The sequence below is a fragment of the Burkholderia sp. BCC1047 genome, from assembly GCF_902833155.1.
Classification (GTDB): Bacteria; Pseudomonadota; Gammaproteobacteria; order Burkholderiales; family Burkholderiaceae; genus Burkholderia; species Burkholderia sola.
The window spans coordinates 1-57,671 of the sequence record NZ_CADFEH010000042.1; the positions used below are offsets into that span (position 1 = coordinate 1).

A 57,671-nucleotide genomic window follows, 5' to 3' on the forward strand; every position below is an offset into this window, starting at 1 on the left:
GCCGATGATTTGTTCTTCGGTGAATCGCTTTTTCATTGCCGTTCCTCTCTGGAACGGACTCTACACCGTCACCGTACTAAACGCGGGGAGCAGGTCAATTGAAGATAAGAAAAGTTTGAATAAATGATTCATGGTGATGCTGTTGGTGGAAATTGGCTGGCGGTACCCTTGTTGCGATTTTTAATCGCCATTTTTCTATTCGATAAATTCCTCCGTATCGTTCGGGTGTTTCAGGAGTTGTCGTGTCGACCTCGCCCTGCAGCGCTGACGGCAAACCACGGGGCATGCGTTGCACAACGCTTGGAAAGAGAGATCGGCGTGCATGCCCGTGAGCATCGATCCTCCACGATGCCTCGGGTGCCAACCGCCGAAACACCGACATTCGGTGCTCCAGGGATGCTATGCATCGAATCCGTCGTTATGCGGCGCGGAGGGGGCAACGCCAACCGGATATATGCAACCGCACGACCGGGACGATAAGCGTGTTCGTTTCGAAACGCTGCTAGATAATTCTGGAACTGGGGAAATTTCCGAAATTACAACAGCGCGCCGACTATGTATTGAGGCTGCTCTCCAGATGCCGGTATTCTGCTGCCAACGCAACCGATTTTAAAATTCTGGCGAATTGTTTTGATGGTTGTCGGTTTGTGTTGTAACTATTGGAATTGATTAGTATGCGACGTAAATTTGTTTCAGGCACGGTGTTGCATGTGGGGGCGCGCGAGTTGTATAAGGTTTCCGTCGTTCTCGCGACGGTCGCTGGCGGCGGGTGTGGCGTCCTGTTTTCTTCTGCCGCGTATGCGCACAATCCATATATTGGATATGAAACCCCGGCGGCCAGTAACTGCATAAATAGCGGATTACTATTCGAAAATTGTGCTAGATGGAATGATTCAAAGTATAGGGGTGTGCGTGGGGCTCATTTTTCCCAGATGGCGGGCCGGTATTTTTCTTATCTTACCTCCGGAAATGGGGCCGACACATATTTGTGGTCGGGAGTATGGGCGGGAAGTAGATCGGCCGGGCTGTTTTATGGTGACGATCCGTTCAAGGCGAATCGGATAATCGTCGATGCCGAAGGCGCGACCATTGCCGGCAACCGGCTTGTGTTGTCGTCCAGGGCGGGAATCAGCGTATCGGGTTCTAGAATCTCCAACGTCAAGAACGGCGCGCACGCCGGTGATGCAGTCAACGTCAACCAGCTTTCGAGGGTGGCGAACGTGCTTGGCGTGAACATCGACACCAACGGCCACGTAACGACGCCGACATATCGAGTGGGCAGCAAATCTTTCGACAACGTCGCGGAGGCGATTGCGGCAGCCGCCGATAGCGGTACGGATCCGAATGCGGTCGTTTATGACGATGCCGCCAAGCGCTCGATCACGCTTGGCGTGAAGGGCACGACACTGAAGAACGTGGCGGCCGGCACGGTCAGTGCGACGAGTATGGAAGCGATAAACGGTTCGCAATTGCACCGTGCGTCACAGAGTGTCGCGACGGCACTGGGGGGCGGTTCGACGGTGGACGCGCGAGGTAACGTGACGGCGCCGAAGTATCGCGTCGGTGACAAAACCTACGGTAACGTCGGCGACGCGATCGCGGCAGCCGCGGACAGTGGCGGCGGTATCGATCCGAACGCGGTGGCGTACGACGATGCCGCCGGCAGCACGATAACGCTGCGTGGCGAGCATGGCACGACATTGAAGAACGTCGCGGCAGGCAGTGCGGATACCGATGCGGTCAATGTGGGGCAATTGACTGCTGCCACGCAGCCGATACGGGATGAACTGGCTGACGTCAGCCTTGCGATGAAGGCCATCCAGATCAAGCCTCAAGGTGTAGACGCGATTGCGACGGGAACGAATGCCGTTGCGGTTGGCGCCGGTGCAAATGCGATAGCGAACGGCTCGATCGCTTTGGGTGCGGGTTCGCGCGTGACCGGAGTCAATTCGGTTGCGATCGGTATCAACTCGGTCGCACCGGAAGCAAACCAAGTGTCGGTGGGCGACGTGGGGCGCGAGCGCCGCATTTCGAACCTCGCGGCGGGTACGAAAGGTACCGACGCGGTCAACTTGAATCAGCTGACTGATGCGATCGGAAAGGTGTCGAGCCGTACCGACAAGCTCTCGTCCGATCTGGCATCGCGGCGCAGCTTGCTGATTGCCCATCCCTCTGCCATCGACGAGCAACGTTTGTCGAATTTCGTGCTGATCGACGGCCAGGGTGCTGACGGTAGCCTGCCGAACGCGGCGAGTATCGCCGATGGCGATCCGGCGAGTACGACCTCGGCTGCAATCGGTGTCGGGTCGGTTGCGTCGGGCGCAGACACGATTGCCATTGGTATGCGTACCATCGCGAACTCGGACAACTCCGTGGCGATCGGCAATATGGCGCAAACCGGTGCCGAGCAGCCGTACTCCGTGGCGATCGGCTCGCATGTGACGACGAATGGTGCCAGCGCCCTTGCAATCGGTTCGCAGGCGAGGGCGAATGGCGAGAGCGCGATCGCTGTCGGCAATAACAACGTGCAGGCGATCGGTGAGAGTTCGATTGCGATCGGCGATGGCGCCGAGGCCGTGGTGGGCGCGACGAATGGCATTGCGCTGGGCACGGGGACGAGCGTTGCCCGAAACGTGACCGATGCGATGGCGCTCGGCGCGAAAGCCTTCGTGGAAAAAGGGGCGAACGGCGCCGTGGCACTGGGGGCGGGTTCCCAGGCGAGTCGAGCCAATACCGTTTCAGTGGGCAATGCCGGAAGCGAGCGCCAGATCGTGAACGTTGCGGCGGGTACGCAGGGTACCGACGCGGTGAACGTGGCGCAGTTGCACGGCGCGGCGGCGAGTCTTGCGAACGCGATCGGCGGCGACACGACGGTCGATGGAAGCGGCCACGTGGCCATTCATTCGATTGAAGTGCATGGTCACCAGTACGGGACGGTATCGGAGGCGGTGCAGGCGGCTGCGGCGTATGGCGCCACGGATTCGCTGGCGCTGCGCTACGATCTCGACTCGCACGGCAATCCGAACTATGGCTCGGTGACGCTGGGCGGCCCGTCGGCAGCGCCGGTGATGCTGACCAACGTTGCCGATGGCAAGAGCCGATACGACGCGGTGAACTATGGCCAGTTGTCGTCGCTGCAAAGCGACTTCGAAAACCGAATGGGCGCGATGGACGATCGCGTCAGCAAGATCGAAACCGATGCCGGCAATCCGCGCGGTGATGGTCGGGTCATGACGATGGCCAATCTGCGCCGGGACGTTAGCGACGTCGGGGCCGGCTCAGGCTCCGTTATCGACAGCGATGCCGGCGACACCACGGCAATCGGCGCGAATTCGGCGCGGCAAGCGTCGGGCGCGACAGCGATCGGCGCCGGGGCGGATGCACGTGCAATCAATAGCACGGCGATCGGGCAAGCTGCATCCGCTCACGGCGAGAACAGCACCGTGGTCGGCCAGGGCGCGACGGCTTGGGGCAATAACAGCGTTGCAATTGGTGCAGGTTCCGTGGCTGACGCGGACAACGCCGTCTCGTTCGGCAACAGCGCCACGGGCATGACGCGCACGCTGACCAACGTGTCGGCCGGCGTCGCACCGACGGATGCCGTCAACGTCCAGCAGCTCAACGAATCGGTGGGCGGCTTGCGATCGCAGATCGAACACGATCGTGCGGATGCAAATGGAGGCACCGCGTCAGCCGTGGCCATTGCGTCGCTGCCGCAAGCGCCGGCGCCCGGAAAGAGCGTCGTTGCATTGGGCGGCGGCACGTACGCCGGCCAGTCTGCTCTTGCGGTGGGTCTGTCCACTTACGCTGGGCGGTGGATCATCAAGGCTTCCGGCTCGACGAACACACGAGGAACCGTGGCGGGCGGCGTCGGCGCTGGTTTCGTGTGGTAAGCAACCGGAGTCACGCGTTGCGTTGCTGGTCGTGATCAGCACACCTCATCGCTGAGGCTGGTCCTGTTGGCAATATGCGGCAGGACCAGCAGCCATGGAGCGACGAGATAGTGGCCGCGGGCGGTTACCGCGCGTCGAAGCAGTCGCACGCGAGAATCGCGGAAACGCATCATTCACTCCCGTAAGCAATGACGCCATCGGGCTGCCCATTTCGTCGGGAAAGTTAACGGCGCCATGGCGCCTGTTCGACACCGTTTCCGATTATTTGCCATTTCGACATATCCATGTCGCGGAGCGTCCATTCCATTGACGCCCGGGCGAGATGATGTAGCTCGTCTGTTCAATCATATTAAAAACAAGAGTGCCGATGATGAAAATTCGGAATGTCTCATGAATTTTATCCATTTTAAGAAAAGTGGAAAATGAAATACAAATGGCTTTTTATCTTAATGATAATGGTGTCTTCCCTCGCTGGAATATCACTCGCCCATGCATACTCGGGCGAAGATGGCTCGGTCACGCTTGTCGGAGTCGCTGGCGACAAGGTCGCGCAACAGCTCACGGACAATTACAATAATCTGGCTCCAGATTGCGGTAGTGCTACAAACCCGGCGTTTCGCTGTTCCGGAGTAATGCTTCGCGGGACCATGCATTCGTCTCAGTACCACTCATGGAACCCGAGTCCTGCTTCCGTTTCGAGTGGAGGCGTCTCATTCTCCTATCTGCGAAAAGATTCGAAGTTCAGCAAACTGGCTTATGGATACGGTAATGGGTTAATTTTCGTTCCTTACAGGTATAATATAAAGCCGAATGTCGTCGAGCCTGAAGCTCTATGCTCATTCCCGATCGACGCCAACACTGAAAATCGAGTGGACAAAGGATGCGGCGCGGATAACTCATTTCCGACTGACAGCGGTCCATGTCAGGCGCGAGGTATTTCAACTGCTTCGGAATGGCTTTCACACTACCGCAACACAAATGGCAATAAGCACGCCCACCAATGCGGCTTCGACGTACATCACGGCGCCCCGTCGACCTCTGCGATTTTCAAAGCCAGCATTGACGCAATGGCGTTGATTGCCGAAGAATCCATGCACGAGCAAAATGAGCTGCGTTTAGCTACATGGGAGCAAGATATCCCTGAGAAGCTGCCAATCATGGCATTTTTCTATCTTGCAGGTCACGCCAATGGACTCAAAGGCGCCCAAGGTGACCAAGTGGATTACCAGCAAGCCTCGAAGCGCATCGTACCCATCATCCGGATAACGCTTCCGTCATCGCGGTCAGACGAGGCTACGTTCGTCTATGACAAAAATGATCAGATGGTCGTGCCTCCGCAAATTGCGAATCCGTCGGTTGATCCGATTTCGCTGGTCCCACCGATCCCTCCCGCGGGATATTGAACTGCTCAGGGTGTGTGAGAGGCGGCGCCTGCTCAATACCCCGACGCGCTCGCGCCCTGATCGGTCACGATCGCCACCCCCGAACTCGTCCCGAGCCGCGTCGCGCCGGCTTCGAGCATCGCGAGCGCGGCCGCGCGGTCGCGCACGCCGCCCGATGCCTTCACGCCGAGCGTCGGCCCGACCGTGCGGCGCATCAGCGCGACATCGGCGAGCGTCGCGCCGCCGTGGCCGAATCCGGTCGACGTCTTCACGAACGCGACGCCGAGATCGCGGCACATCTCGCACACGCGCACCTTCTCGTCGTCGGTCAGCAGCCCCGTTTCGAGGATCACCTTGAGCGGCACCGTGCCGCACGCGCGATGCACGGCGTCGATGTCGGCCTTCACGTCGTCGGCGCGGCCGCTTTTCAGCGCGCCGACGTTGATCACCATGTCGATCTCGCCGGCGCCCGCCGCGATCGCGGCGGTGGCTTCGAACGCCTTCGCGGCGGACAGCCCCGCGCCGAGCGGGAAGCCGACCACGGCGCAGACGAGCACGCCGGTTTCAGCCAGCTCGCGCGCGGCGAGCGGCACGTTCGCCGAATTCACGCAGACCGAGTAAAAGCGATGCTCGGCCGCCTGGCGGCAGAGTTCGCGGATCTGCGCGTCGCTCGCGTCGGGCGCGAGCAGCGTGTGATCGATGGTTTGGGCGAGTTGGGCGTTGGAAAGCGGCATGTGTCAGGACTCCACGGATCGTGTGCGGAAAGGGCACACGGAAAGTTGATGTTTTCACATCGGTTTGTTACAAATACGACATTCCGGCCGGGCCCGCGCGCCCGGCACGACGAGCGACTCACGCGGCGGCCACGCAGGATACAGGCATGGAAACAAAGAAGGGCGAACGGATCAAGACATTGATGAACGTGCTGCAAGGGCAGAACGCGATTCATCTGAGGGAAGTCGCCGAGCTGTTCGGCGTGTCCGAAATGACGATCCGCCGCGATCTCGCGGACAACCCGCACGGCCTCAGCCTGATCGGCGGCTACGTGACGCGCCATTTCGCCGCGCAGCGCAGCGATATCGGCGAATACCTGATCAGCGCCGAGAACAACCGGCAGACCGAGGAAAAGCGCCGCATCGGCAAGCTGGCCGCGCAGTTCGTGACGACCGGCGACACGATCTTCGTCGACTGCGGGTCGACCACGCCGTTCATCGTCGACTTCATTGCCGACGACCTCGAATTCACCGCGGTCTGCAATTCGCTGAACGTGTTCGCGAAGCTGCAGCAAAAGCCGCATTGCAACGTGATCCTGTGCGGCGGCGCGTATCACCGGCAGAACATGGTGTTCGAATCGGTCGCCGAAACGGGCATTCTCGATTCGGTGCGCGTGTCGAAGGCGTTCATCTCGGCGGCCGGCGTGAGCGAGCGCTGCGGCGTCACGTGCTTCAACTTCCACGAAGTCGATGCGAAGAAGAAGGTGATGGCGCGCGCGCAGAACCGCTTCCTGCTCGTCGATCACACGAAGTTCGACGAAGTGCGTGCGGCCTATTTCGCCGAACTGACCGACTTCAACTACGTGATCTCCGACGGGCAACTGAGCCGCCGCTACGAAACGGCGATCCGCGAGCACGGGATCGCGCTCGTGACCTGATGCGGCGCCGTGCATCGCGCTTTTCATCACGTCACGCATCGCGCGCTTCCGCCGCGCTGAGGTAGCCGGTAAGCACCTCGAAGCGGCGCGATGCGCCGGGCGCCAGCGCCGCGACGTGGCCCTTGCGGCGTTCCGCTTCGTAACCCTCCGGCTCGCAGGTCGACGGCAACGCGAACGCGGCCACCTGCTGATCCGCGTTGTGCAGGATCCAGCGCGTCGCATGCGGGAATTGCGCGGGGCGATACGCGGTGTGGAACGCGCCGCCGTCCGGATGCGCGAGCCGGAAATGCGCGACGCCGTCGGCATCCGTTGCCACGTCGTTCATGAAGAACACGATCTCGGGGTCGTACAGCGCGGGCGCATCGAGCGTCGCGAGCCGCGCCGGATCGCGCGCGAGTGTGGCCGTGTAGTCGCGCCACGCGGCGGTCGGTTTCACGTGCGCGGGCACGCTGTCGCGCAGCCGCATGCCGCCGCGCGGCAGCGACTGCACGAAGCGGCCGCCCGGCACGTACGCGTAGTTCAGGTGCGCCATGTACATCAGGTCCATCGGCGTGCCGCCGAGGTTCGTCACGTCCATCGCGATCGTCATCCGCGCATCGTGCTCGGCCAGCCGCACCGACGGCCGCGCGACGTAGTGGCTGCCGAAGCCTTGCACGTATTCGTATTCGCCGGTCACTTCGACCGTCGCGCCGCGCGCGTCCATGCCGACGACGAGGCTCGCGCGGTCCATCGGCGCGCACGGCATCTCGCCGTGCAGCGCGTGCGTGTCGTCCGGCCCCGGGCAGCCGTTGCGCAGCAGCCCGCTGTGGAACATGAAGCAGCCGTAGGTATCGATGATCGACGCCGCGCGCTTCGGCTGCCGGAACATGTGCTTCATCGTCAGGTCGCGGCCGTCGAATTCGGCGGCCCAGATCATCTGACCGAGATACGGCAGCACGACCAGATGACCGCGGCGGTTTTCGAGCTTCAGCGCCTCGACGCCGGACGGATACGCGAACGCGATGACGGTGAGGCCGTCGGTGCGGTACAGCGTGCGCGGCGCTTCGCGGAAGTCGTCGCGCCGCAGTTCGATCTCGCCGCGCATGGTCAGGCTCCCGACGTGTTGCGCGTCGCGGCGTAGCGTGCGGACGACGCATGACCGTCGGCCGCCGCGTCGGGCGTCGCGGCCGGCAGGTGACGCAGGCAGTAGAAGCCGTAGTACACGATCACGACGAAGCACAGCAGCGGCACGACGAACGCGAGCTGCATGTTGCCGCCGGTGTGATCGGAGATCAGCCCCTGGATCAGCGGCACGACTGCGCCGCCGACGATGCTCATCACGAGGATCGAGCCGCCGTATTCGGTGTCCTTGCCGAGGCCGTCGATCGTCAGCCCGTAGATCGTCGGCCAGCACGGGCCGAGGAAGATGCTCACGCACACGGCCGCATACACGGCGGTGATGTTGTGCACGCTGATCGTGTACGCGAGCAGCGCGATGCACAGGATGCCGTACACGATCAGCACCTTGGCCGGGCCGACGCGTTTCATCACGAGCGTCGCGACCAGCTTGCCGACGAAGAACGCGAAGAACGTCGCGAGCAGGTAGCGCGATGCGCCGCGCTCGGTGAGACCGCCGATCTGCATCGCGAGCCGGATCGTGAAGCTCCACACGCCGACTTGCGCGCCCACATACAGGAATTGCGCGACGACGCCCGCGACGAAGCGCCGGTTGCCGAACAGCCGCGCGAGCGTGCCGCGCGCGTCGATCCGATGCGTGACCGTACTCGCGCCGTTGCCCTTGCAGGCCGGATACGGCGTGAGCGCGAACACGATGAACACGGCGACGAGCACGACGATCAGCCACTTGTAAGGCTCGAGCGTGGCCTGGATCATCGCGAGCTGGTGCGTGTGCGCGTCGGCGGCCGACATCGCCGCGAGCTGCGCATGCGACGCGTCGCCTTCCTTGAAGATCAGGAAGCTGCCCATGTAGACGCCGGCCATCGCGCCGAACGGATAGAACGTCTGCGAGATGTTCAGCCGCCGCGTGCTGGTGTCGCGCGGGCCCATCAGCGTCGAATACGAGTTCGACGCCGTTTCGAGGAACGACAGGCCCGCGGCGATCACGAACAGCGCGACGAGGAACATCCCGTACTTCGCCATCGACGCGGCCGGGAAGAATAGCATGCAGCCGGTCGTGTAGAGCAGCAGGCCGACCAGGATCGTCGTTTTGTAGCTGAACTTCTTCACGACGGTCGCGGCCGGAATCGCGAGGAAGAAGTAGCCGAGATAGAACGCGGACTGCACGAACGCCGATTCGAAATCGGACAGGAAGAACGATTTCTTGAACTGCGCGATCAGCACGTCGTTCAGGTTCGCGGCGGTGCCCCACAGCGCAAACAGGCAGCACAGCAGCGTGAACGCGAAGAGCGGCGTGCGATTCAGGTAATAGCCGTCGGGCGTGTGTTCGATCGGGGTTCGGCTCATGGGTGTCTCCTTCCCAATGTCTCGTCGATGAAGGCGCCGGTCAGAAGCCGGCGTCGCGGAGGAAGCGTTCGAACGTCGCGGCGTCGGCGTACGACTTCTGCGTGCCGAGGCCCGTGACCGAATGCGCGGCGTACGCGGACGCGTAACGCATCGCATCGACCGCGTCGTGCGACGCCGCATAGCAGCGCGCGAAGCAGCCGATATACGCGTCGCCGGCGCCCGTCGTGTCGCGTGCGTCGACCGGGACGCCCGGCACGTGATGCACGCCGTCGCGCGACACCAGCAGCGAACCGTTGCTGCCGAGCGTGACGAGCACGTGCTCGAGCCCGCGCGCGACCAGCGCTTGGGCGGCGCGGGCGGCGCTCTCGCACGAATCGACCGGCATGCCCGACACGATCGCGAGCTCGGTTTCGTTCGGCACGAAGAATTCGACGGAACGGATGCGTTCGAAATCGAGGTCGGCCACGGCGGGGGCCGGGTTCAGCAACACGGGAATGCCGTGCCGCGCGCCGAATTCGATCGCGTGATAGACGGTGTCGAGCTCGATTTCGAGTTGCAGCACGATCAGCGCGCATTCGGCGAGCATCGGCGCGGCCGCGTCGATGTCGGCCGGCCGCAGATGGCGGTTCGCGCCCTTGACGATCAGGATGCTGTTGCTCGAATCGGGCTCGACGAAGATCGGCGCGACGCCGCTCGGCACGCCGGCGACCTTGCGCACGTGCGTGGTGTCGATGCCTTCGCGCTCGAAGTTGCGGATCGTGTTGTCGGCGAACACGTCGTCGCCGACCTTCGTGACCATCACGACGCGCGCGCCGAGGCGGGCGGCCGCGACGGCCTGGTTCGCGCCCTTGCCGCCGCAGCCGAGCTCGAAGTTCGGCGCCTCGAGCGTTTCGCCCCGGGCGGGCATGCGCGCGACGTAGGTCACGAGGTCGACCATGTTGCTGCCGATGACGGCGATTGTCTCCATCTGGGTCTCTTCCTTGGTATGGGGGCGACTGTGCGCGTGGGCGGCGGTGGGTCGCGATGAGTGATAATAAAATCACATAAGATGTGAAAATGCAATCCTATGATGTTAGGATGGTCACTTTTCAGAGGCGGAAAGGGGACGAGACGCCCTCATGCCGCTGTCGGCATACAAAAAGATTGCGCCTGAGAGGACGGGGCGAAGATGTGCTGGGCGGTGAGCAAGCTGGCTACGGCAGGAGGCGAGAAACCGCGCTTTCGTGAGAACCGCGCGCGGTCTGTCGCGCGCCTAGCTGTTTCCAGCAGCCCGTTCCGGCGGGGGAACGAGGCATCGATAGCACGACGCCCGTGATGTGTGAAAGCACGTCGTTCACGGGCGTACGGCGGTTATCGCTGCGCCACCGCGCTCGTTTCCCGCCAGCCGCCGCCCAGCACCTTGTACAGCGTGATGAGGTTGGACTGCTTGGCGAGCACGTCCGTGACCAGTTGCTGTTGCGCGGCGAAGAGCGTGCGCTGCGCGTCGAGCAGGGTCAGGAAGCTGTCGGTGCCACTACGGTAGCGTGCCCGCGCGAGGTCGTAGTACTGCTGCGCGGCGTTCACGTAGTCGCGGTCCGCGGCCAGCTGCATGACGTACGTGGTGCGTCCCGCGAGGGCATTCGACACTTCCTTGAACGCCGTCTGGATGGCTTTTTCATAGTTGGCGACGTCGATGTCCTTCTCGACCTTCGCGACGTCGAGCGTGGCGCGGTTGTAGCCGAAGTCGAAGATGGGCACCGAAATGGACGGCGAAAACGTCCACGCCCCCGTGCCCGCCTTGAACAGATTCGAGAGGCTCCCGCTCGTGGTGCCCGCGGAAGCCGTCAGCTCGATCTTCGGAAAGAACGCCGCGCGCGCCGCGCCGATGTTGGCGTTGGCGGCCTTCAGCGTGTGCTCGGCTTCGACGATGTCGGGCCGGCGCGCGAGCAGATCCGACGGCACGCCTTCGCCGATGTCCGCGAACGTGTTCTCGCTTTCCATCAACGATGGGCCCTGTGGCAGATCGTCGGGCAGCGGCGCACCGATTTCGGCCACCAGGTTGTTGCGGTCCTGCGCGACCGCACGCGTGTACGAGGCGAGACTCGACCGCGCGCTCGCCAGCGAGTTTTCGGCCTGGCGCACGTCCTGCAGCGACGCGCTGCCCATCTTCATCATGTTCACCGTGAGGTCGTAGGTGTGCTGATCCGCATCGACGGTGTTCTGCGTGATCTGCAACGAAGCCTCGTCGGAGAGCAGTTGCAGATAGTCGGTGGCGACGGTCGCGATCAGGCTGATCTGCGTGCTGGTGCGCGCGGCGTCCGTGGCGAGGTACTGCTCCAGCGCCTGGCGCTTGAGGCTGCGCAGGCGGCCGAAGAAGTCGATTTCCCACGATGTGAGGCCCACGCTCGCGCTGCTCGAACTGTATGCGCTCGTGGAGCCTGCCACGTGTTCGCGCGTGACCGAGCCGGATGCGTTGATGGTCGGTCCGACGTTGGCGCGCGCAATGCGGTACTGCGCTTCGTACTGCGCCACGTTGAGCGCGGCCACGCGCATGTCGCGGTTGTTCGCGAGCGCGAGTTCGATCAGCTTTTGCAGTCGCGGATCCTTGAAGAAGTCGCGCCAGCCGAGGTCGGCTCCCGGCGGTGCCGCAGCAGTGCTTTGCAAGGCCTTCGGCTGCGCCAGCGCGGGCACGGTGGACCAGGTGTTGTCGACCGGTGCGGCCGGCCGTTGGTACATCGGGTCCAGCGTGCAGCCTGCCAGCACGCCCGCGCAAAGAAGGGCGATCAGTGTACGTTTCATGCGTTGCCCTCGTTGATGTCGGCGGAGTCCGTGGTGTGACCGTGTTCCTTGAACAGTCTGCGCACCACGACGAAGAAGACCGGTACGAAGAAGATGGCGAGCACCGTGGCCGCGATCATGCCGCCCGTCACGCCCGTGCCGATGGCGTGGCGTGCGCCGGCGCCGGCACCCGTACTGATGACGAGCGGCAGCACGCCGAACACGAACGCGAGCGAAGTCATGAGAATGGGGCGCAGCCGCATGTGGGCGGCTTCGAGTACGGCGTCCACGAGGCTGTGCCCCTGCGCCTGCAGGTCCTTCGCGAACTCGACGATCAAAATGGCGTTCTTCGTGGAAAGCCCGATGGTGGCCAGCAGCCCCACCTTGAAGTAGATGTCGTTCGAAAGCCCGCGCCCATGAGCGGCAAGTAACGCGCCCAGCACGCCGAGCGGCACGACGAGCAGCACCGCAAGCGGAATCGACCAGCTTTCGTAGAGGCCCGCAAGGCACAGGAACACGACGACGAGCGAGATCGCATAGAGCACCGTGGCTTGCGAGCCGGCCTGCTTCTCCTGATACGACTGGCCTGTCCATTCCACGGCGAAGCCGGGCGGCAGTTTGCGCGCGAGCCGTTCGACCGCGTTCATGGCCTCGCCGGTGCTCACGCCGGGCCGCGTGGCGGCCGACATGCCCGCGGCGAGCTGCCGGTTGTAGCGCTCGATCTGCGGCGGCCCGAACGTCCAGTGACTCGTTGCGAACGACGAGAAGGGCACCATCGTCGAGTCGTAGCCTGTCGTGCTCGTGGTGGTGCCCGAAGACGATGAAGACGATGAAGACGACGAACTCGACGCACTGCCGCTTGCCTTCACATACCAGTCGCCAAGGTCGGCAGGCATCATGCGATACGGCGCATCCGACTGCACGTAGACTTTCTGCACGCGCCCCGTGTCGATGTAGTTGTTCACGTAGGACGAACCGAACGCGGTCTGCAGCGTGTCGTTGACGTCGGAGATGGAAAGCCCCAGCGCGTTGGCTTTTTCGCGGTCGATATCCACCTGCAACTGCGGCGTGTCTTCCAGGCCGGACGGGCGCACCATCGCGAGCGTCGGTTCCTTCGACGCCATGCCGAGAAACTGGTTGCGTACCGCGAGCAGCTTGTCGTGGCCCGCGCCGCCGCGATCTTCTATCTCGAAGTCGAGACCGCTTTGCGTACCCAGTTCCTGAATGGCGGGCGGATTCAGCACGAAGATCCGCGCGTCGCGATTACCGGCGAAATGCTGGTTGGCGCGCGCGATGATGGCCGGCGCGCTGTCGCGCGAACCGCGCACGCTCCAGTCCTTCAGCGTCACGAACGCGATGGCGTTGTTCTGCCCCTGGCCGTTGAAGCTGAAGCCGTTGATGGCGATGACCTGCTTGACGCCCGGCTCGTCTTTCAGCACGTACTGCTCCACGGCCTCCACCGTCTTCAGCGTACGCGAGGCCGGCGTGCCCGCGGGCGCGCTGATCGACACGATGAAGTAGCCCTGGTCTTCGTCGGGCAGGAACGAGGAGGGCAACGTGACGTAGAGCAACGCCACGACGCCGGCGATCGCGCCGTAGAGAAGCATGTAACGCGCGGGCCGCGCGACCACGCGTGCGAGCGAGGAACTGTAGCCTGCATTGCTCTTGGCGAACCACCGGTTGAACCAGCCGAAGAAGCCGCGCTTGTCGTGGTGCTCCACGTCGGCGCGCTTGAGCAGCGTGGCGCACAGCGCCGGCGTGAGCGTGAGCGCGAGCATGACCGACAGCAGCATCGCCGAGACGATGGTGATGGAGAGCTGCCGGTAGATCGCGCCCGTGGAGCCCGCGAAGAACGCCATCGGAATGAAGACGGCGGTGAGCACGGTGGTCACGCCGACCAGCGCGCCGGTAATCTGCCCCATTGCCTTGTGGGTGGCTTCCTTCGGGCCGAGCTTCTCCTCGCTCATGATGCGCTCGACGTTTTCCACCACCACGATGGCGTCGTCCACGAGCAGGCCGATGGCGAGCACCATCGCGAACATCGAGAGCACGTTGATCGAAAAACCGATCATCGACATCACACCGAACGTGCCGAGCAACGCAACGGGTACCACGATGGTCGGAATCAGCGTGGCGCGCACGTTCTGCAGGAACAGGTACATCACGAGGAAGACCAGTACGACCGCTTCGAACAGCGTCTTCACGACCTCTTCGATCGAGATGCGAACGAACGGCGTGGTGTCGTACGGGTAACTGATCGCGACGTCCTGCGGCAATTGCAGCTGGATTTCGGCGAGCTTCGCGCGCACCGCGTTGGCGGCGTCCAGCGCGTTGGCGCCCGTGGCGAGCTTGATGGCGAGCGCGGATGCCGGTTTGCCGTTCAGACGCGACGAGGTGTCGTAGCTGTCGCCGCCCACCTCCACGCGCGCCACGTCCTTCAGCAGCACGCGCGAGCCGTCGCCGTTCACGCGCAGCAGGATGTTGGCGAACTGGTCGGCGGTCGTCAGCAGACTCGACGAGCGGATGGTCGCGTTGATCGCCTGCGAATCGGTGGCCGGCGAGCCGCCTACCTGCCCCGTGGAAAGCTCGACGTTCTGGTTCGTGATGGCCGTGGTCACGTCGGACGGCGTGAGTCCGAAGCCGTGCAGCTTCACCGGGTCGAGCCAGATGCGCATGGCGTGCTGCGCGCCGAACAGCGTCACGTCGCCCACGCCGTTCAACTGCGCGAGCGGATCTTCGATCCGGGTCGCGATGATGTTGCCGAGATCCACCGAATTCCAGGTGCCGCCCGGCGACGAGAGCGCGACGATCGTGAGGAAGTTCGTCGACGCCTTCGCGACCTGCACACCTTGCTCCTGCACCGTTTGGGGCAGGGTAGGCGTGGCCTGCGTCACCTTGTTCTGCACCTGCACCTGCGCGATGTCGGGATTCGTTCCGGGATTGAACGTCAGCGTGATGGTCGCCTGCCCGGCGGAACTGCTCGTGGACGACATGTACAGCACGTTGTCGATGCCGCTCAGCTTCTGCTCGATCACCTGGGTCACGGTTGCGGCGACGGTGTCGGCGGAGGCGCCGGGGTAAGTGGCCGTCACCTGCACCGAAGGCGGCGCGATGGTGGGGTACTGCGCGACGGGAAGACTCGTGACCGCCGCCGCGCCCACCAGCATGATGACGATGGCCATGACCCACGCGAGAATGGGACGCTTGATGAAGAACTCTGCCATGCCGTTCTCCGCCTAGCGTTGTGCCGACACGGTCGAGGCCGTGTCTGTCGCGGATGCCGTGGATGCCGCGTTCGCCTGCGTCTGCGGCGTATCGGCCGCCACCTTGACCGGCGCGCCCGCATGCACGCCCTGCAGGCCGCTCACGATCACGCGGTCGCCGGTGTGCAGGCCTGAGGTCACGATCCATTGGTCGCGGAATGCGTTGTCGGCCGTGACTTGCACCTGCTGCGCGTTGCCGGCCGCATCCACGACGTAGACGCTCGCCTTGCCGTCCGACGCGCGTGTCACGGCCATCTGCGGCACGAGTATCGCGTTGTCGTTCTCGCCTTCTTGCAGGCGGGCGCGCACGAACATGCCGGGCAGCAATTCGCGTTCGGGGTTCGGGAACGTGCTGCGCAGCGTGACCGAACCCGTGGTGGCGTCCACCGTGACGCCGGAGAACTGCAGCGCGCCGGGGCGGGCGTATTCGGTGCCGTCTTCCATCACGAGCGTGACGGCGGCGCTGTCGCTGCCCGTCTTCTTCAGGCGCCCGGAAGCGAAGGCCTTGCGAAGCCTCAGCCATTCCGTGCTGGGGCGCGTGACGTCGAGATACATCTGGTCGAACGCCTGGATGGTGGCGAGCGCGGTGGTCTGGCTCGAGGTGACGAGCGCGCCTTCCGTCACGGTCGATGCGCCGATGCGTCCGGAAATCGGCGCACGCACGCGCGTGTATTCGAGGTTCACGCGCGCGGATTCGAGCGCTGCCTCGTCGGCCGTGACGCTCGCGGCGTCTTCGCGAACCGCAGCGACGGCATCGTCGTAGTCTTGCTTGCTCACGGCATTGATCTTCACGAGTTCGGTGTAGCGGTCCGCTTTCGTCTTCGCCGAGGCCAGCGTGGCGCGGGCGTTTTCCAGCGTGCCGCGCGCCTGGTCGTAGGCAGCCCGGTAGGTGGCCGGATCGATCTGATAGAGCACCTGGCCGGCCTTCACGTCGCTGCCTTCCACGAACAGGCGCTTGAGGATGATGCCGCTCACCTGCGGTCGCACGTCGGAGACCTTCTGCGAGGAAAGGCGGCCGGAGAGTTCGGTGGTTTCGACGATGTGCTGCGGCGCGAGGGAGAGCACGCCCACCTGTGCGGTCTGCGCGGCGGAGCCGCCGGGCGGTGCGCCGCTCTGCCTGTTGCAGCCGGCGGTTCCGACTATCGCGAGTATCGAGAGTGCGGCAAACAGCTGGCGCGGCCTGTACGTCATGGGGTGGTGCGCATGGTTCGGGAGAATTGGCGTCTTCATCTTTGGCCTGTTTGGACATCGCGATGTCGCGCGATGCGAGAACGGGACGGCACCGGACGCTTCAGGGGTACCTCAGCGGTACCGGTGCTGGACAAGGCGTAACGCTACCGATCGCGCATTTTTTTGTGCTTACGGAAACTTACTGTCCGGTGACGCGACCGGACAGGGAAAAGAGAATCGGGCGTTCGGCGTACGAAATACCGTTGCGGCCCGGCGCTTGTGCCGGTTCCGTTAGCGATCGCAAATCACAGTAATATTCGGAAAGCCAGTCAGTGCGTATCCGGGCTACCATCATTCCGTCCTCACGCCGCCCTGAATACCTGAAATGCACCCACCTTCCATCCCCGACTCCGCGCCGCAAGTCCTGCTCGTCGACGACGATGCGGAACTGCGCGACCTGCTGCGCAAGTTCTTCCAGCAGCGCGGCATCGAGTTCTCCGTTCTGCACGACGCAGCGAATCTCGCGCGGCGGCTGGAGCGCGAGCGGCCGGCCATCATCGTGCTGGACCTCATGATGCCGGGCGTGGATGGCCTCACCGCGCTCAAGCAACTGCGCGCGAGCGGCGACACGATCCCCGTCATCATGCTGACCGCGCGCGCCGAAGGCGTGGACCGTGTGCTCGGGCTCGAACTCGGGGCGGACGACTATCTGGGCAAGCCGTTCATGCCGCAGGAACTGCTCGCGCGCATCCATGCAGTGCTGCGCCGCCACGGACCACCGCGAACCGCTGCGGCGCGGGAGATGCGCGCCCCGTGCCGGTTCGGCCGCTTCGAACTGGATTTCTCGACGCGCACGCTGCTGTGCGACGGCACACCCGTGAAGCTCACTGGCGGCGAGTACGCGCTGCTCGAGGTGCTGGCGTCGCACCCCATGGAAACGCTTTCGCGTACGCGGCTCATCGAACTGCTCCATGGTCCCGATGCCGAAGTGACCGAGCGCGGCATCGACGTGCCGGTATGGCGCCTGCGCCGCCTGATCGAGGACGACCCGTCCAATCCCCGGCGGCTGCAAACCGTGCGCGGGATCGGCTACATGTTCATTCCGGACAACCCGGCCGATGAAGAATCCACTTGATACGATGTTCGGCCGGCTCGTCATCACCACGGTGGGCCTGCTGGTGCTGGTTCATCTTACGTCGCTGCTGTTGATCGAGCGAACGCGCGCGAGCCTCGCCGCCTTCCATATTTCGCGCGTCGTGGAGGCTGCCGCCAGCATGGACGGGCAGGACGGCCGGGGCGAGCGGTCCGTGACGGACACCCTCGGTATTGCGTTCGTGGACCTGAAGCAACTGCCGGCCGCCGACGCGCAGCGCTTTCGCGGCTACACGAACGGGCCCATCGAACGGCAATTGCGGCACGTGCTGCCGCCGGGCACCCGCGTGGCAATGGACGACGACGGCACGCTGCGCGTGCTTCGAGCAGGCAGCACACGTGGCATCGTGCTGCCGCGAGCCGAGGTGCCGATGAGCCGTTTCACCGGGGCGCTGGCGTTGACGCTAGTGTTCGCCATCGGGGTTGCCGTCGTGCTTGCCTGGCAACTGAATCGCCCCATTCGCGATCTTGCCGCCGCCGCGCGCGAATATCGCACACGCCATCACCTGAACCCCGTGCGCAAGCGCGGGCCGCGCGAACTGCGCGAGCTGATCGGCGACTTTAACGACATGGCGGGTGAACTGGCCGTGGCCGAGCGCGAGCGCGCCGTGATGCTGGCGAGTATCGCGCACGACCTGCGCACACCGATCACACGCATGCAGGTGCGGGCAGACCTGCTGACCGATCGTGGCGATCGCGAGGGTTTTTTGCGCGATACCGAGTCGATGTCGCGTGTCATCACGCAGTTTCTCGACTTTGCGCGCGAGATCCCCGAAGGTTCGCCGCAGATCAGCGTGGACACGCATTGCCGTCGCGATTACACCGACGCGCCGAGTCCGAACGGCGAAGCGCATCGAGATGCGCTCGTCACGCTCGATCTTCACGCGGGGCCCGGCTTCATGCTGCCCGCGGTCGATATCGACCGCACGCTCTCGAACCTCATCGAAAATGCGCTGACCTACGGCGAGCCGCCCGTGGAGATTGCCACGCGCTCGCATGGCGAGCACTACGAACTCGTGGTGCGGGACCACGGACCCGGCATATCCGAGCCCGATCTCGACCGCGTGCTGCGTCCGTTTGTCCGGCTCGATCCCGCTCGCGGCGGCACCTCGCACAGCGGCTTGGGCCTGGCCATCGTTCACCGCCTCGTTCGCCATCACGGCGGCACGCTGCGGATTTCCAACGCGGCCGACGGCGGGCTTGTCATAGCGATGAGGTTTCCGAAGCGCAGCGCGTAATGAAGTGCCGCACGCGGTGTCGACACTCATTTGCGTGCGCGCGAAGGTTGGCAACGCGACACGGATAGCCACGCTCGCCAACGTAACGAGCCCGAAAGTATTCCGAGGCCGATCCTGCCGCCGCCAAGTTGACGTTGCCGACGTCGCGTGTGGCGCCGCGCCAGTCAGCGGTTCACGACCGAATACACGAGCGTGCCGGAGAACATCAACAACACGAGCGACGCGCCGCGCAGCAGCGTCGACGTGCGGGCGGCCCACGCGCGTTGCGAAGTGAGGAGCCCACCAAGAGACGACCAGCCCACGCCGATCGGTGCGAGCACGACCAGAAATACGACGAGCGCCCACGCGAAATAGTGCGCGGACCTGAACGCCTCCAGCGGAAACAGCGTGCTCGAGAACAGCAGCGCCTTCGGGTTCATCATCGTCGCGACGAACACGTCGCGAAAGCGCACCGGCGCGACCGATACGTCCTGCAGCACGCGGCTATGCGTCCACATCCTGAGCGCGAGGAAAAAGATGTAGACGGAACTCGCGAGCTTGACCACGTCGTAAAGCCAGGGCCGGCCGGCAGCGAACGTGGACAGAAAGAATCCCCATACGGCAATCGCGATCGCATAGCCGAGCGCCTCGGCGACGACCAGCGGCCACGTGCCGCGCAGGCCGACCTTCAATCCGGACGACAGCAGCAGCGTATTGGTCGGCCCCGGCACGATCAGCACCAGCGAGACGTACATCGACATCTTCAGCAACGCTTCCTGGATGGGCACGCGGCCTCCTCGATTCGTCAGTGTCGCGGTTCGCGTCCGGCCGAAGCGGCGCGCCGCTGAAATAGCGGTTGATCTTCATGCACAGATCGTTCGATCTGCGCTTCCGTGAACTTGCCCGTCTTCATCGCATGGCCGTGGTGTTCGCTCGGGCACATGATGACGAATTTCTCCGCTGGCGAGTCGGATTATTTTTGGGTCGAGATCACGATCGTCGAAATGCGAAAAGGTCGGCAGCTTTGTATTTGAAGTGGTGAATTCTTTGTTTCTTTCATGTGAATTCAGTCTGTCATTCCGCATCTTTTTTTAAGAAAGGATTATTGAGTCCTGCACGCCAAATGAAAAAATGAATTTTGTTGTTTCGAAAAAATTGAATCGACCGTTGTGAGGTATTTAGTCGATATTTTTCGGTATTTAGAATTTCTCTGAGCAGCCGGGGATTGATATGAAATTTTTCGAGATGCGCCATCATGAACGCTGCTATTGTGTGTCGGACAGTCAAGCGCACGGTACAGCGATCCTGGAAACAATTAGATAGACTGAATTTGTAAATGCACTAATAGCAGTCACCGTATCGTAAATTCAATTTGTCGAAGCGGAATCCATTCCGCGGTGTGCCGCCGCGTGCGATGGAGGCTTCGCGTTGTCGCCTGACTTCGCTGCGATTCACTACGCCTTTTCGGTGTCATTTGTCGTGATGGACCGGGCGCGTCATTACGCGCTACCGGATGATTTGCCGGTTCAATTCGACAAGGTGGCACTATCCATTCAGGTTTCAAGTCCTATGGGAAGCGTGTCATGACTCACCCGATCAAGAATATCGTCATCGTGGGCGGCGGCACGGCGGGCTGGATGTCCGCCTCGTACCTCGTCCGGGCGCTCCAGCACCACGCGAACATCACGCTCGTCGAATCCGCGGCGATCCCCCGCATCGGCGTGGGCGAGGCGACCATCCCGAGTTTGCAGAAGGTGTTCTTCGACTTCCTCGGGATACCGGAGCGCGAGTGGATGCCCCAGGTGAACGGCGCGTTCAAATCCGCGATCAGGTTCGTGAACTGGCGGAAGTCTCCCGATGGTTCGCGCGGCGATCACTTTTACCATTTGTTCGGCAACGTGCCGAACTGCGACGGCGTGCCGCTGACCCACTACTGGCTGCGCAAGCGCGAACAGGGCTTCCAGCAGCCGATGGAATACGCGTGCTACCCGCAGACCGAGGCGCTCGACGCCAAGCTGGCGCCGTGCCTGGCCGACGGCACCCGCCAGATGTCCCATGCGTGGCACTTCGACGCGCACCTGGTGGCCGACTTCCTGAAGCGCTGGGCCACCGAACGCGGGGTGAAGCGCATCGTCGACGAGGTCGAGCAGGTTCACCTGAACGATCGCGGCTACATCTCCAGCCTGTCCACCAAGGAAGGGCGCACGCTGGAAGCGGACCTGTTCATCGACTGCTCCGGCATGCGCGGGCTCCTGATCAACCAGGCGCTGAAGGAGCCCTTCATCGACATGTCCGACTACCTGCTGTGCGACAGCGCGGTCGCCAGCGCCGTGCCCGCCGACGACGCGCGCGACGGGATCGAGCCGTACACGTCGGCGATCGCGATGAACTCGGGGTGGACCTGGAAGATCCCGATGCTGGGCCGGTTCGGCAGCGGCTATGTGTTCTCGAGCAAGTTCACGTCGCGCGATCAGGCCACCGCCGACTTCCTCGACCTTTGGGGGCTCTCTGACAAGCAGCCGCTCAACCAGATCAAGTTCCGGGTCGGGCGCAACAGGCGCGCGTGGGTCAACAACTGCGTCGCGATCGGGCTGTCGTCGTGTTTTCTGGAGCCGCTGGAATCGACGGGCATCTACTTCATCTACGCGGCGCTTTACCAGCTCGTGAAGCACTTCCCCGATACGTCGTTCGACCCGCGGTTGGCCGACGCATTCAACGCCGAAATCGTCTACATGTTCGACGACTGCCGGGATTTCGTGCAGGCGCACTATTTCACCACGTCCCGCGACGACACCGCGTTCTGGCGCGCGAACCGGCACGACCTGCGGCTGTCGGACGCGATCAAGGAGAAGGTCGAACGCTACAAGGCGGGGCTGCCGCTGACCACCACGTCGTTCGACGATTCCACGTACTACGACACCTTCGACTACGAATTCAAGAACTTCTGGCTGAACGGAAACTACTACTGCATTTTTGCCGGCCTGGGGCTGCTGCCCGACCAGTCGCTGCCGCTCTTGCGGCACCGGCCGGAGTCGGTCGACAAGGCCGACGCGATGTTCGCGCGGATCCGGCGCGAGGCCGAGCGTCTGCGAGCGACCCTGCCGACGAACTACGATTACCTGCGCTCGCTGCGCGCGGGCGATGCGGGACTGTCCCGCAGCCAGCCCGGGCCGACGCTCGCGACGCCGGAGATCCTGTAGTGGACCGCGCCCCGGACCGGGTGCGCGCGATCGCGGCCACGCACGCTGCCGTGGCGGCCTGCGACCCGCTGCAGGCGCGCGCGCTCGTCCTGCGTCTGCCGGGCCTGAACCGTCGACAGGACGTGCCCGGCATCGTCGCGCTGTTGCGCGAGTTCCTCCCGGCGCGCGGCGTGCCCTCGGGCTGGGGCTTCGTCGAAGCCGCCGCCGCGATGCGGGACATCGGTTTTTTCCTGGGATCGCTCAAGCGGCACGGACACGAGCCCGTGGATGCGGTGCCCGGGCTCGAGCCGGTGCTGCTCGACCTGGCGCGCGCGACCGACCTGCCGCCGCGCGAGACGCTGCTGCACGTGACGGTCTGGAACCCCGCGGCGGCCGACGCGCAGCGCAGCTACACCGGGCTGCGCGACGAAGCGCACCTGCTCGAGAGCGTGCGCATCTCGATGGCGGCGCTCGAGGCGGCCATCGCGTTGACCGTCGAGCTGACCGACGTGCCGCTGCGCTCACCCGCGTTCGCGCAAGGATGCGACGCGCTGGCGGACTATCTGCAAAAAATGGTCGACTCGATCGTCTATGCGTATCGCTTCATCTCGGTGCAGGTATTCTACGACGAGCTTCGTCCGTACTACGAACCGATTCGAGTCGACGGCCAAAGCTACCTCGGCCCCGGTGCCGTGGAAATGCCCCTCTTCGTGCTGGAGCACGTGCTGTGGGGCGCGCAATCGGACCACCAGGGTTATCGGGAATTCAAGGAGACGTACCTGCCCTACGTGCTTCCCGCGTTCAGGGCGATCTACGCGCGGTTCGCCGGGCGGCCGGCGCTCGTCGACCGCGTGCTCGGCGAAGCGCAAGCGGCCCGTGCGCGGGGCGAGCCGGTCGAGGCCGGGTTGGCGGCCCTCGACCGCGTATTCGAGGTTCTGCTGCGCTTTCGCGCGCCGCACGGCAAATTGGCCGAGCGTGCATACGAAGTCGGGCGAAGCGGCCCTACGATCGGCAGCGGCGGGTACGCGCCCAGCATGCTCGGCGATCTGCTCACGCTCACCCGCGCGGCACGGTCACGCGTTCGCGCCGCGCTCGACGCGCGCTAACGGCGCGACGCGGGTGGCGGCCATGTGTTCCATCTCACCAGGAGAGTTTGCCCCATGACTCAGCAGAGCCCCGCGAACGGGCGCGACAACAACCACTACGACGTGATCATCCTCGGCTCGGGCATGTCGGGCACGCAGATGGGGGCCATCCTGGCCAAGCAACGGTTTCGCGTGTTGATCATCGAGGAATCGTCGCATCCGCGCTTCACGATCGGCGAATCGTCGATCCCCGAGACGTCGCTGATGAACCGCATCATCGCCGATCGCTACGGCATTCCGGAGCTCGACCACATCACGTCGTTCTATGCGACGCAGCGTTACGTCGCGTCGAGCACGGGCATCAAGCGCAACTTCGGCTTCGTGTTCCATAAGCCCGGCGAGGAGCACGACCCGAAGGAGTTCACGCAATGCGTGATTCCCGAGCTGCCGTGGGGGCCGGAGAGCCACTATTACCGGCAGGACGTCGACGCGTACCTGTTGCAAGCCGCCATCAAGTACGGCTGCACGGTTCGCCAGAAGACGAGCGTGACCGAATACCATGCCGACCAGGACGGCGTCGCGGTGGCCACCGCCCAGGGCGAACGCTTCACCGGCCGGTACATGATCGACTGCGGCGGCCCGCGCGCGCCACTCGCGACCAAGTTCGGGCTGCGCGAAGAGCCGTGCCGCTTCAAGACGCACTCGCGCAGCCTCTACACGCACATGCTCGGGGTCAAGCCGTTCGACGACATCTTCAAGGTCAAGGGGCAGCGCTGGCGTTGGCACGAGGGAACCTTGCACCACATGTTCGAGGGCGGCTGGCTCTGGGTGATTCCGTTCAACAACCATCCGCGGTCGACCAACAACCTGGTGAGTGTCGGCCTGCAGCTCGACCCGCGTATCTACCCGAAAACGGACATCCCCGCGCAGCAGGAATTCAACGAATTCCTCGCACGGTTCCCGAGCATCGCGGCGCAGTTCCGGGATGCCGTGCCGGTGCGCGACTGGGTCAAGACCGACCGTCTGCAGTTCTCGTCGCGCGCGTGCGTCGGCGACCGCTACTGCCTGATGCTGCACGCGAACGGGTTCATCGATCCGCTGTTCTCCCGTGGGCTCGAGAACACCGCGGTGACGATCCACGCGCTCGCGGCGCGCCTGATCAAGGCGCTGCGCGACGACGACTTCTCCCCCGAACGCTTCGAGTACATCGAGCGCTTGCAGCAGAAGCTGCTGGACCACAACGACGACTTCGTCAGCTGCTGCTATACGGCGTTCTCGGACTTCCGCCTGTGGGACGCGTTCCACAGGCTGTGGGCGGTCGGCACGATCCTCGGGCAGTTCCGGCTCGTGCAAGCGCATGCGAGGTTCCGCGCGTCGCGCGACGAGCGCGCCCTCGATCATCTCGACGACGATCCGCCGTACCTCGGGTATCTGTGCGCGGACATGGAGGGGTACTACCAGTTGTTCAACGACGCCAAGGCCGAGGTCGAGGCCGTGAGCGCCGGGCTCAAGCCGGCCGGGGAGGCCGCGGCGCGGATTCACGCCCTCATCGACGAACGCGAATTCGCGAAGCCGATGTTCGGATTCGGGTATTGCATCACCGGCGCCAAACCGCAGCTCAACAACTCGAAGTACAGCCTGCTGCCGGCGATGAAGCTGCTGCACTGGACGCAGACCAGCGCGCCGGCGGAGGTGAAGCGGTACTTCGACTACAACCCGATGTTCGCGCTGCTCAGGGCGTACGTCACGACCCGCATCGGCCTGGCGCTGAAGTAGTCGACCGACCCCGGAATGAAAATGATAGACGACGTTCAATTGAATCAAGTGCGTGCCAGCGAGCATCCGTCGGCGGCGTATGACGCGACCACGCGCGTGGCCGCGAGCTGGTACGTCGCGATGCGTTCGGACGACCTCAAGGACAAGCCGACCGCGTTGACGCTCTTCGGCCGCCCGTGCGTCGCGTGGCGCGGCACGACGGGCCGCGCCGTGGTGATGGACCGCCACTGCGCGCATCTTGGCGCGAACCTGGCCGACGGGCAGATCAAGGATGGGTGCATCCAGTGCCCGTTTCACCACTGGCGGTACGACGAGCACGGCCAGTGCGTGCACATACCCGGCCACAGCGCGGCGGTGCACCGGCTGGAGCCGGTGCCGCGCGGGGCGCGCCAGCCGACGTGGGTCACCGTGGAGCGGTACGGCTACGTGTGGGTCTGGTACGGCTCCCCGCAGCCGCTGCACCCGCTGCCCGAGATCGCCGCGGCCGACGTCGACAACGGCGACTTCATGCATCTGCACTTCGCGTTCGAGACGACGACGGCGGTGTTGCGGATCGTCGAGAACTTCTACGACGCGCAGCACGCGACCCCCGTCCACGCGCTCCCGGTCTCGGCCTTCGAGCTCAAGCTCTTCGACGATTGGCGCGAGTGGCCGGAGGTCGAGTCGCTGGCGCGGGCGAGCGCGTGGTTCGGCGCCGGGATCGACTTCACCGTAAACCGGTACTTCGGGCCCCTCGGCATGCTGTCGCGCGCGCTGGGCCTGAACATGTCGCAGATGAACCTGCACTTCGACGGCTACCCCGGCGGGTGCGTGATGACCGTCGCGCTGGACGGCGACGTCAAGTACAAGCTGCTCCAGTGCGTGACGCCGGTGAGCGACGGCAAGAACGTCATGCACATGCTGATCTCGATCAGGAAGGTGGGCGGCGTCCTGCGGCGCGCGACCGACTACGTGCTGTTCGGACTCCAGACGAGGCAGGCCGCGGGGTACGACGTCAAGATCTGGAACGGGATGAAGCCGGACGGCGGCGGCGCGTACAGCAAGTACGACAAGATCGTGCTCAAGTACCGCGCGTTCTACCGGGGATGGGTCGACCGCGTCGGCTCGAGCGAGCGGTAACGCGTGAGTTGGCGGCGCTGGCCGGCTGGTGTCGGTCGCGCCGTTTCGTCCGGCGCTCGCGAACCGCGGCGCACTGAGCAACCGCGTGTCGCCTTCATCACGTCCGACGTAATATTTTTCGCAGCAACCGATAAAAAGATAATACGCCCTTGATCGTTTGCGAGGACGGAGAGTCACCCGATGCGGCTGCGTGTCGGGGCAAGCCGACCGATATGGCCGGCCATCTTGCGAAATGTCTCTTCCGGCGGGGAGTGCGTACATTACAGTAAGGTTGCTTGCGTGCCGACATAACGAACAACAACACACGGGGGGAAGCAAGCATGGGCTCCATGACAGTCGGCAGGAAGCTGGGCGCAGCATTCGGTATCGTCGTACTCATATCGTTGATCGGCAGCGCGATCTCGATCGTCAATTTCCTGAAGCTGAATCAGGCGAATGGCTGGAACGTTCATAGTTACCAGGTGCTGCGAGCGAACGACGACATGCTGACCAGCATGGTCAACATGGAGACGGGGGTGCGCGGCTACGTGGCCTCGGGGGATGACCGGTTTCTGGAGCCCTATAAGGCCGGCCTCAAGCAGTTCGCCACGTCGTTCGATGTCGTGCGCAGCCTTACTGCGGACAATGCAACGCAACAGCGTCGTCTCGAGACACTGCGCGACATGCATCGGAAGGTCGCGGAGATCGACGACAAGCTGATCGCCATGCGGCGTGACGTCAATGCCGGTGCGCAGCCTGCCAACGTGCTGATCGACTACTTCAAGCAGGGCGACGACAAGCAGTTCATGGATCGCTATCGAGCCGTGGCCAACGAACTGAACGAGGCCGAGCAGTCGCTGCTCGATCAGCGTTCAGGGGACGTGGCGAGCTTGACCGCGTTGACCAAGTTGACGCTCGCGGCAGCAGGCGTCATCACCGTCATCCTGTCGATCGTGCTCGGAACCGTCATCACGCGCGGCATCATGCGGTCGCTCGGCGGCGAGCCCGCCGACGCCGCGATCGTGGCCGAGCGTATTGCCGAAGGCAATCTCGAAGCACCCGTGCCGGTCGCGCCGAACGATCGCGGCAGCCTGATGGCGTCGCTCGAATCGATGCGGCGGCAACTGAGCGGCATCGTGTCGGAAATTCAGTCGACCGCGGAATCGATCACGACTTCGGCCGGCGAAATCGCGCAGGGGAATCTGGATCTTTCGCAGCGAACGGAAGAGCAGGCGGCTTCGCTCGAGGAAACGGCGGCCAGCATGGAGCAGTTGACCGCGACGGTTCGTCAGAATACGGAAAACGCCAGGCAGGCGAATGCGCTTGCGGGCAGTGCCTGCGAGGTCGCGATGCGCGGTGGCGAAGTGGTGAACCAGGTGGTCGACTCCATGCGCGCGATTTCGAGCAGTTCGGGCAAAGTGGCCGAAATCATTGCCGTGATCGAAGGGATTGCGTTCCAGACGAACATCCTCGCGCTGAACGCGGCAGTCGAGGCCGCGCGTGCGGGCGAGCAGGGGCGCGGATTTGCGGTGGTGGCCGGCGAAGTGCGCACGTTGGCGCAACGCAGCGCGAACGCGGCCAAGGAAGTCAAGGACCTCATCACGGGTTCGGTGGAGAGCGTGGCGCAAGGGTCGCAGCAGGTCGAACGCGCGGGCACGACCATGTCGGATATCGTGCTGTCCGTGCGGCGAGTGACCGACATCATGAGTGAAATCGCATCGGCGTCGGGCGAACAGGGAACGGGCATCGAGCAGGTCAACGTCGCCGTGGGCCAGATGGACTCGGTCACGCAGCAGAACGCGGCGCTCGTGGAGCAGGCATCGGCGGCCGCGCAGGCGATGGCGCAGCAGGCAACCACGCTGCGCGAGGCGGTCGGGGTATTCAGGATCGGTCGCGCGCTCGCGCACTGACGGGCTCGGTTTCGGTGCTTCGCCGGAAGCCGACGCGAGCGGGCGCCGAGCCGCTCGTGCGGCGATGCTTTCGTCGATCGAAGCAGTTTGCCGCAGGATGTTCAGGGAAAGGCAGGGCGACGGTATCGAGGTTGCGGGTGACGACGACGTCATGCACGCATGTCGTTTCGCCGCGCTTCAAGCGCGGATGAATGTTGTCGCAAGCACTCTACAGATTGCCGGCAACGCGGCAGCAGGAGTGTCAACGCGCCCGGACACGCGCGTCCGGAAATCCGACGCTATCCGATGTCGAGGCTCGCCATGCGCGTATACGGAGACCGGCGGCTCATGCCGAGCCGCTTCGCCGCTTCCGCGCGATTGTCGCCGGTGCGTTCCGGCGTGCACAGGAGACGGCCCGCCCGTCTCAGCCGCTATATGGCGATCTGCGTCGAAGAAAAAACCTGTTTGAGCACCATGAAAGTCCGGATCTGACGCACGCCGGGCAGATAAAGCAGTTGCTCGGCATGGAGCCGGTTGAAGCTTTCGCTGTCGCGCGTGCGCAGCATCATGAAGTAGTCGAACTCGCCGGTCACCACGTGGCATTCCATGCAGCCGGATACGTTCTGCGCCGCCTTTTCAAACGCGGCAAAGGATTCGGGGGTCGATCGATCCAGCACGACCCCGATGATCACGACCATGCCCGCGTCGAGGGCCGGCGCGTTGAGCAACGCGACGATTCCTCGGATCAAACCCAGGCTCTTGAGCCGTTCGACGCGGCGCAAACAGGCCGGCGCACTCAAATTCACCTTCGCGGCCAGCGCGACGTTCGAGATCGACGCGTCCTTCTGAAGGGCGCGCAGGATCGCTTTGTCCGTACGGTCAAGTTCGACGTGGCTCGCGTCAGCCGCGCGCGATTTGTCGAGCAATTTTGTTGTCGATTTCATCGATTCGGAAAAATTTGCGTTCGTGGAGGTGGGGAAAATTGTATTTCAAAGCACGGAGGAGCGAATATGTTTGCAACCACGTTTCGAGGGTATTTCACTAGAATTTCTTCGTGCCCGGTCGCCCTGACGACAGGCGTCCGAACCCACCGCCCACCTTTCGGAGAACCTCCGTGAACCTCGATCGCTTTCCCCGCCACAAGCTGACCTTCGGACCCACCCCCATTCATGAGTTGCCGCGCCTCAGCAAGGAACTGGGCGGCAAAGTGCATCTCTATGCAAAACGCGAAGACTGCAACAGCGGCCTCGCGTTCGGCGGCAACAAGACCCGCAAGCTCGAGTACATCGTGCCGGACGTGCTGGCGAGCGGCGCCGACACGCTGGTATCGATTGGCGGCATCCAGTCGAACCAGACACGTCAGGTCGCGGCAGTCGCGGCTCATCTTGGCCTGAAATGCGTGCTGGTTCAAGAAAACTGGGTCAACTACTCGGACGCGGTGTATGACCGCGTCGGCAACATTCAGATGTCCCGCATGATGGGCGCCGACGTTCGGCTGGTGAGCGACGGCTTCGATATCGGCATTCGCCCGAGCTGGGAACAGGCGCTGGAGAGCGTTCGCAACGCGGGCGGGAAGCCGTATCCGATCCCCGCCGGTTGTTCCGAGCATCGGCTGGGTGGCCTGGGGTTCGTCGGTTTCGCGGAGGAAGTGCGCGCCCAGGAAACTGAACTCGGATTCAAGTTCGACTACATCGTCGTGTGTTCGGTGACCGGAAGCACGCAGGCCGGCATGGTCGTCGGGTTCGCGGCGGATGGACGCGCGGATCGCGTGATCGGTATCGATGCGTCGGCCAAACCCGAGCAGACGCGCGAGCAGATTCTTCGCATCGCGCGCCAGACCGCCGACCTCGTGGAACTCGAGCGGCCGATCGAGGACGCGGACGTGGTGCTGGACACGCGCTACGGCGGCCCTGAATACGGCCTTCCGTCGGAAGGGACGCTCGAAGCGATTCGACTGTGCGCGAAGACCGAGGGGATGTTGACCGACCCGGTTTACGAAGGCAAGTCGATGCACGGGATGATCGACAGGGTGCGCCGGGGCGAGTTTCCGGAAGGGTCCCGGGTCTTGTATGCGCACCTCGGCGGCGTCCCCGCATTGAACGCCTACAGCTTCCTGTTCAAGAACGGTTGAGGGTGGGCCGCGTTCCGGCTGCAACTAGAGTCAGAGTCGGAACGCGCGTGCATATCGCCAATTCGGGGTGCCAAGTATGGACATGCAGAATCGACTTTCGACCAGCACGATGACGGATCCCGACCCGGAGGAACTCCGGGAATGGTGCGACGCGCTCGATGGCGTGTTGCATGCGTGGGGCGGCGATCAAGGCAACGCACGTGCACGCCATCTTCTCGATTCGTTGTTGGCGCATGCACAGGCCCGTCGCGTCGGGTGGCGGCCGCCGTTGGTCACGCCGTACGTCAATACCGTGGCGCCCGACGAGCAGCCGGCCTATCCGGGCGATCTGCACATCGAGCGGCGGATCGCGGCGTTGATACGGTGGAACGCGCTCGCGATGGTGGTCCGCGCGAACCGTGCGCAGGGGGAACTGGGCGGACACATTGCCAGCTATGCTTCCGCCGCGGATCTGTTCGAGGTCGGTTTCCAGCATTTTTTTCGCGGCCCGGATGCGGTGCACGGCGGCGATCTGGTGTTCTTCCAGGCACACTCTGCGCCGGGCGTCTACGCTCGCGCGTTTCTCGAGGGACGACTGTCGGAAGAATCGCTGTCCCATTATCGCCAGGAGATCGTGGCGGAGGCGCGCGGCATCCGGGGATTGAGTTCCTATCCTCATCCCTTCTTGATGCCGGACTTCTGGCAGTTCCCAACCGGATCGATGGGGCTCGGGCCGCTCAACGCCATTTATCAGGCGCGGTTCATGCGGTACATGGAAAATCGCGGCTTGAAGGTGCACGGCGAGCGTCGCGTGTGGGGTTTTTTCGGCGATGGAGAAATGGACGAGCCCGAGTCGATCGCCGCGTTGACACTCGCGGCTCGCGAGCGGCTCGACAACTGCATATTCGTGATCAACTGCAATCTCCAGCGACTGGATGGGCCGGTTCGCGGCAACGGCCGGGTCATCGACGAGCTCGAGGCGTTGTTCGCCGGCGCCGGATGGAACGTCATCAAATGCATCTGGGGCTCCGAGTGGGATGCGTTGCTCGGCCGCGATCATGAGGGTGTGCTCGAACGCGCTTTCGCGAATACCGTCGATGGCGATTTTCAGACGTTGTCGGCTAATGACGGCGCATTCAATCGCGAGACGTTCTTCAGCCGGACGCCGGAACTGCGAGCGCTGGTGGATTCGTTGTCCGACGACGACATCGCGATGCTTCGGCGCGGCGGGCACGATCCCGTGAAAATCCATGCCGCCTTTGCCGCGGCGTCGGTCAGGAATGGTCGACCGTCGGTTGTGCTTGCCAAGACCATGAAGGGCTATGGCATGGGCACGATCGCGCAGGGGCGCATGACGACGCATCAGCAGAAAAAGCTGGAGCGGGACGACCTGATCGCATTTCGGGATCGATTCGCGCTGCCGCTTTCCGACGAAGCGGCAGCGGAAGCGCGGTTTTATCGGCCGCCGCACGATAGCGACGAGCTGCGGTACTTGCGGGAGCGTCGCGAGACGCTTGGCGGCTATCTGCCTCGGCGACGTGCGGCATCCGAGCGACTGGTGGTGCCCGAACTGGCGAGCGTCGCGGGCTTCTCCCTGAATGCGGACGGAAAGGTCATGAGTTCGACGACCGCCTTCGTCAGGCAACTCGGTGCGCTGCTCAAGGACGCCAACCTTGGCCCGCGATTGGTTCCGATCGTGGCGGACGAGGCCCGAACGTTTGGCATGGCGAATCTTTTTCGACAGGTCGGAATCTACGCGCCGTTCGGGCAGTTGTACGATCCGGAAGACAATTCGTCGATGCTCTCGTATCGTGAAGCGTCCGATGGGCAAATTCTCGAGGAAGGCATCACGGAGGCAGGGGCCATCTCGTCGTGGACGGCCGCTGCGACGAGCTACGCCGTGCACGGTGTTCCGATGATGCCGTTCTATATTTACTACAGCATGTTCGGGTTTCAGCGTATCGGCGATTTGATCTGGGCGGCGGCTGATCAGCGAGCCAGGGGGTTCCTCATTGGCGCCACGTCAGGTCGCACGACGCTCGGCGGGGAAGGATTGCAGCATCAGGATGGCTCGAGTCATCTGCTCGCGTCGACGATACCGACGTGTCGGGCGTACGATCCGTCGTTTGCCGGTGAGCTGGCGGTGTTGGTCGACTATGGGTTGCGGCGCATGCTGGTCGATGCGCACGACGAGTTCTATTACGTCACCGTCACTAATGAGAACGTCGCGCAACCTAGTATTGATGATGCGTCGCGTGAAGGGATCGTGAAAGGCATGTATCTGTTTCGACAGGGCGGCCGCTTTCAGAGGCGGGTTCAGTTGTTCGGCAGCGGCGCGATCATGGGGGAGGTGCTCAAGGCGGCGGACGAACTCGAACGGGTACATGGAGTGTCTGCCGACGTCTGGAGTGTTACCAGCTATGTCGAGCTGGGGCGCGATGGCGCGCAATGCGAGCGGGAATGGCGGCTTGGGTCTGGCGATATCGGGGAGGCGTGGATTGCTCGCCAGCTGAGTGCGACGGTTGGGCCGATTGTCGCTGCGTCCGACTACGTGAAAGCGCTTCCGGAAATGGTGCGTGCGTATATTCCCGAAGGGCGGCGGTATGTCACGCTCGGGACCGATGGGTTTGGTCGGAGTGATTCGCGGGCGCAGTTGCGGCGGTATTTTGAGGTGGACGCCCAAGCTGTCGTGCAGGCAAGCCTGCGGGCCTTGGAGGGGCAGGGGGCGGGGAATGAGGTTCGCGAGCAATCGGGTGCTTCTAATGTCGTCGGGTTGGTGGCGCACTAACGGTGGGATACCGGTTGAATATGTGCGTGGGTCGTTGTTTTAGGCGCGCTTCGTACGCTTGTCGTTGAACCTGTTTTGCTATCGGTCTATTAGTGTCGCCCCTGCGCGGGGCGGCGGTCACTTTTCTTTGTCTTCCAAAGAAAAGTAACCAAAAGAAAGGCGCGTCCTTGGGCGGACGGCAAAGGAGGTTCTGCTCAGGGGCGTGGTTTCTTTGTTGCCGCAGGTCGTGGGATTTGGGAATGGTGGTGACAACAGTTTTGCTATCGGTCTGCTAGCGTCGCCCCTGCGCGGGGCAGCGGTCACTTTTCTTTGTCTTCCAAAGAAAAGTAACCAAAAGAAAGGCGCGTCCTTGGGCGGACGGCAAAGGTGGTCCTGCTCAGGGGCGTGGTTTCTTTGTTGCCGCAGGTCGTGGGATTTGGGAATGGTGGTGACAACAGTTTTGCTATCGGTCTGCTAGCGTCGCCCCTGCGCGGGGCGGCGGTTACTTTTCTTTGTCTTCCAAAGAAAAGTAACCAAAAGAAAGGCACGTCCTTGGGCGGACGGCAAAGGTGGTTCTGCTCAGGGTCGTGGTTTCTTTGTTGCCCAGGTCGTGGTGTTCGGGACTGGTGTGACACCGGTACGAAGTCGCCACGTACCTAGTCGGTCGTATGCAATTGCTTCACCAATTCGCCAATGAAGTCGGTCAATACGGTCGACAACACTCTTCCGGTCAGGGTCTGGATCTGGACCGCACGCAACGACATGCCCGGATGATCGATCGGTATCGCTACCAGGCCGTCCGTCGCCAGACGCGCCTGCACCGTCAGGCGGCTCGTCAAGGACACGACCCCCGACATTCGAGTGAATGCATACAGGGTGCTCGAGTTGTTGCAGGTCAGGACGGGCTCGAAGAGAAGATTCTCCAGGCTCGCCGTCGTATCGAAAAGCCGACGGATCGTCGTGCCGCGGTCAAGCAGCGCAATCGGAAAACTCCGCAACTCGGCCATCGATACCGTCGCACGACCGGCCAGCGCGTGAGAACGCGGCATGACCGCGCAAATAGGCGCGCTCTGCGTGTACTCGACGTTGATCTCCGGCTCTCGTACGACACCAAAAGTCAGGCCGATATCCGCTTCGCCGCTCCGGACGTGTGCCGTCACCTCGCTCGGCGCAGTCACTGCCACCTCGAAAGTGGTGCCGGGCGACTTTTCCAGAAATTGCGTGATGGCGCGAGGGAGAACATCTCGCGCAAACGCCTCCGACGTCGAGACGCGGATCGTGCTCCGATCGAACGAGTTCAGCGCCTTGATCTCCTCGATCACCTGCTGACCTTCGAGCAGGGTTCGTCGGACATGCGCAGCCAACAACTCCCCGGCCTTGTTGGGGACCATGCCCCGCGCCTGACGCTCGAACAGCGGGCAGCCAACCTCCTCCTCGAGCTTCGTAATCTGACGGCTGATCGCCGAGATCGAAACGTGCAGCTTCTCGGACGCCTCGCTCAGCGAACCGGTGTTGGCAACGGCAAGGAAGTATCGGAGTGCAGCGTTGTGCATGACGGCCGCCAAGTTTGCGTTATTGGAAAGCAGGGCACGCAAAAAAGTCAATTGTAGTGCGCGTTTTGGCTCCGTACGCTTGATCCATCAAGGTTGAACAAACCGCTCTTCCACGATACTCGCGAGGATCACCATGACGCGCCACCAAGCAATCGACTCTGCCACAACATATTTCGATTCGGGGGGATTCCTGAAAGATCTCGCGCGGCGCGTCCACATGATGACGGAAAGTCAGGATTCCGGAAGGGCCGGCGAGCTTCGCGCCTACCTCGTCGACGAGATCGCCCCATCGATCGACCGTATGGGTTTTGAGTCTCGTATCGTCGAGAACCCGGTCGAGGAGAGCGCGCCGTTCCTGATTGCGACGCGTATCGAGGAGCCCGCGCTTCCGACGATCCTGATGTACGGGCACGGCGATGTCGTCCGCGGCTATGACGGACAGTGGAAGGACCGGATGTCGCCCTGGAACGTTACGGTCGAAGGAGACCGATGGTTCGGGCGCGGCACGGCGGACAACAAAGGGCAACACACGATCAACCTGGCCGCGCTGGAGCAAGTCATCGAGGCCAGGAATCGACGGCTGGGCTTCAATGCGACGCTGCTGCTCGAGATGGGAGAAGAGACCGGATCGCCCGGGCTACGTGCAGTCTGCGAGCAGAACAAGGACCTTCTCGCAGCCGACGTTCTGATCGCGTCGGATGGCCCGCGGGCCAGAGCGAACGTGCCGTGTGTTTTTCTCGGGTCGCGCGGGTTCGTCAACTTCACGCTTTCCGTCCGGCTCCGGTCGGGCGCCCATCATTCCGGAAATTGGGGAGGGGCGCTCGGCAATGCCGGAACCGTACTCGCGAACGCGATTGCGTCACTCGTCGACCGGCGCGGGCGGATCCTCGTCGACGCGCTGCTGCCGACGTATATTCCGGCCGCGGTACGAACTGCGCTGAAGAATATCAGCGTCGGTGGCGGGCCCAACGATCCTCATGTCGATGCCGATTGGGGCGAAGCTGGTTTGACGGCCCAGGAGCGTGTCTACGCATGGAACGCGCTTGAAGTACTGGCCTTTACCACCGGTAACCCGACCAGCCCGGTCGGCGCGATTCCGCCCGTTGCGCACGCGCATTGCCAACTCAGATACGTCGTCGGTACGGATGGCGAGCGCATCGAAGAAGTGCTGCGGCGTCACCTCGACGCGTGCGGGTTCGACCGGGTCGAGGTGGCAATCGGCGAGCGAATGGGCGCCACGCGCCTGCCCCCGGAAGATCCGTGGGTCGCATGGGCGCTCGATTCGATCGAGCGGACGACCGGCAAGCATCCGGATTTGCTTCCGAATCTTGGCGGGTCGCTGCCCAACGACGTCTTTTCCGAGGTGCTGGGCCTTCCGACGATCTGGATTCCGCACTCGTACGGCGCCTGCTCGCAACACGCCCCGAACGAACACCTGCTTGGAAGCGTCGCGCGTGAGGCGCTGCAGGTCATGGCCGGCATATTTTGGGATCTCGGGGAGTCGGCATCCGCCGTCCGGGATCGACGCAACGAAGGAGCGCTTGTCGTCCAGGCATAAGCCGCCAGTTTTTAATGCACTTGTTGTCGTAAGTTAACGGAGAATGAGATGCGTACTATGGAAATGGTGGATGCCGCGCCGACGAGAGAACAGGCTCCAAACGTTTTTCGACTGGTGTCCGCCGCAACCGTCGGCAATGCGTTGGAGTGGTTCGACATACTGATTTACGGATTCTTCGCAATCTCGATTTCAAAGGCTTTCTTTCCGGCGTCGAGCAGCGGGGTATCCCTTCTTCTGACCTTCGGAACGTTCGCGATCTCGTATCTGGCCAGGCCGATCGGCGCGCTCGTGCTGGGTTCGTATGCGGATCGTCGCGGTCGCAAGGCATCGATGATGGTGTCGATCGTGACGATGATGGTCGGCACGACGACGATCGCACTGATGCCAAGTTACGAGTCGATCGGCGTGATCGCACCGATTCTGGTCATCTGCGCTCGGCTGCTTCAGGGCTTTTCCGCCGGCGGCGAGTTCGGCAGTACTACTGCGTTTCTGGTGGAACAGTGCCCCGAACGCAAGGGATTGTTCGCCAGCTTTCAGTTCGCGAGTCAGGGGTTGAGCTATATGCTCGCGGCCGGTTTCGGCGTTCTCCTCACCTTGACCCTCGATGGAGACGCCATCGACGCATGGGGTTGGCGCATACCGTTTTTCTTTGGCGTGTTGATCGGCCCCGTCGGCCTGTACTTGCGAAAGCACGTGCACGAGGCCGACGGCGCAACGCGTGAAAGACGCGAATCGTTCCCGGTAAGGGAAGTGTTCGTCAATCAGAAGGCCAGAATGTTGTTGGCGATCGGTACGCTCGTCCTTTCTACCGGCGCCAGCTACGTCATTCTTTATATTCCGACCTACGCGGTACGTGAGCTGCATCTGCCCGCCAGTTTCGGCTTCATTGCAACGATGTTGACCGGCGCGATCCTGACGTTCGTGACGCCGTTCGTCGGCTATCTGTCGGACAGGATCGGCCGCGTCAGGCTGATGATCTGGGCCGGGATGGCATTCATTCTGACCATTTATCCGGTTTTCAAATTGCTTGGCGCGCATCCCGATCTGGGAAGGCTCATTGCGATGATGGCCTGGATCGGCACGCTGAAGGCGGTCTATTTCGGCGCGCTGCCGGCGCTGATGGCGGAAGTATTTCCGGCAGAAACACGAGCGACGGGTATGGCGATCAGCTACAACATCGGCGTCACGCTTTTTGGCGGTTTTGCGCCGCTGATCGTCGCTTCGTTGATCCATCAGACAGGCAATCTGGCATCGCCGGCGTTTTACCTGATGCTGGTCGGCGTGCTGAGTTTGATTGCATTGCGCGGATGTCGATCAATGTTGAATCTCCGATAAGGCAGCGCATCGTGAGAATCCCGCACAGCGGAGCGATGACTTCGCCGGGTGCGGTCCGAGACTGTTTCGACGATATGCGAGGTGATCGGGATGGGTGCAAGGAAACTGGACACGGTATCGTCGGGCGCGTCGATGTGGAACTGGTTGCTACCGCCTTCGGAGAGGGCCCGCGTGTGCGTCGTCATTGATCCAAGCCCCGGCGCGGCCGCGGTTTCGGCGATCGTCGCCAGCTTCACGGCGATGCCGGAAGTCGCGCTTCTCCAGATTGACGATCCCGTCGATGCACACCGCGCATGGAGCGAGTCGCTCATGCCGGGTAACGGTCCCGATTCGGCGAAGGCGAGCGCGGATTGCCGATCGAGTCGATTGCCGCGAGGCGTGCCGTTGCTGGTGTGGTCGACACGCCCGCAAGACCTCGACTGGATCGGCAGCATCGAAGGGAACAGGGTGAGTGTGCTCGTTACTTTCGACGGCGACGACGTCGAAATACAGGTATCTCGTCTTCTCACGCTTGTTCTGAAGGAGCTGAAGCACGCGATCGCCGAGAACATGTTGATCTATTAATACGATCAAAATGGTCTTGCTTCGGCATGCGGCCTTCCGGATTTCATCGAGTCATTTCAATGCCGGAGAACGGGCGCGATGCACCGCCTGCGATAGCCGACCGCACGGCAATGGGTCGAAAAAGTTGTGCGTCAGGAGCGACGGCGCGGGAATCCGCCGCCTGGCGCCGCAATCGCTCGCCAGGCTGACCGTCTGATTACCGTTTTGTCATCTACGCCGTTTGCGCCTGCACCGTGCGAAGCCGTGTCGCCGTTTCCGGGTAACATCGCCGGATGTCCCCACCAAAGCGACGGAGCCGGCCATGCGCATCCTGATAGTCGAAGACGAACCGAAGACGGGCGCGTACCTGAAGAAGGGGCTCGAGGAATCGGGCTTCAGCGTCGATCTGGCGAAGGACGGCGCCGAAGGGCTGATGCTCGCGCAGGAAGAGCGTTACGACGTGATCGTGCTCGACGTGATGCTGCCCGTGCTCGACGGCTGGGGCGTGCTCAAGCGGCTGCGCGAAACGCACACGACGCCGGTGCTGTTCCTGACCGCGCGCGACGACGTGCAGGACCGCGTGCACGGCCTCGAACTCGGCGCCGACGACTATCTCGTTAAGCCGTTCGCGTTCGTCGAACTGCTCGCCCGCATCCGCACGCTCGCGCGTCGCGGGCCGCCGCGCGAGACCGAACACCTGACGGTCGGCGATCTGGAAATCGACGTGGTGCGCCGCCGCGTGAAGCGCGGCGCGACGCGCATCGACCTGACGCCGCGCGAATTCTCGCTGCTGCAGTTGCTCGCGCGCCGGCAGGGCGAGGTGCTGAGCCGCACGCAGATCGCGTCGTACGTGTGGGACATGAATTTCGACAGCGACACCAACGTCGTCGAGGTCGCGATCCGGCGCCTGCGCGCGAAGATCGACGACGCGTTCCCGGTCAAGCTGATCCATACCGTGCGCGGCGTCGGCTACGTGCTCGAACCGAAGGACGAAGCATGACGCGCCCGCGCTCGCTTGCGGCGACGCTCGCGCTTGCGTTCGCCGCGACCACGCTCGCCGCGTTCGCGCTCGTCGGCGCGTATGTGTATGCGGGCCTCGAGCGGCAGGTGAACACGCAGGACGATCTCGACATCGTGCTGGCCGCGCGTCACACGCGCCGGCTCGCGGGCGAGCTCGAGTCGCTCGACGCGGTCCGCACGCACGCGGAGCGGCTCACGAGCCAGGTGCTGGGCAACGAGGCGCTGTCGATGGTCGTCGTCGATGCGCAGGGCGACGTGCTCGCGCGCCACAACGTCCGGCTCGCCGCGCTCGACGACGCACCAGCGGCCGCATCCGTTCCGCTGGCGGACGCGCAGCTGTTCGCGCCGCACGCGGTGCCGGTTCCGTCGAACGACCGGATCACGGCCGACCGGCTCGTCACGTGGACCGCCGGCGGCGGCACGCCGATGCGCGGCGTCCTGATCGAGGCCGCACTCGGCGACCGCACGCCGATCCGCATCGCGATCGCGCGCAACATGCACGACCGGGCCGATCTGCTCGAAGGCTACCGCGACCGGCTCAAGCTGGCCGGCGCGCTCGGCGCGCTGTTCGCGCTGCTGCTCGGCTACTGGCTGATTCGCCAGGCGCTCGCGCCGCTGCGCGAGATCGTCGACGACACCGGCCGGATCACGGTCGACAAGCTCGACACGCGGCTCGACGCGTCGCGCGCGCCGCCCGAGTTGCGCGCGCTCGTCGATGCGCAGAACGCGATGCTCGGCCGCCTGCAGCAGGCGTTCGCGCATCTGTCGCAATTCAGCGCCGATCTCGCGCACGACCTGCGCACGCCGTTGAACAACATGCGCGGCGCCACCGAAGTCGCGCTCGCGCGGCCGCGTTCGGTCGACGAATACCAGACGCTGCTTGAATCGAATCTCGAGGAATACGACCGTCTCGCGCGGATGATCGAGAACGTGCTGTTTCTCGCGCGCGCCGAGCACCCGAGCTTCGTCACGCGGCAGCGCGCATTCGACGTGCGCGAGGAACTCGAGCGCATCGCCGAGTATTTCGAGGGGCTCGCCGACGAAGCGGGCTCGACGCTGCGCGTCGACGGGCACGGGCAACTGACCGCCGACGTCGAGCTGTTTCGTCGCGCGGTCGGCAACCTGCTCGCGAACGCGCTGCGTTACACGCCTGCCGGCGGTGTCATCGCGCTGAGTGTCGACGAAACGCCGGACGCGGTGCGCGTCGTCGTCGCGAATCCGGGCGAGCCGATCGATCCCGCGCTGTTGCCGCGGATCTTCGACCGGTTCGTGCGCGGCGACCCGGCGCGCAGCGGCGGTGCGCCGGGCGGCACGGCCGGGCTCGGCCTCGCGATCGTGCGCTCGGTGATGGAACTCCACGGCGGCACCGCGCAGGTCGAAAGCGACGCGCGCGGCACGCGGTTCGTGCTCACGTTCAACCGGCCGCCGGCAGCGTGACGGCGGGTTCGGGCCGGGCGGCCGCTGTGGGTTCCTTCTTGCTGGTGTTCGATTTCGCGTCTGAGCCTGCGCTCGCCTGCCCGCCGCCCAGCGTCTTTCGCAACCCGACCAGGCCGGGGTGCCTACCGGTTCGCAAGCGCTGGTCGGGTTCGATGCACGGATTGAGACGGTCCTTCTCGGGCACCACGCAAAACGAGGCTCGCTTCATGGCATGCTCACGCCGTGAACCCGCGACCAGTGAGCCAACGAGCACGCCCGAAACATGACGGCGCGCTCTTGCTCATTCAGCGGCGATGGATCGGCGCAGCGGCGCTGCAGCCGCGGTACGTCGAGCAAGCCGGCGATGCGGTCGGCGTCCGTAGCCAGTAGTTCGCGGGTGTGCTGGCGCAATGACTCGCCGTTCCCTTGATCCTTGGGTAAGGCCGACTTCCTGCGCAGGCGCACGGCTTCCGGCAACGCACCGCGCGACGCTTCACGCAACATGGCCTTTTCCACGCCATCTCGTAGCGCCAGCTCGGCCGGAATCGTGGCGGCCAGGTCCAATACTTCGGTATCGCTGAAGGGGACGCGCGCTTCCAGTCCATGCGCCATGCCGTGGATATCGCCGTTATGCAACAGCCGCTGTAACCAACGATGGCGCACCAGCCATTGCGTGGCGCGCACACGCGAGGCGGGCGTATGCCAATCGTGTCCGGCGGCGATCGCCAGTTGGCGATAGACCTCGCCGTAGTGTTGCAACGGTTGCGCCAGCAGGCCGGGCCGTAGATAGGGATCGGCGGTCAAGCGTTGCAGGATATGGGTCGGATCACGGGTGGCGTGCGGGTCGAGCAGGAAGTGATAACCGTAGTGCGTTTCGTCCGCGGCATCGCCCACCAATACCGCCTTGACGCGCGTGCTGGCGGCTCGCGCCAGGTAATGCTGCGCCAACTCCTGTTCCCACGCGGGCAGTGCATCGTTTTGCGTGGCCAGTTGCAGCAGATCCTGGGCGAGTGTCGAGCGCGTCGGTGCGACGTCTTCGCGTGGCAGGCCCAACTCATCCGCGGCCTGTTCGGCGAAAGGTTGATCGTCGGAAGCCACGATCAACGAACGCGCGTAGTCGTAGCGCTGGTGATCTTCAAAGCGAACGGTGAAGCAGGGCGGTGTCGCACCTGCCGCTCGCGCCAGGCCGCCGATCAGCGTGGAGTCGAGGCCGCCGCTGAAAAACAGGCCGACCGGTGTATCGGCGATCAAGCTACGCTGGACGGCTGCGGCGAGGCGCTCGCGCAGCGCGGGAGCGATATCGTCGGCCCGGGTGGCCGGGTTTTCGGCAATCTCCGGCGCCCAGCGCGATAGCTGCAAGCCATCGCGATCCACGCGCAGCAGATGCCCGGGCGGCAGGTACGCCATGCCTTCGAACATGGGTTGCGCGACGCCGCTGAAGAACGGCGCCACCAGGTATTCCAGCACGGCGTCGATATTCGCACGCGGCGCTTGCATCGCGGGCAGCAGTCCTTTGGCCTCCGACGCAAACAGGAATTCCGGCCCCTGTTGCAGGTAAACGAACGGCTTGACGCCCAGCCGGTCGCGCGCGGCAAAGGCGTGTTGACGATGGGTGTCCCACACCAGGAACGCGAACATGCCGTTGAAGCGCCGAAGACACACTTCGCCCCAAACCGCATACGCGGCTAGCACCACCTCGGTGTCGGTGTTCGTACGGAACGACCAGTGCGCGCTCAGTTCGCGGCGAAGCTCAGCGTAGTTGTAGATTTCACCGTTGTAGACCAGCACGTAACGATGGTCGGCACTGCACATCGGCTGCGCGCCATGCTCGGCGTCGAGTAGCGCCAAACGGTCGTGAGCAAGCACGGCGTGTTGGTCATGCCATAAGCCCCGGCCGTCTGGCCCACGATGCCGTTGTCGCTCGCGCATGGCGAGCACCCGCTCGACCTGTGCGGGTGCCTGGCCGTCGTAGCGAATCAGCCCAGCCAAGCCGCACATCAGACGGTCGCGCCCAGTTGAACGGGGGCGAGCAACAGCGTGGTCCATCGCGGTTGCCGTTCGAAGTTTCTGCTGACGGTCACCACAGATACGGCTAATGGGGTTCTGAGACGGAGACGTAGTAACACATCAGGTTGCATCGAATTCCCTCCGGGGCCAAGGTTCGCCTGAACTCGCGTGGAGAGCGATACTTCAACCCGCTACGCGGATGCTTCTGGTTGTAATGCTCGAACGCGATAGCGAGATTGCGCGCTGCGCTCGCGGCGGGTGGCTTGGGCATGAAACCCACGTAATCGCGCTTCGTTGTTTTCACGAAGCGCTCGGCCATACCGTTACTTTGCGGGCGGCACACGGGCGTGGTCAATGGCTTCAGACCGATATCCATGGCAAACCTGCGTGTTTCGTCGGCTGTCTAACCGGAACCGTTGTCGCTCAACCGCTCGATTTCGGCTGGCAACGGCAGAGACGGCCTACGCCGAGGCGGAAAGACAGCATCGCAAGTGCGGCGCGAAAAGATTCTGGCTGGCATAGCGCGTGGCACGCGTTCCTTACCGGTTCAACCGGCCGCCGGCCGCATAACGGCGGGTTCGGGCCGCACGGCCGCCGCGGGTTCCTTCGCGTTGGCTTTCGATTCCGCGCCTGATGCTGCGTTCGCACCCGTCTGCCACCCGCCACCCAGCGCCTTCAGCAACCCGACTTCGGCTTCGATCCGCCGCGCGTCGATCTGATCGGCCGTGCGCCGGTTCGTCAGCGCGATCGTCTGCGCGGTCACCACGTCCAAATAGCTGACCGCACCCGCGTTGAAGCGATTCGTCGTCAGCCGCAGCGACAGGTCGGCCGCGTCGGTCGCGCGCTGCTGGCTGCCGGCTTCGGATGCGAGCGCATCGATCGCGGACAACTGATCCTCGACCTGCTGGAACGCGACGAGCACGGTTTGCCGGTAATCGGCGACCGCGCCGTCGTATTGCGCATGCGCGCCGCGCAGCGACGCGCTGCGGCGGCCGCCGTCGAACAGCGTGCCGGCGAGTTGCGGGCCGAGCGACCAGAACAGGCTCGGCGCCGCGAGCCACGGCGCGAAAAACGAACTCTCGAGGCCGGCGCTCGCCGACAGCACCAGATCGGGAAAGAACGCGGCGCGCGCCTCGCCGATCTGCGCGTTCGCGGCCGCGACACGGCGCTCGGCCGCCGCGATGTCGGGCCGCCGCTCGAGCAGTTGCGACGGCACGCCGGCCGGAATGGCCGGCACGTGGAACGCCTGCACGCGCGGCGGCAGCGCGAACGTCGATGCGCTCTCGCCGACGAGCGTCGCGATCGCGTGCTGCAACTGCGCACGCGACGCGTCGATGTCGGTGTCCTGCGTGCGCGTCGATTCGAGCTGCGTGTCGGCTTGCGCAACCGCCGACGCGTCGATCGCACCGGCCGCGAGCTGCTGCTTGAGCAGCGTCAGCGCGTCCGCGTACGCGTGCACCGTGTCGTCGAGCAACTGCTTCTGCGTGTCGAGCGAGCGCAACGCGAAATAGTCGGTCGCGAGTTCGGCCGTGACCGACAGCTTCACGGCCTGCAGGTCGGCCGCGCTCGCAGCGGCATTCGCCTGCGCGCCGGTCACCGCGTCGCGCACGCGGCCGAATACGTCCGGTTCCCAGCTCGCGGCCACGCCGGCCTGGTAGTCGGGCGTCGTCTTGCCGGCGAGCGACGAACCGAGCCGGTTTTGCGACACGCGCGAGCGGCTTTGCGCGACGCCTGCCGTGATCGTCGGCAGGAAACCGGCGTGCTGATAGTCGACCATCGCGCGTGCCTGCTGCAGGTCGGCGACGGCTTTCTTCACCGTCTGGTTCGATACGTCGACGCGGGCTTCGAGCGCGTTCAGGTCGGCGTCGCCGAACACGGTCCACCACGCGCCGCGTGCGGCAGCGTCCGCGGGCATCGCGACGTGCCAGCCGGCTTGCGCGGCCGGTGCGGCCGGCGCGCCCGCGTAGTGCGCGGGCACCGCGACGGCGGGCGGCGAATAGGGCGGCAGCGTCGAGCAGGCGGTCAATGCGGCGACGGCGCCGAGCGCGACGATGCGGCGAGCGAACGGGAGCGGATGAAGAAGGCGCATGGCAGGCATCTCGTGGGTGGTCGTCGATGGGTTAGCCGTGGGCGGGCGCCGGAGCGGGCGTTGAAGCAGCGCGTGCGACGCCGGCCGCGCGCAGCGGCGGCACGTCGCGCGCACCGGTTGCGGGCGCGGGTTGCGCGGCCTGCGCGGACGAAGCAGCCGAAGCAGCCGAAGCGGCCGAAGCCGCAACCGGCGCCGCATCGTGCGAGGTCGCCACGATCTTCACGGCTTCCCCAGCCGTGATCGCATCGCCGGGGTTATCGATCACGCGATCGGTCGCCGCGAGCCCCGCGACGATCTCCACGCGCGTGCCGAAATCGCGCCCGATCTGCACGGTCTTCAGCGCGGTGCGTCCGTTCGCGCCGACGGTGGCGATCGTCACGCCGTTCGGGCGGAACAGCAGCGCACTGACCGGCAGGTCGAGCGCCGGCGCCGCGCTCGGCAAGACGAGATGCGCCTGCGCATACGCACCGGGCATCAGCGTGCCGTCGCGGTTGTCGACGTCGATCTCGACGCGCAGCGTGCGCGTGACGGGATCGATCGCGCCTGCGCTGCGCGCGACACGCGCGGCAACGCGCCGCCCCGGATACTGCGGCGTCGTCAGGTAGACCGGCGTGCCGGTCGATACGCCGGCCGCGCTGTCCTGCGGCACGTCGACGAACACGCGCAGCGTGTCCGTCTGTTCGAGATGGAACAGTTCGCCCGACAGGCCCGGGCTGCCCGGCGTGCCGCCCGCGGTGACCAGCGTGCCGACGTCGACGTTGCGTGCGGTGATCACGCCGTCGAACGGCGCGGTGACGGACTCGTACGACACGAGTTCGGCAAGGTGCGCGACGTTCGCCTGCGCGGACGCGAGCATCGCGCGCTTCGCGTTCATGTCCGCGACCTTCGTGTCGGTGTCCTGCTGCGACACCGACTGCGTTTTCAGCATGTCCTGCCAGCGCTGCGCGGTCGATTTCGCATAGTCGTAGTTCGCCTGCGCGCTCGCTTCGTCGGCGCGCGCCTGGCGCAGCTGCGCGTCGAGATCGGGCGCCGAGATCTGTGCGAGCGTCTGGCCGGCCTTCACGTGCGTGCCGAGATCGACGCTCCAGTGCGCGATATAGCCGCTCGTGCGCGCATAGATCGATGCGTCCGCATAGGGTGCGACCGAGCCGGGCAACGTCAGCGTCTGGTCGGCCGGCGCCGCGCCGGGCACGACGATGGACACTGGCAGCGCCTGCTGCACGGCCACCTGCGCACGCTGCGCGGCGCGTGCATCGATACGCGGCACGATGCCGAGCGCGAGCAGCGCGGCGGCGAGCGCGACGGCCGCGAGCGGCACGGCGAGCTTGCGGCCGCGGCGGGGCGGAGGCGTATCGAGGGCGGCGCCGCGCGCGGCGGGCGGCGTGGCTGCGGGCGCGGTGACCGCTTCGGCAGCAGGCGGCGGGGCGACGGGTTCGATCGAATCGTTCATCAGAATTTGCTCCGAGAAACCCCGCCATTGATGGCGGGAAGGAAAGGAGTGGGGTTGACAGGCAGCTTCTTCCACGGGTTAGGATCACCTGCATGATTCTTGTCTACCGCTACCGGGTGAAGTCGCTCAACGGACTGCTTAACAAGCAGAGCCGCGCGGTAAACTACGTCTGGAACTTCTGCAACGACACGCAGAAGCACGCGCTCAAGTGGGGTAAGAAGTGGCCAACAGGATTCGACCTGAACGTGCTGACGACCGGCAGCAGCAAGGAACTCGGTATTCACTCCGGCACGGTCAACGCGACGTGCGAGCAATATGCGAAGTCGCGCAGTCAGCACCGTCGGCCCTACCTGCGCTATCGCGGCAGGAAATCGCTCGGCTGGGTGCCGCTGAAGGGGCGTGACCTGAAGCGCGAGGGTGACGCGTTTCGCTTTGCCGGCAACACCTTCCGCGTGTTCAACAGCCGACCGCTTCCCGAAGGCAAGATCAAGGACGGGACCAACTTTGCGCAGGATGCACGCGGCAACTGGTTTCTCAACATCGTGATCGAGATGCCGGATGTGCAGGCCCGCCCGATCCGTTCCGGTGTTGGCATCGATCTCGGCCTGAAAGACTTCGCCACACTTTCGACCGGAGAAAAGCTGCCCAATGACCAGTTCGGTCGACGAGCGGCGGAAAAGCTCGCGAAAGCGCAGCGAGCACGAAAGCACAAGCGGCATATCGCGAAGCTGCACGCCAAGGTGGCAAATGCCCGTGCCGACTTCCAGCACAAGCTCGCGCTCGATCTGGTGCGGCGCTTCGATTACATCGCGGTTGGCAACGTGTCGGCCGCGAAACTTGCCAGAACCAGGATGGCGAAGAGCGTCTACGACGCGTCCTGGTCGTCCTTCCGAAACAAGCTCCGCTACAAAGCGATTGCGCACGGAGCCACGTTCGAGGAAGTCGACGAAAGCGGTTCTACCCAGTCCTGTTCGTCGTGCGGATCGAAAGACAGCACGACGCGGCCGAAAGGTATCGCGGGACTGAGAATAAGAGAGTGGACCTGCAGTGCATGTGGTGTCGAGCATGATCGTGATATCAACGCTGCGCTGAACATTCTCCGATGCGGACGTGCATCGCCAGGTGTGGGAATCCTCCGTCTTTAGGCGGAGGAGGGCGTCAAGATGGGTCCGGGGTCGGGCCAGTCGAAGCATGAGAAAAGGCGGCTGTCCGCGCTCAACGCAGCGCCGGCGTATCGGGCGCATGCTGCGCGCGCCGGGCGGTGGCGGCGTCGCGACGCCGCGCGAGCCACGCATGGACGAAGCCGAACAGCACCGGCACGAACAGCAGCGTCGACACCGTGCCGAACGCGAGGCCGCCGATCACCGCGCGGCCGAGCGGCGCGTTCTGCTCGCCGCCGTCGCCGAGGCCGAGCGCCATCGGCAACATGCCGATCAGCATCGCGAGCGCGGTCATCACGACGGGCCGGAAGCGGCTGAAGCCTGCGTCGAGCGCGGCCTGCCACGGCGATGCGCCGCCCGCGAGCAGTTCGCGCGCCGAATTCACGACGAGGATGCTGTTCGCGGTCGCGATGCCGATGCACAGGATCGTGCCGGTCAGCGCGGGCACCGACAGCGTGGTGCGCGTGACGAACAGCATCCACGCGATGCCGGCGAGCGACGCGGGCAGCCCGCCGACGATCACGAGCGGATCGAGCCACGACTGGAAGTTCACGACCATCAGCAGGTAGACCAGCGAGATCGCGAGCGCGAGGCCGCCGAGCAGGCCCGCGAACGATTCGTGCATCGCCTGCACCTGGCCGCGCAGCACGATCGACGAGCCGGGCGGCAGTTGTGCGCGCGCAGCGTCGACGAGCTTCGTCACGTCGGCCGTGACGCCGCCGAGGTCGCGCCCCTGCACCGACGCGAAGATGTCGAGCACCGGCTGCACGTTGTAGTGCGACACCACGGCCTGCTGCGTCGCGCGCGAGAACGTGCCGAGCGAGCCGAGCAGGTTCTGCGCGGGTGCGCCCGCGGCCGGGCCGCCGGCCGGCGTTTGCGGCGAGCGGGCGGTGCCGGCGGGCAGCGGCACGTTCGCGAGCGACTGCAGCGAATTCACCGTGTATTGCGGCGTCTGAACGAGCACCGGGTAGCTGACGCCGTTGCGCGGATCGAGCCAGAAGTTCGGCGTCGTCTGCGAGCTGCCGGACAGTGCGATCAGCAGGTTCTGCGCGACGTCGCGCTGTTCGAGGCCGGCCTGGATCGCCTTCGTGCGATCGACGTTCACGTTGATCGCCGGTTCGTCGCCGGGCTGCTGGATGCGCGCGTCGACGAGCCCGCGCACGCCGCGCAGCTTCGCGAGCAGCGCGTTCGCGACCGCACGGTTCTGGTCGAGCTTGTTGCCGACGATCTGGATGTCGATCGGCGCGGGCAGCCCGAAATTCAGGATCTGGCTGACGATGTCGGCCGGCAGGAACGCGAACGTCACGCCGGGGAACGACTGCGCGAGCACGTTGCGCAGCTTCGCGACGTACGCGGCGGTCGACGCGTGATTCGGCTTCAGCGTGACGAGCACGTCGGCGTCCTCGGTGCCGATCGGGTCCGACGAGTCGTACGTGAGGTTGATCCCGCTCACCGGCACGCCGATGTTGTCGAGCACGCCGGCGAGTTGGTTCGCCGGAATCACGCCGCGGATCTTTGCTTCGACCTGGTCGGTCAGCCGCGCGGTTTCCTCGATCCGCGTGCCGGTCGGCGCGCGCAGGTGCAGGCGGATCTCGCCGGTGTCGACCGACGGGAAGAAGTCCTGCCCGGCGAACGCATAGAGGCCGGTCGAGGCGACGCAGGCGAGCAGGAACGCGGCCGCGAAGCGGCGGCGTCGCGCAATCGCCGCCGACAGCAGCGCGCGATAGCGCAGCCGCACGGCCTCGAAGCGATGCTCGAACGCGGCCTGGAAACGTGCGATGCGCGCGAATACGCCGCGCGGCGGCCGGCCGCTGCCTTTGGCGCGCATCAGCGCCATCGCGAGCGTCGGCACCAGCGTGCGCGAGAAGAAGTACGACGCGATCATCGCGAAGATCACGGCTTCGGCGAGCGGCACGAACAGATAGCGCGCGACGCCGGTCAGCAGGAACATCGGTACGAATACGATGCAGATCGACAGCGTCGACACGAAGGTCGGCACAGCGATTTCGCCCGCGCCGGTCAGAATGGCCTCCTCGAGCGGCGCGCCGAGCTCGAGATGATGCGTGATGTTCTCGATCGCGACGGTCGCGTCGTCGACGAGGATCCCGACCGCGAGCGCGAGCCCGCCGAGCGTCATGATGTTGATGGTCTGGCCGAGCACGGACAGCGCGAGCAGCGACGTGAGCACCGCGAGCGGGATCGTGATCGCGATGATCAGCGTCGCGCGCCAGCTGCCGAGGAACAGCAGGATCATCAGCGCGGTCAGGCACGCGGCGATCAGCGCCTCGCGCACGACGCCCTGGACCGCTGCCTTCACGAACACGGACTGATCGTCGAGCGGCGAAATGTGCAGCGCCTTCGGCAGCCCGGCCGCGATCTTCGGCAGCATCGTCTTCACCTGGTCGATGATCGTCAGCGTCGACGTGCTGCCGGTCTTCTCGACCGTCAGCAGCGCCGCGCGCTTGCCGTCCGCCCGCACGATGTTGGTCTGCGGCGCGTAGCCGTCGCGAACGTGCGCGACGTCGCGCACATAGACGACATTACCGCCGATCGTCTTCACCGGCAGGTCGTTCAGCGCGGCGACCGTCTGCGTGCTGCCGTTCATCTGCACGTTGTATTCGTGCGTGCCGATCTTCGCGGTGCCGCCCGGCAGAATCAGGTTCTGCGCGTTGATCGCGTTGACGACGTCGATCGGCGCGAGCCCCTTCGCCTGCAGCGCGCGCGTATCGAGATCGACGACGATCTGGCGAATCTTGCCGCCGAACGGCAGCGGCACGGCCGCGCCCTGGACGGTCGCGAGCTGCGTGCGGATGAAGCTGTTGCCGAGGTCGTACAGCTGCTGCTCGGGGAGCGTGTCGCTCGACAGCCCGAGCTGCAGGATCGGCACGGTCGACGCATTGTACGTGATGATGTTCGGCGGCAGCGTGCCGGGCGGCAGGATGCGCAGGATCGACGCGGCGTTGCTCGCGGCTTCCGCGATCGCGCGATTGATGTCGGCGCCCGGATGGAAGAAGATCTTCACGACCGACACGCCGTTCAGCGACTGCGACTCGATGTGCTCGATGTCGTCGACGTCGGAGGTGAGCGCGCGTTCGTAGTTCGACGTGATCCGCTTGGCCATGTCCTCGGCGGAGAAGCCGTTGTACGACCAGACGATGCTGACGACCGGAATGTCGATGCTCGGGAAAATGTCCGTCGGCGTGCGCAGCAGCGCGAGCGGCCCCGCGATGAAGATCAGCAGTGCGAGTACGACGAACGTGTAGGGCCTGCGTAACGCCAGCCGGACGATCCACATGATGGTGCTCCTCGAAGCAGGGCTTGGATGCGCATTCGATGCGACGAGCATGCAGTCTGCCGGCGCGGCGTTGACCCGACCCTGACTCGAAGATTACGAAACCGTTATCTGTGTGGGCGTGACGGCGTCGGCCGTGCGGCGGGGCGCCCAGCGCGATGCGGGTTGGCCGAACCGTCGTCGCCGACGGCGGTGCGCCGCTTCATCCCTATAATGTCCGGCGGCAAAACCTTCGCTCATTCGCGTATCTCGCCGATTTCAGGAGCCAGACCGATGTCGTTGCGCACCGATGCAAACTTCTTCCTCCTTCTTGCCGATTCGTATCGCCGGCTCGTGAACCGTCCGCTGGTGCCCGACGGCATGAGCGTATCCGACGGCGCCGCGTGGCTGTACGGTACGGCGCCGTTCGGCGTGCTTGCGCACGACACGTCGGCCGATCCGGTCTTCGTGTACGGCAATCAGCGCGCGCAGGCGATTTTCGAATACGACTGGGATGAACTGACGGCGTTGCCGTCCCGTCTGTCGGCGGAGCCGATGGAGCGACACGAGCGTCAGGTGTTTCTCGACAAGGTGATGCGCGACGGCTTCGTGTCCGAATACCGCGGCGTGCGGGTGACGAAGTCCGGCAAGCGGTTCTGGATCGAGCGCGCGACCGTGTGGCAGCTCATGGACGCGGACGGAATCGTGCACGGGCAGGCCGCGATGATTCCGGAAGTACGACCGCTCGACGCGCCCACGACGGGCGCCAGCGATCAGATAACAAAACCGTAATCGAAGCCTCACCTTCAGGAAAGCGCGCGAATCGCAGAATGCACCCAACTCTTCATCGCATCGATGGGGAGCGGAGGTCCGGCCTGATCTGCGGACGCGAACACGCCATCTTTGAGAGGTGAACATCATGAACAACCTGATTCGTGCAGTCCTGCTTTCCTGTGCGCTGAGCGCACCGATCGTCGCATTTGCGCAAACCACCGACCATGCGGTCACGCGGGCCGACGTGCGCGCCGATCTCGTCCGCGTCGAAAAGGCCGGGTATCGTCCGGTCGGCAGCGATCCGTACTATCCCGACGACATCCAGGCCGCGGAAGCGAAGGTCGCGGCACAGCAAGCGCAATCGGCCGCCGCACAGCCGAGCGTCGCGGCCAAGACCGCCGCGCCGTCGTTCGCATCGCTCGCGTCGCTCGACGAGCAGTCGTTGTACGAGCATCACTGAATGCGGCCGTCGACCGCCGTCGCTGGCCCGACGGCGGATCGTTCGACGGCGCGCATGCCGCCGCGAGTCAGTTCTCGCCGTTCTCGAGCACGTTCTGCGTGAGCGCGATCGACGGAATCGTCGGCTTGAGCAATGCACGGCGCGCGCGACGGCTCAGCCACTTCCAGCCGGCCACGAGCAGCAGCGCGACCAGCGGGATCGACGCGATCGTCCACGTCCCGTTCGGGTAGTCGAACGCCATCAACACCAGCACGCCGAGCAGGAACAGCAGCGTGAGCCACGACGTCACGGGCGCGCCCGGCATCCTGAACGCCACGTCTTCCACGTCGCCGCGCCTGACCGCGGCGCGGAACTTCATCTGGCACACGACGATGAAGCCCCATGTGCTGATGATGCCGAGCGACGCGATGTTCAGCACGATCTCGAACACGCTCGACGGCACCAGATAGTTGAGCAGCACGCCGACCACATAGATCGCGACCGTCACCAGAATGCCCGCGTACGGGACGGATTGCGAACTCATCCGCGCGAGGAACGCGGGGGCCGAGCCGCCCATCGACAGCGAACGCAACACGCGCCCGGTCGAATACAGGCCGGAGTTCAGGCTCGACAGCGCGGCCGTGAGCACCACCAGGTTCATCACCGAGCCGATACCCGGCACGCCGAGCGCGCCGAAGAACGTGACGAACGGGCTCTGGCCCGCCTTGTACGCACTCCACGGCAGCAGGCAGACCAGCAGGACGACCGACGCGACGTAGAAAATCGCGATGCGCCAGATCACGTTGTTGATCGCGCGCGGCAGCACCTTGCGCGCGTCCTTGCATTCGCCGGCGGCCGTGCCGACCAGTTCGACGCCCGCGAACGCGAACACCACGCCCTGCACCAGCACCAGCGCCGGCATCAGTCCGTGCGGAAAGAACCCGCCGTTGTCGGTGATCAGGTGCATGCCGGTGCCATGGCCGGCCACCGGCATGCCCGTGCCGAGGATCGCCGCACCGATCACGAGAAACAGCACGATCGCGGCGACCTTGATCAGCGCGAACCAGAACTCCATCTCGGCGAACCATTTCACGCCGATCAGGTTCATCGTCGCGACGATGCATAGCGCGACGAGCGCGAAGATCCACTGCGGCACGGCCGCGAACGGCGCCCAGTAATGCATGTAGAGCGCGACGGCGGTGATGTCGACGATGCCGGTCATCGCCCAGTTCAGGAAGTACATCCAGCCGGCGACGAACGATGCCTTCTCGCCGAGGAATTCGCGTGCGTACGACACGAAGCTGCCGCTGCTGGGGCGATGCATCACCAGCTCCCCGAGCGCGCGCAGGATCAGAAACGAAAACGCGCCGCACACCAGGTAGACGATCGCGAGCGCCGGGCCGGCGGCCTGCAGCCGCGCGCCGGCGCCGAGAAACAGCCCGGTGCCGATCGCCCCGCCGATTGCAATCATCTGCACCTGTCGATTGCCGAGGGTCTTGTGATAGCCGGCTTCGTGCGATTCGAGCCAGCTGCGTTTGTCGGTTTCGCCGGTTGTCGACGGGTCGGGAATCGATGCCATGACGGTATCCTCGCGCACGGATGGGATGGGACTCGCCCCGATCGCGGGACGATCGGGACCACCGGTACCGGAGGAGCAGCGCGCGCAATCGAGCGCGCCCGTCCTGATTGCGATTCGTCGGACGTGACGAAAGGCCCGGTACGTCGCGAACGTATTCAGCCGTAATTCCCGTCACAAACGGAATGCAAATTTGGACTGGGGCTGTTCGAATCCGTGCATAGGGCACCGGCGCCGGGTGAACCGGATAGGTAATTTGGTGCGCCGGCGCGCGCTGCGGGGGCAAGCGTTACCGACGGCACCGGTTCGTGCACCGAAATGAGGAATCCGGTTCGCCGAGAGGTTCGCCGAAATTTCCGCCTCATGCCGGTGCGGCAAGCGTTTCACGCCGGTGGCCCGGTTTTTGCTGGAGTGGTGTCGGCCGCGCAATCGTTGCGCGCTGCCCGACGACATACCAGACAAGGAAGATTCACCGTGAGCCCGACGACCCGACCGTTCCCCCGACGCACCTGGCTGGCTGCGCTGCTCGCCGCCCCCGTGATCGCGCTGTTCGCCGCCGCGCCGGCCCACGCCGATGCGCTCGACACCATCGCGAAGAACGGCACGCTGCGCGTCGCGGTGCCCGAGGACTATCCGCCGTTCGGTTCGGTCGGCACGGACATGCAGCCGCAGGGCTACGACATCGACATGGCCGGACTCCTTGCCAAGGCGCTCGGCGTCAAGCTGAAACTGGTGCCCGTCAACAGTGCGAACCGGATTCCGTACTTGACGACGAACAAGGTCGACATGGTGATCTCGTCGCTCGGCAAGACCCCGGAGCGCGAGAAGGTCATCGACTTCTCGAGCGCGTACGCGCCGTATTTCCAGGGCGTGTTCGGGCCGTCCGATGTGAAGGTGAGCGCGCCCGGCGACCTCACCGGCAAGACGGTCGGCGCGACGCGCGGCGCGCTCGAGGAGATCGCGCTGTCGCAGCTCGCGCCGAACGCGACGATCAAGCGCTTCGAGGACAACAACGCGACGATCCAGGCTTTCCTGTCGGGACAGGTCCAACTGATCGCGGCCGGCAACATCGTCGCGGCGGCGATTCTCGCGAAGAATCCGCCGCGCCGCCCCGAAGTCAAGTTCGTGATCAAGAATTCGCCGTGCTTCGTCGGCGTCAACAAGAACGAACCGCGCCTGCTCGCGAAGATCGACGATGCGATCGCGCATGCGAAGCAGGACGGCTCGCTGGGCGAAATGTCGCGCAAGTGGCTCGGCCAGCCGTTGCCGGCCGGACTGTGACGCATCGCCGTGTCGCGTGACACGTCGCCGCGGCCGGGATGCCCGGCGCGGCGCGTGTCGTTGTCCGAACCCGAATCTATCCCGTTCCCATGAGCTACCAGCTTCAATTCGGCGAGCTTGCCGAATACGCCGGCGTGTTCGCGAGCGGCGCGGCGATCACGCTCGCGCTGACCGCGGTCGCGACCGTGCTCGGCGTGGCCGTCGGCGTGCTCGGCGCGGCCGCGTACAGCGCCGACGCGCGCGCGGCCGTGAAACTTCGCCCGCTGATCGGCGCGTACGTCGAGGCGATTCGCAATACGCCGTTCGTCGTCCAGCTGTTCTTCATCTTCTTCGGCTTGCCGGCGCTCGGCGTGCACATCGACGAATACACGGCCGCGATCCTCGCGATGACGCTCAATCTCGGCGCGTACTCGGTCGAGATCGTGCGCGCGGGTGTGGCCGCCGTGCCGAAAGGGCATCTGGAGGCGGCGTCCGCGCTCGCGATGTCGCGCGCACAGATGCTGCGCCACGTCGTGCTGCCGCAGGCGCTCGCCAAGGTGTTTCCCGCGCTGTCGAGCCAGATCGTGATCACGATGCTCGGCTCGGCGGTCGTGTCGCAGATCTCGGTGGCCGATCTGACCTATGCGGCCAGCTACATCCAGTCGCGCAACTTCCGCGCATTCGAGACGTACTTCGTGATCACGCTCGCGTATCTGGCGATGGCGCTGCTGATGCGCGCGACGCTCGGCGCGATGGGCCGCCGCCTGTTCTCCCGCCGCGTGCGAGGTGCGCGATGACCGATTTCACGTTCGGGCAGATGCTCGCGAACCTGCTGCTGGCGGCGCGCTGGACGATCGTGCTGTCGATCGTGTCGTTCGTGTCCGGCGGCCTCGTCGGCCTCGGGCTGCTCGTGATGCGCGTGTCGAATTCGACGGTGCTGCGCGGCGTCGCGAAGCTCTATATCGAAGTGTTCCAGGGCACGCCGTTGCTGATGCAACTGTTCATCGTGTTCTTCGGCTTGCCGCTCGTCGGGCTCGACGTTTCGCCGTGGGTCGCGGCCACCGCGGGGCTCACGTTCTTCACCAGCGCGTATCTCGCCGAGATCTGGCGCGGCTGCGTCGAGGCGGTGCCGAAAGGGCAGTGGGAGGCGTCGGCCAGCCTGGCGATGAGTTATGTCGAGCAGTTGCGTCACGTGATCCTGCCGCAGGCCGCGCGCATCGCGATCGCGCCGACGGTCGGCTTCGGCGTGCAGGCGGTGAAGGATACGGCGCTCGTGTCGATCATCGGCTTCACCGAGCTGACGAAGGTCGGCATCGCGATCTCGAACGCGACGTTCCGGCCGTTCGTCGTGTATGGCCTCGTCGCGCTGATCTATTTCGCGCTCTGCTATCCGCTTACCCGTTATGCGCGCACGTTGCAAAGGAGATGGCATGCCGCTCGTTGAAACCCGGGGTCTCGAAAAGAACTTCGGCACCCATCATGTGCTCAAGGGCATCGATCTGTCCGTCGAGCGCGGGCAGGTCGTGTCGATCATCGGCCGCAGCGGCTCGGGCAAGAGCACGCTGCTGCGCACGCTCAACGGGCTCGAGAGCATCGACGCGGGCACGATCTCGGTCGACGGCGAACGCGTCGATGCACGGCATGCGGATTTACGTGCGCTGCGACTGAAGGTCGGCATGGTGTTCCAGCAATACAACCTGTTTCCGCATCTGAGCGCCGGACAGAACGTGATGCTCGCGCAGTCGGTGGTGAAGAAGTCGCACCGCCAGCAGGCGCGCGCGATCGCGGAACTGATGCTTGAACGCGTCGGCCTCGGCGACAAGTTCGACGCGTTTCCGGAACAGCTGTCGGGCGGCCAGCAGCAGCGCGTCGCGATCGCGCGTGCGCTCGCGATGAAGCCGAGTGTCTTGCTGTGCGACGAGATCACGTCCGCGCTCGATCCCGAGCTCGTCGGCGAGGTGCTGGGCGTCGTCGAGCAACTCGCGCGCGAGGACATGACGCTGATCATGGTCACGCACGAGATGAACTTCGCGCGGGCGGTGAGCGACCGGATCGTGTTCATGCACCAGGGACGCGTGTGGGAGAGCGGGACGGCCGAGGAAATCTTCGAGCGGCCGCAGACGGTGGAGTTGACGCGGTTTCTGAGCAGCGTGCGGAATCCGGAAACCGCGGCGCGTTGACCGACACGGCCGTGCGGCCGGGCCGCGACCAGATGACAAGACCGTAATCGAAGCCTCACCTTCCGGACAGCGCGCGAATCGCAGAATGGACACCACTCCTCATCGCATCGATGCGGAGCGGATGTCCGGCCTGATCTGCGGACGCGAACACGCTATCTTTGAGAGGTGAAGGTCATGAACAAGCTGATTCGTGCAGTCCTGATTTCCTGTGCGCTGAGCGCACCGGTCGCCGCTTTTGCGCAAACCGCCGACCATACGGTCACGCGCGCCGACGTGCGCGCCGACCTGGTTCGGGCCGAGCGCGACGGTACGGTGCCGACGTCGAACTGGGACTATCCGCCGAGCACGCAGACGATCGCGCGCAATCGCGAGCTGTATGCGATCGCGCATGGCGACAGCCACACGGCAATGGCCATGACGTCGGCCGCCGTGTCGACCGCGAGCGCGCAATGAAGCGGGCCGCCATATCGATACGCGTGACGGGGCTGGCGATCGCCGCGTGGCTTGCGGCGGCCGCGGCCCCGGCTTTCGCGCGCGGGCAGCCGCAACTGCCCGATGACGACGGCGGGCGCGCCAGCGTGCTGCGCGCGTTGAACCCCGACTTCGATCCGCACCGCGCGGCGCTCGACCTCCGACCGGCGAGCCGTCACGCCGCGCCCATCAGCCGCGCGCCGAGCGCGATCCCGCGCGCGGACAACAGCGCGCTGGCCGCCCGCTGACGGGCGTCCCAGCCCGCCAGCGCGGCGTCGAACGCGACGCCGCGTGCGACGTCGCGCAACGCTTCGGCGAGATCGACCGCGTTGTCCGCCGCTTTCGCGACGCCCCCCGCGGTGTGCGGGCGCACGATGCACGCGGCGTCGCCGAGCAGCACCGCGCGGCCGAACGCCATGCGTGCGGCCGCGAGATCGACGATCGCCTGCGCGAACGGCGCGGCGGTCGCATCGACGAGCGCGGCGAGTGTCGGCGCGAGCATCCGGTCGGCGGCGTCGACGAGTTCCGCGCGGTTGTCGTCGCGCATCGCGCCGGGCGGCAGCGACCCGTCGCGCTGCGTGCCGTCGCGCGCGAGGAACAGCGACGGCAGCCGGTCGGACGCGAGCCGCCGGTACCACACCCAGTTCACGCGCCGCCCGCCCGGTTCGGTCGCGCCGTCGGCGCCGGGCACCAGATAGGTGAGGAACAGGTGCCGGT

The 57,671-nt window shown here is 64.6% G+C and carries 44 protein-coding genes and 1 pseudogene (1 of these 45 running past the window's edge); 26 read left to right on the forward strand and 19 right to left on the reverse strand.

Features of this window, described 5'->3' with window-relative positions; all coding sequences use genetic code 11:
* The first annotated feature begins 986 nt into the window (after nucleotides 1-986).
* Together HWX55_RS31020 and HWX55_RS31025 are read left to right on the forward strand one after the other, a co-directional pair.
* Entirely contained in the window at nucleotides 987-3,893 is a 2,907-nt protein-coding gene (locus tag HWX55_RS31020) for a YadA-like family protein (protein WP_175978475.1), read from the forward strand.
* 422 nt (nucleotides 3,894-4,315) lie between these two features.
* A complete protein-coding gene (locus tag HWX55_RS31025; protein ID WP_175978476.1) occupies nucleotides 4,316-5,296 on the forward strand; it encodes an N-acyl homoserine lactonase in 981 nt (326 codons plus the stop codon).
* Between the two features lie 32 nt (nucleotides 5,297-5,328).
* Here the strand turns inward: HWX55_RS31025 and deoC are convergent, their stop codons facing one another.
* Nucleotides 5,329-6,009 (reverse strand): deoxyribose-phosphate aldolase, encoded by a 681-nt coding sequence (gene deoC / locus HWX55_RS31030; protein ID WP_175978477.1) that lies wholly within the window; start codon nucleotides 6,007-6,009, stop codon nucleotides 5,329-5,331.
* 146 nt (nucleotides 6,010-6,155) lie between these two features.
* Between deoC and deoR the strand changes: the two genes are divergently transcribed.
* Nucleotides 6,156-6,926: a DNA-binding transcriptional repressor DeoR gene (deoR, locus tag HWX55_RS31035; RefSeq protein ID WP_124557405.1), complete on the forward strand. Its 771-nt coding sequence runs from the start codon at nucleotides 6,156-6,158 to the stop codon at nucleotides 6,924-6,926.
* Nucleotides 6,927-6,957: 31 nt separating this feature from the next.
* Here the strand turns inward: deoR and HWX55_RS31040 are convergent, their stop codons facing one another.
* From HWX55_RS31040 to HWX55_RS31065, 6 genes are all read right to left on the reverse strand, one after another.
* Nucleotides 6,958-8,010, reverse strand: a complete 1,053-nt coding sequence (locus tag HWX55_RS31040) for an aldose 1-epimerase family protein (protein ID WP_175978478.1) — start codon at nucleotides 8,008-8,010, stop codon at nucleotides 6,958-6,960.
* Between the two features lie 2 nt (nucleotides 8,011-8,012).
* On the reverse strand, nucleotides 8,013-9,389 hold the full coding sequence (gene fucP, locus HWX55_RS31045; RefSeq protein WP_175978479.1) for an L-fucose:H+ symporter permease: 1,377 nt from the start codon (nucleotides 9,387-9,389) through the stop codon (nucleotides 8,013-8,015).
* A gap of 40 nt (nucleotides 9,390-9,429) precedes the next feature.
* Complete coding sequence (rbsK, locus tag HWX55_RS31050) at nucleotides 9,430-10,356, reverse strand: ribokinase (RefSeq protein WP_175978480.1); 927 nt, start codon at nucleotides 10,354-10,356, stop codon at nucleotides 9,430-9,432.
* Nucleotides 10,357-10,739: 383 nt separating this feature from the next.
* Nucleotides 10,740-12,167: an efflux transporter outer membrane subunit gene (locus HWX55_RS31055; RefSeq protein WP_175978481.1), complete on the reverse strand. Its 1,428-nt coding sequence runs from the start codon at nucleotides 12,165-12,167 to the stop codon at nucleotides 10,740-10,742.
* The gene (locus HWX55_RS31060) at nucleotides 12,164-15,370 is read right to left on the reverse strand and encodes an efflux RND transporter permease subunit (RefSeq protein ID WP_175978482.1); all 3,207 of its coding nucleotides are present in this window, start codon (nucleotides 15,368-15,370) and stop codon (nucleotides 12,164-12,166) included. The genes HWX55_RS31055 and HWX55_RS31060 overlap by 4 nt, the downstream gene beginning before the upstream one ends.
* Before the next feature lie 12 nt (nucleotides 15,371-15,382).
* Nucleotides 15,383-16,639: an efflux RND transporter periplasmic adaptor subunit gene (locus HWX55_RS31065; protein ID WP_175978483.1), complete on the reverse strand. Its 1,257-nt coding sequence runs from the start codon at nucleotides 16,637-16,639 to the stop codon at nucleotides 15,383-15,385.
* Between the two features lie 325 nt (nucleotides 16,640-16,964).
* Here HWX55_RS31065 and HWX55_RS31070 point away from each other — a divergent pair, with 325 nt between their 5' ends.
* Together HWX55_RS31070 and HWX55_RS31075 are read left to right on the forward strand one after the other, a co-directional pair.
* A complete protein-coding gene (locus tag HWX55_RS31070; RefSeq protein WP_175978484.1) occupies nucleotides 16,965-17,714 on the forward strand; it encodes a response regulator in 750 nt (249 codons plus the stop codon).
* A complete protein-coding gene (locus HWX55_RS31075) occupies nucleotides 17,698-18,969 on the forward strand; it encodes an ATP-binding protein (protein ID WP_175978485.1) in 1,272 nt (423 codons plus the stop codon). The genes HWX55_RS31070 and HWX55_RS31075 overlap by 17 nt, the downstream gene beginning before the upstream one ends.
* A 164-nt stretch (nucleotides 18,970-19,133) precedes the next feature.
* On the opposite strand, the gene HWX55_RS31080 is transcribed toward HWX55_RS31075, so the two are convergent.
* On the reverse strand, nucleotides 19,134-19,736 hold the full coding sequence (locus tag HWX55_RS31080) for a LysE family transporter (protein ID WP_050014206.1): 603 nt from the start codon (nucleotides 19,734-19,736) through the stop codon (nucleotides 19,134-19,136).
* A 795-nt stretch (nucleotides 19,737-20,531) separates the two neighbouring features.
* Here HWX55_RS31080 and HWX55_RS31085 point away from each other — a divergent pair.
* The 5 genes from HWX55_RS31085 (at nucleotide 20,532) to HWX55_RS31105 (ending at nucleotide 27,996) form a co-directional block, all read left to right on the forward strand.
* Complete coding sequence (locus tag HWX55_RS31085; protein ID WP_175978486.1) at nucleotides 20,532-22,148, forward strand: tryptophan halogenase family protein; 1,617 nt, start codon at nucleotides 20,532-20,534, stop codon at nucleotides 22,146-22,148.
* Entirely contained in the window at nucleotides 22,148-23,233 is a 1,086-nt protein-coding gene (locus HWX55_RS31090; RefSeq protein WP_175978487.1) for a monodechloroaminopyrrolnitrin synthase PrnB family protein, read from the forward strand. The genes HWX55_RS31085 and HWX55_RS31090 overlap by 1 nt, the downstream gene beginning before the upstream one ends.
* A gap of 54 nt (nucleotides 23,234-23,287) precedes the next feature.
* Nucleotides 23,288-24,988 (forward strand): tryptophan 7-halogenase, encoded by a 1,701-nt coding sequence (locus HWX55_RS31095; RefSeq protein ID WP_175978488.1) that lies wholly within the window; start codon nucleotides 23,288-23,290, stop codon nucleotides 24,986-24,988.
* Nucleotides 24,989-25,012: 24 nt separating this feature from the next.
* Nucleotides 25,013-26,107 (forward strand): Rieske 2Fe-2S domain-containing protein, encoded by a 1,095-nt coding sequence (locus tag HWX55_RS31100; protein ID WP_175978519.1) that lies wholly within the window; start codon nucleotides 25,013-25,015, stop codon nucleotides 26,105-26,107.
* Nucleotides 26,108-26,427: 320 nt separating this feature from the next.
* Complete coding sequence (locus tag HWX55_RS31105; RefSeq protein ID WP_175978520.1) at nucleotides 26,428-27,996, forward strand: methyl-accepting chemotaxis protein; 1,569 nt, start codon at nucleotides 26,428-26,430, stop codon at nucleotides 27,994-27,996.
* 278 nt (nucleotides 27,997-28,274) lie between these two features.
* Here HWX55_RS31105 and HWX55_RS36435 read toward each other — a convergent pair whose 3' ends face one another.
* Both HWX55_RS36435 and HWX55_RS31115 read right to left on the reverse strand, forming a co-directional pair.
* The gene (locus HWX55_RS36435; RefSeq protein WP_175978521.1) at nucleotides 28,275-28,403 is read right to left on the reverse strand and encodes a helix-turn-helix domain-containing protein; all 129 of its coding nucleotides are present in this window, start codon (nucleotides 28,401-28,403) and stop codon (nucleotides 28,275-28,277) included.
* A 3-nt stretch (nucleotides 28,404-28,406) separates the two neighbouring features.
* On the reverse strand, nucleotides 28,407-28,919 hold the full coding sequence (locus HWX55_RS31115) for an Lrp/AsnC ligand binding domain-containing protein (protein WP_175978489.1): 513 nt from the start codon (nucleotides 28,917-28,919) through the stop codon (nucleotides 28,407-28,409).
* Between the two features lie 170 nt (nucleotides 28,920-29,089).
* Here HWX55_RS31115 and HWX55_RS31120 point away from each other — a divergent pair, with 170 nt between their 5' ends.
* Both HWX55_RS31120 and mdeB read left to right on the forward strand, forming a co-directional pair.
* Nucleotides 29,090-30,106: a 1-aminocyclopropane-1-carboxylate deaminase gene (locus tag HWX55_RS31120; RefSeq protein ID WP_175978490.1), complete on the forward strand. Its 1,017-nt coding sequence runs from the start codon at nucleotides 29,090-29,092 to the stop codon at nucleotides 30,104-30,106.
* Nucleotides 30,107-30,188: 82 nt separating this feature from the next.
* The gene (gene mdeB, locus HWX55_RS31125; RefSeq protein ID WP_244140682.1) at nucleotides 30,189-32,873 is read left to right on the forward strand and encodes an alpha-ketoglutarate dehydrogenase; all 2,685 of its coding nucleotides are present in this window, start codon (nucleotides 30,189-30,191) and stop codon (nucleotides 32,871-32,873) included.
* A gap of 635 nt (nucleotides 32,874-33,508) precedes the next feature.
* Here the strand turns inward: mdeB and HWX55_RS31130 are convergent.
* Nucleotides 33,509-34,405 (reverse strand): LysR family transcriptional regulator, encoded by an 897-nt coding sequence (locus HWX55_RS31130; protein WP_175978492.1) that lies wholly within the window; start codon nucleotides 34,403-34,405, stop codon nucleotides 33,509-33,511.
* Nucleotides 34,406-34,538: 133 nt separating this feature from the next.
* On the opposite strand from HWX55_RS31130, the gene HWX55_RS31135 reads away from it, so the two are divergent.
* The 5 genes from HWX55_RS31135 to HWX55_RS31155 all read left to right on the forward strand — a co-directional run bounded on the left by HWX55_RS31135 (nucleotide 34,539) and on the right by HWX55_RS31155 (nucleotide 40,298).
* Entirely contained in the window at nucleotides 34,539-35,963 is a 1,425-nt protein-coding gene (locus HWX55_RS31135) for a M20 family metallopeptidase (RefSeq protein WP_175978493.1), read from the forward strand.
* Nucleotides 35,964-36,011: 48 nt separating this feature from the next.
* The gene (locus tag HWX55_RS31140) at nucleotides 36,012-37,298 is read left to right on the forward strand and encodes an MFS transporter (RefSeq protein WP_175978494.1); all 1,287 of its coding nucleotides are present in this window, start codon (nucleotides 36,012-36,014) and stop codon (nucleotides 37,296-37,298) included.
* 90 nt (nucleotides 37,299-37,388) lie between these two features.
* Complete coding sequence (locus HWX55_RS31145) at nucleotides 37,389-37,862, forward strand: hypothetical protein (protein ID WP_175978495.1); 474 nt, start codon at nucleotides 37,389-37,391, stop codon at nucleotides 37,860-37,862.
* 301 nt (nucleotides 37,863-38,163) lie between these two features.
* Complete coding sequence (locus HWX55_RS31150) at nucleotides 38,164-38,841, forward strand: heavy metal response regulator transcription factor (protein WP_175978496.1); 678 nt, start codon at nucleotides 38,164-38,166, stop codon at nucleotides 38,839-38,841.
* Nucleotides 38,838-40,298, forward strand: coding sequence for a heavy metal sensor histidine kinase (locus HWX55_RS31155; protein ID WP_175978497.1), 1,461 nt, complete (start codon nucleotides 38,838-38,840; stop codon nucleotides 40,296-40,298). The genes HWX55_RS31150 and HWX55_RS31155 overlap by 4 nt, the downstream gene beginning before the upstream one ends.
* Here HWX55_RS31155 and HWX55_RS31160 read toward each other — a convergent pair.
* The 5 genes and pseudogenes from HWX55_RS31160 to HWX55_RS31180 form a co-directional block, all read right to left on the reverse strand.
* The gene (locus HWX55_RS31160; RefSeq protein WP_175978498.1) at nucleotides 40,276-40,506 is read right to left on the reverse strand and encodes a hypothetical protein; all 231 of its coding nucleotides are present in this window, start codon (nucleotides 40,504-40,506) and stop codon (nucleotides 40,276-40,278) included. The genes HWX55_RS31155 and HWX55_RS31160 overlap by 23 nt on opposite strands.
* A complete protein-coding gene (gene asnB, locus HWX55_RS31165) occupies nucleotides 40,503-42,323 on the reverse strand; it encodes an asparagine synthase (glutamine-hydrolyzing) (RefSeq protein ID WP_175978499.1) in 1,821 nt (606 codons plus the stop codon). The genes HWX55_RS31160 and asnB overlap by 4 nt, the downstream gene beginning before the upstream one ends.
* 46 nt (nucleotides 42,324-42,369) lie before the next feature.
* Nucleotides 42,370-42,729: pseudogene (locus tag HWX55_RS31170) on the reverse strand (integrase core domain-containing protein); the annotation flags it as partial.
* 102 nt (nucleotides 42,730-42,831) lie between these two features.
* A complete protein-coding gene (locus tag HWX55_RS31175) occupies nucleotides 42,832-44,373 on the reverse strand; it encodes an efflux transporter outer membrane subunit (RefSeq protein ID WP_175978500.1) in 1,542 nt (513 codons plus the stop codon).
* Between the two features lie 31 nt (nucleotides 44,374-44,404).
* Nucleotides 44,405-45,823, reverse strand: coding sequence for an efflux RND transporter periplasmic adaptor subunit (locus HWX55_RS31180; RefSeq protein ID WP_175978522.1), 1,419 nt, complete (start codon nucleotides 45,821-45,823; stop codon nucleotides 44,405-44,407).
* A gap of 92 nt (nucleotides 45,824-45,915) precedes the next feature.
* On the opposite strand from HWX55_RS31180, the gene HWX55_RS31185 reads away from it, so the two are divergent.
* Nucleotides 45,916-46,968 (forward strand): RNA-guided endonuclease TnpB family protein, encoded by a 1,053-nt coding sequence (locus HWX55_RS31185; protein ID WP_175978501.1) that lies wholly within the window; start codon nucleotides 45,916-45,918, stop codon nucleotides 46,966-46,968.
* Nucleotides 46,969-47,038: 70 nt separating this feature from the next.
* On the opposite strand, the gene HWX55_RS31190 is transcribed toward HWX55_RS31185, so the two are convergent.
* Nucleotides 47,039-50,278 carry an efflux RND transporter permease subunit gene (locus tag HWX55_RS31190; RefSeq protein ID WP_175978502.1) on the reverse strand — a complete coding sequence of 1,080 codons (3,240 nt, stop codon included), beginning with the start codon at nucleotides 50,276-50,278 and terminating at the stop codon, nucleotides 47,039-47,041.
* A gap of 270 nt (nucleotides 50,279-50,548) precedes the next feature.
* Here HWX55_RS31190 and HWX55_RS31195 point away from each other — a divergent pair, with 270 nt between their 5' ends.
* Together HWX55_RS31195 and HWX55_RS31200 are read left to right on the forward strand one after the other, a co-directional pair.
* Entirely contained in the window at nucleotides 50,549-51,046 is a 498-nt protein-coding gene (locus HWX55_RS31195; RefSeq protein ID WP_175978503.1) for an MEKHLA domain-containing protein, read from the forward strand.
* 127 nt (nucleotides 51,047-51,173) lie between these two features.
* Entirely contained in the window at nucleotides 51,174-51,488 is a 315-nt protein-coding gene (locus tag HWX55_RS31200; protein WP_175978504.1) for a DUF4148 domain-containing protein, read from the forward strand.
* A gap of 67 nt (nucleotides 51,489-51,555) precedes the next feature.
* On the opposite strand, the gene ansP is transcribed toward HWX55_RS31200, so the two are convergent.
* A complete protein-coding gene (gene ansP / locus HWX55_RS31205; protein ID WP_175978505.1) occupies nucleotides 51,556-53,046 on the reverse strand; it encodes an L-asparagine permease in 1,491 nt (496 codons plus the stop codon).
* Nucleotides 53,047-53,517: 471 nt separating this feature from the next.
* On the opposite strand from ansP, the gene HWX55_RS31210 reads away from it, so the two are divergent.
* The 6 genes from HWX55_RS31210 (at nucleotide 53,518) to HWX55_RS31235 (ending at nucleotide 57,202) form a co-directional block, all read left to right on the forward strand.
* Nucleotides 53,518-54,324 carry a transporter substrate-binding domain-containing protein gene (locus HWX55_RS31210; RefSeq protein WP_175978506.1) on the forward strand — a complete coding sequence of 269 codons (807 nt, stop codon included), beginning with the start codon at nucleotides 53,518-53,520 and terminating at the stop codon, nucleotides 54,322-54,324.
* Nucleotides 54,325-54,413: 89 nt separating this feature from the next.
* Nucleotides 54,414-55,100, forward strand: a complete 687-nt coding sequence (locus HWX55_RS31215) for an amino acid ABC transporter permease (protein WP_175978507.1) — start codon at nucleotides 54,414-54,416, stop codon at nucleotides 55,098-55,100.
* Complete coding sequence (locus tag HWX55_RS31220; protein WP_050017626.1) at nucleotides 55,097-55,747, forward strand: amino acid ABC transporter permease; 651 nt, start codon at nucleotides 55,097-55,099, stop codon at nucleotides 55,745-55,747. The genes HWX55_RS31215 and HWX55_RS31220 overlap by 4 nt, the downstream gene beginning before the upstream one ends.
* A complete protein-coding gene (locus HWX55_RS31225) occupies nucleotides 55,734-56,483 on the forward strand; it encodes an amino acid ABC transporter ATP-binding protein (protein ID WP_050017625.1) in 750 nt (249 codons plus the stop codon). The genes HWX55_RS31220 and HWX55_RS31225 overlap by 14 nt, the downstream gene beginning before the upstream one ends.
* 174 nt (nucleotides 56,484-56,657) lie before the next feature.
* Nucleotides 56,658-56,936, forward strand: coding sequence for a DUF4148 domain-containing protein (locus HWX55_RS31230; protein WP_124557425.1), 279 nt, complete (start codon nucleotides 56,658-56,660; stop codon nucleotides 56,934-56,936).
* Complete coding sequence (locus HWX55_RS31235; RefSeq protein WP_175978508.1) at nucleotides 56,933-57,202, forward strand: hypothetical protein; 270 nt, start codon at nucleotides 56,933-56,935, stop codon at nucleotides 57,200-57,202. The genes HWX55_RS31230 and HWX55_RS31235 overlap by 4 nt, the downstream gene beginning before the upstream one ends.
* On the opposite strand, the gene HWX55_RS31240 is transcribed toward HWX55_RS31235, so the two are convergent.
* Nucleotides 57,130-57,671 carry the end of an FAD binding domain-containing protein gene (locus tag HWX55_RS31240; protein WP_175978509.1) on the reverse strand. 601 nt of this gene lie beyond the right edge of the window, so the window shows 542 of its 1,143 coding nt (coding positions 602-1,143); its start codon lies off the right edge, out of view; it ends in the stop codon at nucleotides 57,130-57,132. The genes HWX55_RS31235 and HWX55_RS31240 overlap by 73 nt on opposite strands.

Excerpts from the sequence above, each read along its gene's own strand:
- HWX55_RS31150 (WP_175978496.1), top strand. The coding sequence starts at position 38,164 with ATGCGCATCCTGATAGTCGAAGACGAACCGAAGACGGGCGCGTACCTG.
- HWX55_RS31115 (WP_175978489.1), bottom strand. The coding sequence starts at position 28,919 with ATGAAATCGACAACAAAATTGCTCGACAAATCGCGCGCGGCTGACGCG.
- HWX55_RS31185 (WP_175978501.1), top strand. The coding sequence starts at position 45,916 with ATGATTCTTGTCTACCGCTACCGGGTGAAGTCGCTCAACGGACTGCTT.
- HWX55_RS31180 (WP_175978522.1), bottom strand. The coding sequence starts at position 45,823 with ATGAACGATTCGATCGAACCCGTCGCCCCGCCGCCTGCTGCCGAAGCG.
- HWX55_RS31040 (WP_175978478.1), bottom strand. The coding sequence starts at position 8,010 with ATGCGCGGCGAGATCGAACTGCGGCGCGACGACTTCCGCGAAGCGCCG.
- HWX55_RS31130 (WP_175978492.1), bottom strand. The coding sequence starts at position 34,405 with ATGCACAACGCTGCACTCCGATACTTCCTTGCCGTTGCCAACACCGGT.
- rbsK (WP_175978480.1), bottom strand. The coding sequence starts at position 10,356 with ATGGAGACAATCGCCGTCATCGGCAGCAACATGGTCGACCTCGTGACC.
- HWX55_RS31085 (WP_175978486.1), top strand. The coding sequence starts at position 20,532 with ATGACTCACCCGATCAAGAATATCGTCATCGTGGGCGGCGGCACGGCG.
- HWX55_RS31190 (WP_175978502.1), bottom strand. The coding sequence starts at position 50,278 with ATGTGGATCGTCCGGCTGGCGTTACGCAGGCCCTACACGTTCGTCGTA.
- HWX55_RS31140 (WP_175978494.1), top strand. The coding sequence starts at position 36,012 with ATGCGTACTATGGAAATGGTGGATGCCGCGCCGACGAGAGAACAGGCT.
- HWX55_RS31155 (WP_175978497.1), top strand. The coding sequence starts at position 38,838 with ATGACGCGCCCGCGCTCGCTTGCGGCGACGCTCGCGCTTGCGTTCGCC.
- fucP (WP_175978479.1), bottom strand. The coding sequence starts at position 9,389 with ATGAGCCGAACCCCGATCGAACACACGCCCGACGGCTATTACCTGAAT.
- HWX55_RS31105 (WP_175978520.1), top strand. The coding sequence starts at position 26,428 with ATGGGCTCCATGACAGTCGGCAGGAAGCTGGGCGCAGCATTCGGTATC.
- HWX55_RS31060 (WP_175978482.1), bottom strand. The coding sequence starts at position 15,370 with ATGGCAGAGTTCTTCATCAAGCGTCCCATTCTCGCGTGGGTCATGGCC.
- HWX55_RS31145 (WP_175978495.1), top strand. The coding sequence starts at position 37,389 with ATGGGTGCAAGGAAACTGGACACGGTATCGTCGGGCGCGTCGATGTGG.
- mdeB (WP_244140682.1), top strand. The coding sequence starts at position 30,189 with ATGCAGAATCGACTTTCGACCAGCACGATGACGGATCCCGACCCGGAG.
- HWX55_RS31220 (WP_050017626.1), top strand. The coding sequence starts at position 55,097 with ATGACCGATTTCACGTTCGGGCAGATGCTCGCGAACCTGCTGCTGGCG.
- ansP (WP_175978505.1), bottom strand. The coding sequence starts at position 53,046 with ATGGCATCGATTCCCGACCCGTCGACAACCGGCGAAACCGACAAACGC.
- HWX55_RS31230 (WP_124557425.1), top strand. The coding sequence starts at position 56,658 with ATGAACAAGCTGATTCGTGCAGTCCTGATTTCCTGTGCGCTGAGCGCA.
- HWX55_RS31200 (WP_175978504.1), top strand. The coding sequence starts at position 51,174 with ATGAACAACCTGATTCGTGCAGTCCTGCTTTCCTGTGCGCTGAGCGCA.
- HWX55_RS31025 (WP_175978476.1), top strand. The coding sequence starts at position 4,316 with ATGAAATACAAATGGCTTTTTATCTTAATGATAATGGTGTCTTCCCTC.
- HWX55_RS31075 (WP_175978485.1), top strand. The coding sequence starts at position 17,698 with ATGAAGAATCCACTTGATACGATGTTCGGCCGGCTCGTCATCACCACG.
- HWX55_RS31235 (WP_175978508.1), top strand. The coding sequence starts at position 56,933 with ATGAAGCGGGCCGCCATATCGATACGCGTGACGGGGCTGGCGATCGCC.
- HWX55_RS31070 (WP_175978484.1), top strand. The coding sequence starts at position 16,965 with ATGCACCCACCTTCCATCCCCGACTCCGCGCCGCAAGTCCTGCTCGTC.
- HWX55_RS31195 (WP_175978503.1), top strand. The coding sequence starts at position 50,549 with ATGTCGTTGCGCACCGATGCAAACTTCTTCCTCCTTCTTGCCGATTCG.
- HWX55_RS31225 (WP_050017625.1), top strand. The coding sequence starts at position 55,734 with ATGCCGCTCGTTGAAACCCGGGGTCTCGAAAAGAACTTCGGCACCCAT.
- asnB (WP_175978499.1), bottom strand. The coding sequence starts at position 42,323 with ATGGACCACGCTGTTGCTCGCCCCCGTTCAACTGGGCGCGACCGTCTG.
- HWX55_RS31055 (WP_175978481.1), bottom strand. The coding sequence starts at position 12,167 with ATGAAACGTACACTGATCGCCCTTCTTTGCGCGGGCGTGCTGGCAGGC.
- HWX55_RS31065 (WP_175978483.1), bottom strand. The coding sequence starts at position 16,639 with ATGAAGACGCCAATTCTCCCGAACCATGCGCACCACCCCATGACGTAC.
- HWX55_RS31135 (WP_175978493.1), top strand. The coding sequence starts at position 34,539 with ATGACGCGCCACCAAGCAATCGACTCTGCCACAACATATTTCGATTCG.
- HWX55_RS31175 (WP_175978500.1), bottom strand. The coding sequence starts at position 44,373 with ATGCGCCTTCTTCATCCGCTCCCGTTCGCTCGCCGCATCGTCGCGCTC.
- HWX55_RS31095 (WP_175978488.1), top strand. The coding sequence starts at position 23,288 with ATGACTCAGCAGAGCCCCGCGAACGGGCGCGACAACAACCACTACGAC.
- HWX55_RS31160 (WP_175978498.1), bottom strand. The coding sequence starts at position 40,506 with ATGAAGCGAGCCTCGTTTTGCGTGGTGCCCGAGAAGGACCGTCTCAAT.
- deoC (WP_175978477.1), bottom strand. The coding sequence starts at position 6,009 with ATGCCGCTTTCCAACGCCCAACTCGCCCAAACCATCGATCACACGCTG.
- deoR (WP_124557405.1), top strand. The coding sequence starts at position 6,156 with ATGGAAACAAAGAAGGGCGAACGGATCAAGACATTGATGAACGTGCTG.
- HWX55_RS31215 (WP_175978507.1), top strand. The coding sequence starts at position 54,414 with ATGAGCTACCAGCTTCAATTCGGCGAGCTTGCCGAATACGCCGGCGTG.